Source organism: Alistipes senegalensis JC50 (genome assembly GCF_025145645.1).
Classification (GTDB): domain Bacteria; phylum Bacteroidota; class Bacteroidia; order Bacteroidales; family Rikenellaceae; genus Alistipes; species Alistipes senegalensis.
Window position 1 is genome coordinate 2709688 of the sequence record NZ_CP102252.1, and the last position, 57671, is coordinate 2767358.

Sequence of the window (57671 nt, forward strand, 5' to 3'; positions counted from 1 at the left end):
GGCAAGCGCGTGGCGCCCGTGGTGTCGATCGTCTGCAACTTCACCCGTCCGACGAGCAATGCCCCCGCGCTGCTGACCCTCGACGAAACCGAAACGCTGTTCCACGAATTCGGGCATGCGCTCCATTTCCTCTTCCACGACGTGAAGTACCGCGGACTGACCGAGGTGGAGGGCGATTTCGTGGAGCTGCCCTCGCAGCTGATGGAGAACTGGGCCTTCGATCCCGAGGTGCTGAAGCAGTACGCCGTGCACTACCGTTCGAACGAGGTGATTCCGGAGTATCTGGTGGCGAAGTTGCGCCGCAGCGAGCTGTTCAACCAGGGCTTCATGACCACGGAGCTGATCGCCGCGTCGCTGTCGGACATGGACATCCACTCGATCACCGAATACGAGCCGTTCGACCCGATGGAGTTCGAGCGGAAGGCCCTGACCGAAAAACGCGGGCTGATTCCGCAGATCGAGCCGCGCTACCGCTATCCCTACTTCTCGCACATCTTCGACGGCGGATACTCCGCGGGCTACTATTTCTACACGTGGGCCGAGGTGCTGGACAAGGATGTTTTCGAAGCCTTCCGCGAGAGCGGCGACCTGTTCAACAAGAAGATCGCCGACGATTTCCGCCGCAAGATCCTCGCCCGCGGCGGTTCGGAGGACGGCATGACCATGTACCGCGATTTCCGCGGCAAGGACCCCGACAAGCGGGCGATGCTCCGCAGCCGGGGGCTGTGGAACGAACCCGAACCGGTCGATTCGCTGGCCGGCTCGCCTGAGCCTGCCGAGGGCTTCCGCGTAGAGGCTGTTCCCGAAAACTGACCGGACGAAACCCATTCAGAAAGAAACCCGAAAACCGAAATAAAAAATGAAAAAAGCACTCTTTATTATGGCTGTTTCCGCTATGGCGGCAGGCTGTGCCGACAATTCGATCCCCGAAGCGCAGCTGCCCGAACTGGATATGTCGAATCCCCTGCTGGCCGCATGGGATACGCCTCACGAGACCCCGCCGTTCTCCGAGATCAAACTCTCGGACTACGAACCGGCGTTCGACGCCGCGATCGCCTGCTCGCGCGCCGAGGTGGAGGCGATCGTCAAGAACCCCAAGAAGCCGACTTTCGGCAACACGATCGTGGCGCTGGAGCGTCAGGGCGAGTTGCTCAACCGCATCTCGGGGCTCTTCTTCAACCTGCTCGAAGCCGATTCGTCGGACGAGATGCAGGAGATCGCGCAGCGCGTGCAGCCCAAGCTGACGGAGCTGTCGAACGACATTTCGCTCGATCCCGAACTGTTCGCCCGCGTGAAATACGTCTACGAGCATCCGGGACGCCTCAAGAAAGAGGATAAAAAACTGCTGGAGAACACCTACAAGGGCTTCGCCCGCAGCGGTGCGGCCCTGTCCGACGCCGATAAGGAGCTCTACCGCCAGTACTCCTCCGAACTGTCGGCGCTGACGCTGCAATTCGGGCAGAATGCCCTGGCCGCGACCAACGCCTTTACGCTCAACATCACCGATCCGAAGGTGGTGGCCGAGCTGCCGGCGTTCGTGAAGGAGGGGATGGCCGCCGAGGCCAAGGCCCGCGGCGAAAAGGGCTGGACGGTGACGCTTCAATACCCCAGCTACCTTCCCTTCATGACCTACTCGTCGAACCGTGCCCTGAAAGAGAAACTCTGGCGGGCCAGCGGCTCCAAGGCGCTGGGCGGCGAATACGACAACACCGGGATCGTGAAGAAGATCGTCAACACGCGCCTGAAGATGGCCAATCTGCTGGGTTACAAATGCTATGCGGATTACGTGCTCGAAAACCGCATGGCCGAGAACACGAAGACCGTCAACGACTTCCTCGCCGAACTGCTCGCCGAGACCAAGAGCTATGCCGACGCCGACTACCGCATGGTCGCCGACTATGCCGCGTCGCTCGGCTTCGAAGGCGAGCTGATGCCCTGGGACTGGGCCTATTACACCGAGAAATACAAGGATGAGAAATACGCCCTGAACGACGAGCTGGTGAAACCCTACCTGAAACTCGAAAACGTGAAGAAGGGCGTCTTCATGCTGGCCAACAAACTCTACGGGCTGAATTTCACGCCTAATGAAAAGATCGCGGTCTACCATCCCGACGTGACGGCCTACGACGTGACGGATGCCGACGGCCGTTTCATGGCGGTGCTTTATCTCGATTTCTTCCCCCGTGCCTCGAAGCGTTCGGGGGCGTGGATGACCGAATTCCGCGGCACGAAGATCGAGGACGGCAAGGAGACCCGCCCGCTGGTGTCGCTGGTGATGAACTTCACCAAGCCCACCGAGACGACGCCTTCGCTGCTGACTTTCGACGAGATGGAGACCTTCCTCCACGAGTTCGGGCACGCCCTCCACGGCATGCTGGGCGAGGGTAAATACGAGTCGCTGACCGGCACGAGCGTCTACCGTGATTTCGTGGAGCTGCCTTCGCAGATCATGGAGAACTGGGCCACCGAGAAGGAGTTCCTCGACCTGTGGGCCGTGCATTACGAGACCGGCGAGCCGATTCCCGCCGAGATCGTGGACCGCATCGTCGCCGCGCAGAACTACCTGGCGGCCTACGCCAACGTGCGCCAGCTCTCGTTCGGCATGACCGACATGGCCTGGCATACGCTCACCGAGCCGTTCGACGGCGACGTGGAGCAGTTCGAGGTGGCTTCGATGGCCCCGACGCAGGTGATGCCCGTCATTGCGGGAACCGCTATGGCGCCCTCGTTCGGCCACATCTTCTCGGGTGGCTATGCGGCGGGTTACTACGGTTACAAGTGGGCCGAGGTGCTCGAGGCCGACGCTTTCTCGCTTTTCAAGGAGAAGGGTATTTTCAGCCGCGAGGTGGCTTCGTCGTTCCGCGACAACATCCTTTCGAAAGGCGGCACGGAACATCCGATGAAGCTCTACGAGCGTTTCCGGGGCCACAAACCCGAAACCAAGGCCCTGATCGAGAAGATGGGGCTCGGCAAATAGCCCTTTGGCTTTGTCCGTACAGTCGGGAGAACTCCGGGAGGGGGTTCTCCCGGCTTTTTTGTCGGCGGTGTCCGAGGCATCGTACCGTCTGTTCGCTCCGGGCGGCGGCCCTTCCCCTCCACCGGAGCGCGCAGGACGCGGGGAAATAAGCCCGAGAACGAAAAAGGATGCCCCGCATGCGAGGCATCCTTTTTGAGTTGAGCTACCAGGATTCGAACCTGGAATAACAGGACCAGAATCTGTTGTGTTACCGTTACACCATAGCTCAGTAGATTTTGGTGATGCAAAAGTAGGACTTTATTTTTCAAATGCAAAGAAAATTACCGAAATTTTTTCGTACATTTGTTATAATCCCGCGAAGGGAAAACCGTTTGAAACTTAAAATTTACACAAAATCAGAAGATTATGGGAATTAAATTCCGGCTTATCGTCATGAACTTCCTCCAGTATGCGATCTGGGGTTCGTGGCTCATCTCGCTGGGGGCCTATATCGGGGGGCTCGGTTTCTCCGGATTGCAGATAGGTAGCTTTTTCGCTACGATGGGCGTCGCCTCGCTGTTCATGCCCGCCGTTATGGGAATCATCGCCGACCGCTGGGTTCCGGCACAGAAACTGCTGGGCATCTGCCACCTCGTCAGCGGCGGGTTCCTCATCGCCGCGGCCGCGCAGACCCAATATGCGCCGCTGTACAGCTGCATGCTGCTGAGCGTGATGTTCTACATGCCGACCATTGCGCTGTCGAACTCCGTGGCCTACAACGCCCTCGATCTGGCGAAACTCGACAGCGTAAAGCACTTCCCGCCCATCCGCGTGTGGGGCACCGTGGGATTCATCGCCGCCATGTGGTTCGTCGATCTGGTGCATATCGGCGGCGTGCAGATCAAACTCACCGCCTGGCAGCTGTATGTCGCGGCGGCGTTGTCGTTCGTGCTGGCCGTCTACTCGTTCACGCTGCCCGCATGCGCCGTCAACCGCGGCGTGCGCAAGCAGTCGTGGGTCGATACGCTGGGACTGCGCGCCTTCGCGCTCTTCAAGGAGAAGCGCATGGCCGTCTTCTTCATCTTCTCGATGCTGCTGGGCGCCGCGCTCCAGATCACCAATGCCTTCGGCGACAGTTATATCCAGAATTTCGGAACGATGCCCCAGTATGCCGATTCGGCCATCGTGAAACATTCGGTGATCCTGCTCTCGCTGTCGCAGATGTCCGAAACGTTCTGCATCCTGCTGATTCCCTTCTTCCTCCGGCGTTTCGGAATCAAGAAGGTGATGCTGATCTCGATGCTGGCCTGGGTGCTGCGCTTCGGCTTCTTCGGCGTGGGAAACCCCGGTTCGGGAGCCGTGTTCCTCATCCTCTCGATGATCGTCTACGGCGTGGCGTTCGACTTCTTCAACATCTCGGGGTCGCTCTTCGTCGAAAAGGAGACCAGCCGCGAGATACGTTCTTCGGCGCAGGGCGTCTTTATGATTATGACCAACGGCTTCGGCGCCTTCTTCGGGTCGTATGCCGCGGGCGCCGTGGTGGATGCCTTCCATTGGCCCGATTCGTGGTTCATCTTCGCGGGATACGCCCTCGCGGTGGCTGTCGTCTTCGCACTCGTCTTCAAATACAAGCACGACCCCGCCGAAATGGAGGGTGTGAGCCATTAGGAGCCCGATGGAGATTTCGATCCGGGAGAGCTGCATCCGCTGCGGCCGTTGCGTGAAGGTGTGCCCTTCGCAGATTTTCGAACAGGAGGGAGCCGGGGCTCCGGTGACGCTGTGCAACCCCGGGAGTTGCATCGTCTGCGGTCATTGCGTGGCCGCCTGTCCCACGGGGTCGGTGGCGCACGAGGCGTTCCCGCCAGAACGGGTGCACGCCGCCGATTACGCCGCGCTGCCGACGCCCGAACAGGTGGAGCTGCTGATGGCCGTGCGGCGGTCGAACCGGGCCCTGAAAAGGACTCCCGTGCCGCAGGAGATGCTGGACCGCATCGTTGCGGCGGCGGACCGCGCCCCGACGGCCAGCAACGCCCGGCAGCTGGGCTATACGCTGGTGACCGATCCGGAGAAGCTGCGGGGAATTACGGAGTACACCCTCGGGGTGTTCGGAAAGCTGGAAAAACGTCTGCGAAGTCCGCTCGTGCGGCCGTGGCTGAGCCGTATCGTGCCGGAGGTGTACCGCTATGTGCCCGTCTTCGAACGCCTGCGGCGTGAGTACGCCGAAGGCCGCGACCGCGTGCTGCGGGGTGCGACGGCGGTGCTGTTCATCCATGCCCCGAAAGAGAATCGTTTCGGGGCCGAGGATGCGAATCTGGCCTGTCAGAACGCTTCGCTGATGGCCGAGGCGCTGGGCGTGAGCCAGATCTACATGGGGTTCGTGCTGACGGCTCTCCGGCAGGACCGGGCGGCGCGGCTGAACGGGATGCTGGGGCTCGAAGGCCGCCGCATCTGTGCGGCGATGGCTTTCGGGATGCCGCAGTTCCGCTATCCCAACTACATCGACCGCAAGCCGGCCGAGGTGACGCACTTATAATTAATTAGAAAAGCGATCATAAACCACCCTCTCGCACGAATCGACAACTCCCGTATGCACTACACGGAATCCTCAGTATGAAATTAGTCCTATTCATTTTAAGCACACCGCTTATGCTGTGTAGTTGCAGCTATGAATCACAAATGATTGATGGCGGCAATGCTGTAATTGAACGGATAGATTCTTATAAGGATTCTATTGGTACGACCCCATCGTCTCTTTCGGATATCGGTATAGCGATAGTAGATGAGAGTAATCCGCCCTATTATTATCAGCGGATAGATTCTCTCCACTATACGTTATCTTTCAGTAATGGCGTTGGAGAGTCCAAAATATATTACTCGGATTCACGGAAATGGGAGGATTTTCCCAGACCCATAAAAATTGATTGATTTGATTCATGAAGTCAAGCGGCGGTGTCGATTTCCGACACCGCCGCTTTTCGTTTAGTACATGTTGTCGTACATCGACTGCGACTTGTCGTATTTCAGGTCGGAGAGCGACGCGGCCTTGACGCCGATGTTGAAACTCCACGAACGGTGGTAGCCGAACGGTATCCACGAGAAGGACATCTGCCAGCAGTGGAGGTCGCGCGTGATGGAGACCGACGAGGTCGTGAGTTTCCGTTGCTTGATGTCGAAGCCGCCCTGGAAATTAATGCCGGTTTTGGGCGTGACATTCAGCGAGCCGTTGAACCCGACCGTCTGGGTGACGTTCTTGCGGTAGCCCGTCGTGCCGTTGTTGACGTAGGAGATCGAGTAGTTGACCGAGTAGTTGAAGCCGAAGTTCCACGGCAGCGAGAAGTCGTAGTAGCTCTGCGCCATGTACTGCCGCCGCAGCACGGGGTCCATGTGCCCGTAAGGGTCGTAGAAGGGGTTCATGTACTCCGGAGGGATCGACGTGATGTCGTTCATGGCCGGCTGGGACTTGTCGGCGCGCGACTTGAAGGTGTAGCCGAACGACCAGCCCGTGGAGACGATACGCCCCGGGAAGAAGAGCTTGTCGTAGCGCTTGCCCTCGGGCGAGACGCGGTAGGGGTCGAGCGTCGCCGAGAGGTTGATGCCGAAGTTGTTGAACAGCGTCGTGCGGAACGAGATCGGGATGGTTGACAGGCGCATCGAGTCGGCCAGGAAGTTGTACGAGCCGCTGATGCGCAGTTCGTCGATGAGCTTGATCTTCTTCACGCCCGAGGTGTCGCGTTTCGAGAGCACCTTCATTTCGAGGTTCTGCGACAGCGAGAAGTTCATCGACATCGAGCGTCCCGACGACGGAACGCCGTAGGCGTTGACGGCATAGGGCGAATAGGTCGTGAAACGGCCCGTCGAGTCGGTCTGGCGGGTCTTGTAGTAGCCGTATTTGGGGTCGCTGAAATCCGGGGCGTAGGAGAATCCGATCGAGGGGGTCAGCGTGTGGCGGATCGCCTGGATCTTGCGGTTGCGGCTCTTCTTCGTGAAGTCGTACATGCCGTAGACCGTCGTGGAGGCCGAGACGCTGAGGTTGTAGTTGTAGAGGCGGTAGAAACCGTAGTTCGTGGGCAGCGTGTCGGTCTGGTTCGTGACGGGGTTCCACTCGTATTCGACCTTCTTGAAGTACCACTTTTCGTTGTAGTTGACCGACGGCGAAAGGTTGATGTAGTTGAAGAGGTTGAACGACGCCGAGATGGGGATCGAGTGCTCGATGCCGTTCTTCATGTTTTCGAGCGTCTTCTTCGAGAAGATTTCCGACTCGGTGGTGGTCACCGAGTTGGTCATCTTGCCCGTGTACTGCACCGAGATCTTCTCGTACCAGCGGTCCTTGCCGGTCTTCTCCTTGCGTTTGAAGGGGTAGAAGCGCGAGACGTTGAACACCACCGTCGGCAGCGTCACCGAGATCGACTTGTTCTGCGAGTTCTGCGAGATGGCCATGTTCGCCGAGAGCGAGAAAGGCGTGCCGGCCCAGTTCTTCGAGTAGGAGATCGTCGAGTTGGTCTGCGTGGCGAGGATGTCGTTGAGGTTGGTGGCCGAATAGCGGCTGTAACCGCTGGTGGCGAAGTTCACCGAGGCCGAGAACGTCGAACCCGGGTTGGCCTTGGCGTCCTGCGAGTGGGTCCACTGGATGCGGAAGTTGCTCTGCTTGATGTAGTCGTCCTCGCCCTTTTCGCCCGTCTTGACGTTCGAATACTGCATGTTGAAACTGCCGCTGTACTTGTAGCGCTTGATGTAGCGCGAGGCGGCCGATGCCTCCCACGAACCGAGCGTGTAGAAGCCGCCGCGCACCGCCAGGTCGGCGTATTCGCCCAGCGTGAAGTAGTAGCCCAGGTCGCGCAGGAAGAATCCCTTGGAGTACTCCTCGCCGTAGGTCGGCATCAGCAGGCCCGACTTGGGACCCATGTTGATCGGGAAGAAGCCCTCGGGGATGCCGAGGAAGTAGATCGGCACGTCCTCCATCACCAGGTAGGCCGGGCCGGTGACGACCTTCTTGCCCGGAATGACTTTCGCCTTGGTCATCGCCAGATAGAAGTGCGGGTGGTCCGTCTCGTCGCAGGTGGTGTATTTGCCGTGCTGGATGTTGATCGTGTTGTCGGGCATCTTCTTCACGCTGCCGCCCACCAGCCAGCCGTCGCCCTGCTGCGTGGCCACGCCCTTGATCTTGGCCTTCTTCGAGTCGAGGTTGTAGGTGATCGTGTCCATCTGGTAGGAGGCCGAACCGTCGGAGAACTCGGGCTTGGTGATGATGAACTTGCCCTCCACCGAGTCGGGTTTGCCGTAGGCGTGGACCAGTTTCGAGTTCATGTCGATGCGCATGAAGTCGGCCTTGAGGTTGCTGTTCTGATAGGTGACATCGCCCTGGTTGTAGATGTAGACCAGCTTGTTGCGCACGTCGTAGACCAGCGAGTCGGTGTTCTTGCCCGCGATCGGATCGTCGAGGAAGGCGCCCGCGGGCCGCGGTTTCTTGACCGTGTCGCGGTGCAGCGTGTCTGCGGCGAGCGAGTCGGGGCGGGACATGTTCAGCGAGTCGGTTTTCCGGGCGACGAGCGAATCGACCTGCGCCGAGAAGAGCGAGTCGCGCTCCTCCTGCGGCAGGGCGTTGAAGGCGGCGCGCCGCCGGGCCTCTTCGCGGGCCTGCCGCCGTGCTTCGCGCCGCGAGGGGGCTTGCGCTTGGGCCGCAGACGGGCTCACGGTGTCGGTGGGGAGGGGAGTCAGAAGGGTGTCGGACACGGGGCCGTCGAACGCCGCGCGGGGGGCCGCGCCGCCCAGGACGATCTGGGCGAACAGGAGCAGAACCGTCGCCGACAGGAGATATTTTACCCTAATTCTATCCAAAATCCCAAAAATTTTCCATACCTTTGCCGACAAGTCGGCAAAAACGCCCGGAATGCCCCGCAGGTGCGTTCCCGCCGCATTTTAAGCCCGACAAAGATAGGTAAAAAAATACAGAAAGCTCACATTTGCAACCATTAAATATGCGCACACGACTCTTGTTGCTACTCCTCTTCGCAGCCGCAATCGTTTTTACCAACGTTGCCGCCGCAGAGAATATTGCGCACGGCTTCGAAGTCGTGGTGATCGACGCAGGACACGGAGGCAAATTTCCCGGGGCGCATTACGGGGGAGTCTATGAAAAGGACCTGACGCTGAAGGTGGCCTTGAAGCTGGGCAAACTCATCGAAGATGGGATGCCGGGCGTGAAGGTGGTCTACACCCGCAAGACGGACAAGGAGCTGGGGAAGGACCTGGCTTCGGACTTGCAGGCGCGTGCCGACATCGCCAACAAGGCCGGGGGCGACCTCTTCATCTCGATCCACGTCAATGCGGCGCCCGTCGCGGCGGCCCGGGGCGTCGAGACGCTCATCATGGGCGAGAGCCCCAAGGAGCAGCTTTACAACGAGAACGCCCTCTACGAGAGCAACCGCGAGGACCTGATCGACATGTCCGACGAGCGGACGGCGGCCATCGTGCGGGCCTATATCCAGAACTTGCAGTTCACCTACGGCGAGTACAGCATGGCCCTGGCCCGCTGCATCCAGAACAATTACCTGAAAGCCGGGCGTCATTCGCGCGGCATCAAACCGCAGCTGCTGCGCGTGCTCTACGCTACGGACATGCCGGGCGTGCTGACCGAGATCGGATTCATGTCCAACCCGCAGGAGGCGGCCTACATGAAGTCGGAGAAGGGGCAGAACGAGATCGCCCGCTCGCTTTACCGGGCCGTGCGGGACTATTCGTCCTATGTGATCGGGACGCGCATGGCCGGGGAGGAGCAGGCGAAGCCCGCCGCTCCGGAACCCGCGGCCGAGACGCCGAAGCCGAAAACGGAGCCCGCGAAGCCGAAAGAGAAACCCGCCGCGGAGAAACCGAAAGCGGATGCCGCGAAACCGGCCGCTGAAAAACCGGTGCGGAAGCCTGTCGCACAACCCTTGCGCTACACGGTGCAGGTGATGGCCTCGGCGTCGCCGGTGTCCGTCTCCTCGGCGCAGTTCCGCGACTACAAGGGCAAGGTGAAGCAGTTCACTTCCGAGGGGCGTTTCCCCTACAAATACTGTGTGGGAGAATACGAAACCCGCGCCGCGGCCCAGCGCAAGGCGGCCGAGGTCCGCAGGGTATTCCCGGAGGCTTTCGTGGTGAGCTGCCGGGGAACGCAAATCGTAAAATAAAATTTCAGCTATGAAGAGAGAAGCTAAAATCGGAATTTTCGCCGTGGCGATGCTCATCGCCGCATGGGCCGGAATCCGGTTTTTGAAAGGATTCGACATTTTCAGCCGCAATTCGGTCTATTACGCCGCCTATGACCAGATCAACGGCGTGCAGACGGCCTCGCCGATCATGATGAAGGGCGTGAAGATCGGTACGGTGACGGGCATTTCGTTCGATCCCGGGCGCAGCGACAACGTCGTGCTGCAACTGACCGTCAAACGCCAGTACCGGATTCCGACCGATTCCGAGGCCAAGATATTCAGCAACAGCCTGATGGGGTCGAAAGCCATCGAGATCACCTACGGTTCGGCCCATACCTATCTCGAAAAGGGCGACACGCTGCGTTCGAGCCGCGACCGCGATCTGATGGACATGGCGGGATCGGAGCTGGATTTCTTCAAGCAGAAGATCTCGCAGGTGACGGGCGACCTTTCGCGCACGCTGACGAACCTCAATGACCTGCTGGAGGCCAATGCGCAGAGCATCACCGGGACGCTGGGCCATCTGGATACCGTCACGGGCGACCTGGCCGGGATTCTCGACGCCGAGAAACACAATCTGAAAGCCGCCGTGGAGAATCTTACGGCCTTTTCCGCGATGCTCGGCGAGAACGCCCCGCGCGTGGACAGCATCGTGGGGAGCGTGAACCGCATCGCCGCGGATCTGGCCGACGGCGGATTCGCGCGGCAGCTCTCCGATGCGGTCGGCGAGGTCAACGGTCTGCTGGCCCGCATCGGGTCGGGTGAGGGAACCGTCGGCAAGCTGCTGAACGACGCTGCGCTCTACGATTCGCTGACCGAGGCGAGCGACAACCTCGCGTCGCTGCTGGCCAATCTCGAACAGTACCCCGGCCGTTACGTCCACTTCTCGCTCTTCGGGCGCAGTCCGGAGAAGATGCAGGAGAAGGCCGACCGGAAAGCCGCCAAGGCGGCCGCCCGGGCCGAGCGGGACTCAGTGAAATTAAAAATGAAGAATTAAAAATTAAAAATGAAGAATGAAAGAATCCCGGTCGTTTTTTGCCTGCCTTGTACGGTAGGAAGGAGCCGCCTCTCTTATTAATAATGGGCTTTCAGCCGACCGGATTTCGATTTTTAATTCTTAATTTTTCATTTTTAATTTACCGTCATGATTTATCCTGCCACATTCGAGCAGAAAATAGGTTTTGACCGGCTCCGTGAGCAGGTCGCGGCCCGTTGCACCATGCGTGCCGCCCGCGGGCGGCTTGCCGCCGAGGGCTTTTCGACCTCGCCTCGCGAGATCGAACGGCGGCTGGCGCTGGCCGACGAGATGCGACTCGTGCTCGAGATGGAGCGCGATTTTCCCGGGGGAGAGTATCCCGACGTCGATTACGTCGTCGCCAAACTGCGTGTCGAGGGTTCGTTCCTCGACGTGGAGGAGGTCGTGACCCTGCACAAGGCGCTGTCGGTCGTCGGCGGCATCGTCGCCTTTATCCTCGGCCGCGAAGAACGCTATCCGACGCTCTGCGCCCGCACGCGCGGCGTGGCGGCGTTCCCGGAGATCGTGCAGCGCATCGACGCCATTCTGGACCGCTTCGGGAACGTGAGGGACAACGCTTCGCCGGCGTTGCAGGAGATTCGCCGGGCCATCCGTGAACGCGAGGGGCAGGCGGCCAAGCGCCTGCAGGCCGTGCTGGCCTCGGCCAAGGGGGCGGGCATCGTCGACGCCGACGCCCAGATATCGATCCGCGACGGGCGGGCCGTGATTCCGGTCGCGGCGGGTAACAAACGCAAACTCAACGGATTCATCCACGACGAGTCGGCGACGGGAAAGACCTTCTACATCGAGCCGGTCGAGGTGGTGGAGATCAACAACGAACTGCGCGAACTGGAGTATGCCGAGCGACGCGAGATCGTGCGCATCCTGACCGAGTTCACCGAGACGATCCGTCCCGACGCCGGGCTGATCGCCGATTCGGGCGATTATCTCGCGGAGATGGACATGCTGCGCGCCAAAGGGCGCTGGGCCTCGGAGAACCGTTGCGTGCGGCCGATCCTCTCGACCGACGACCGGCTGGTGCTTAAGAACGCCCGCCACCCGCTGCTGCAGCAGACGCTGAAAGCCTCGGGGCGCGAGATCGTGCCGCTGGACCTGCAGCTGGACCGCCGCAAGCATATCCTCGTCATTTCGGGCCCCAATGCCGGCGGCAAGTCGGTCTGCCTGAAAACTACGGGTATCGTGCAGTATATGTTCCAGTGCGGGTTCCCGGTTCCGGCCTCGGAGGTTTCGGAACTGCCCGTGTTCGAAAGCATCTTCATCGACATCGGCGACGAGCAGTCGATCGACAACGACCTTTCGACCTATTCGTCCCACCTGCTGAACATGAAAAACATGCTGGCGGGGGCTTCGGACCGGACGCTGGTGCTGATCGACGAGTTCGGGTCGGGAACCGAGCCCGTCATCGGCGGGGCCATCGCCGAGGCGATTCTCGAACGCCTGCTGGCGAAGGGGTGCTACGGCGTCATCACGACCCACTACGCCAATATCAAATACTATGCGTCGTCGGCCGAGGGCATCGCCAACGGCGCGATGATGTTCGACGTGCAGAACATCCGGCCGCTGTTCCGGCTGGAGACGGGCAAGCCGGGCAGTTCGTTCGCCGTGGAGATCGCCCGCAAGATCGGGTTGCCGGAGGAGATCATCCGCGCAGCGAGCGAGAAGGCCGGGTCGGACCATATCAACATCGAAAAGCAGCTGCGCGAGATCGCCCGCGACAAGCACTACTGGGAGCAGAAGCGCGACCGCATCCGCCTGACGGACCGCAAGGTCGAGGAGCTGGAACAGAACTACGCCGAACAGCTGGCGAAGATACGCGCCGAGCGGCAGGAGATACTGAAAAAGGCCAAACAGGAGGCGCAGCAGCTGATCGCCGATGCCAACCGGCAGATCGAGAACACGATCCGGACGATCCGCGAAGCGCAGGCCGAGAAGGAGCTGACGCGGCTGGCGCGGAGGGAGCTGGACGATTTCCGCGAGACGGTCGAGCAGGCCGATTCGTCGGAGAAGGAGGCCGCCGTGGCCCGCGAGATCGAGCGGATCGAACGCCGCCGCCAGCGGCGCGACGAGCGCAAGGCCCGGCAGGGGGCGAAAGCCGCCGAAGCGCCTGCACCCGTGCCCGAGAAGCCGCGCGAGGCGGTGGTCGGGTCGAAGGTCCGCATGGCCGGGCAGGAGATGGTCGGCGTGGTGCAGTCGGTGAAGGGCAATCGGGCGCAGGTGGCCTTCGGGCAGATTCTGACGACGGTGGACAAGAGCCGGCTGACGGTGGTCTCGAACAACGAATACCGCGAGGCGACGCGCCCTGTGACGGCCCGGACGGTGGTGTCGGTGGACATTTCGTCGCGCAAGCTCAACTTCAAGGACCACATCGACGTGCGCGGCATGCGGGCGTCGGAAGCGCTGGACATGGTGCAGAATTTCATCGACGACGCGCTGATGGTCGGCGTGGGGTCGGTGTCGATTCTCCACGGCAAGGGCACGGGGGCTTTGAAGGAGGAGATCCGCCGTTACCTGCGCACGGTGCCGGAGATCGCTTCGGCGGTCGACGAGCATGCCGACCGCGGCGGAGCGGGAATAACGATAATTACGTTTAAGCAGGATTAGCATTTTTTGAGACATTCTGGCCGCGATGCGACAAGCCCCTCCCGAGGGAGGGGTTTGGGGTGGGGTCAGATTTGTAAACGCGGCGGAACGCCGCGGGTTACGGCGGTCGGAGCACAAGAACGGTCATAAAAGATAATTTGGATATTTTATGAAATATCTGCTTTCGCAAATCGCCGCCGTCGTGGGCGGCAAGTTCTCGGGCACGGACTGCGAGGTGCAGTCGGTGGTGACCGACAGCCGTTCGCTGACGTGCGAACTGGGCTCCGGACCGATGTTCGTCGCCATGTGCGGCGCCAACCACGATTCGCACGACTACATCGCGCAGATGTATGCGCGCGGAGTGAGGGCGTTCCTCACCGAGCGCAGCGTCGAACCCCTGCCCGGATGCGGGTACGTCGTGGTCGGGAACGCCATCGCGGCCCTGCAATGCCTGGCGGCTTACCACCGGGCGCAGTTCAAAGGCACGGTCGTGGGCATCACCGGGTCGAACGGCAAGACCGTCATCAAGGAGTGGATCGCCGAGGAGCTGCCCGCAGGGATGAAGTGCTACCGCTCGCCCAAGAGTTACAATTCGCAGCTGGGCGTGCCGCTGTCGGTGCTGATGATCGAGGGCGACGAGCAGCTGGCGCTGATCGAGGCGGGCATCTCGAAGCCCGGGGAGATGGAGCGGCTGGAGCGGATCATCCGTCCCGACGTGGTGGTCTTCACCTCGATCGGCGACGCGCATCAGGAGAACTTCCTCAATCTGGAGCAGAAATGCAACGAAAAGATGATCCTCGCCCACCGGGCCCGGACCATCGTTTATCATAGTTATTACGAGCCGCTGGGACGCATGATCGCCGCACGGTTCGCCGAACGGAAGCTCTGCGACGCCGCGGCGTGCCCGCAGGTTCCCGAGGCGGTGATCGGCAACGAGGCGTCGCGCCGCAACGCCCAGCTCGTCGAGGCGTTCTGCGCGGCGATGGGTTATCCCGCGCCGTCGTTCTCCGAGGCCCCCGAGGTCGCCATGCGGCTGGAGGTCAAGGACGGCATCAACGACTCGGTGCTCATCAACGACGCCTACAACCTCGATCTCAATTCGCTGGCGCTGGCGCTGGACTATCTGCACAACGTGGCGTTGTCGCGCCGCCGGACGCTCGTGCTGTCGGACATCGCGCAGAGCGGACTGACGGACGACGAACTGTACGGCCGCGTGGCCGGGATGGTCTCGCGGGCGGGCATCGACACGCTGATCGGCATCGGACCCAAACTGAAACGCTACGCTGCGCTGTTCGACTGCGACAAGGAATTTTTCGCCTCGACCGACGAGTGCATCGCCCGCATCGGCCGCCGGGCCGTGGCGGGACGCGCCGTGCTGCTGAAAGGGGCCCGGGAGTACCGCTTCGAGAAGCTGGCCCATGCCCTGGCGCGCAAGAGCCACACGACGGTGCTGGAGGTCGATCTCGACGCCATGATCCACAACCTCAATTACTTCCGCTCGAAGCTCGATTTCCGGACGAAGCTCGTGGCGATGGTCAAGGCGGGGTCGTACGGCGCAGGGGATTTCGAGGTGGCGCAGATGCTCCAACATCAGGGCGTCGATTATCTGGCCGTGGCGTTCGCCGATGAGGGCGTGTTGCTGCGCGAGCGGGGGATCACGATGCCGATCGTGGTGCTGAATGCCGACGCCGACAGTTTCGACCAGATGATCGCTAACCGGCTGGAACCCGAGATATACAGTTTCCGTTCGCTGGCCGATTTCGCCGATGCGGTGTCGCACGCCGGAGAGATCCGCTATCCCATCCACCTGAAACTCGACACGGGCATGCACCGGCTGGGATTCATGGAGGACGAAATCGAGCGTCTGTGCGGGGAGCTGCCGAAACTGCCCGCCGTGAAGGTGGCGTCGGTATTCTCGCACCTGAACTGCGCCGACATGCCCGAAGAGGACGCCTACACGCGGGCGCAGATCGCGCGTTACGACCGCATGAGCGCGGCCGTCGCCGCGTCGCTGCCGTATCCCGTGATTCGCCATACGGCCAATTCGGCCGCCATCGAGCGGTTTCCCGAGGCGCAGTTCGACATGTGCCGCCTCGGGCTGGGACTCTACGGCTTCGGCTGGGAGCACAATCCGGGCCTGCGTCCGGTATCGACGCTCAAAACCCGCATCGTGCAGATCAAGCGTCTCGAAGCGGGCGACGCCGTGGGATACGGGCGTGCCGGGAAGCTCCTGCGGCCGACGGTGACGGCTACGGTGCCGATCGGCTATGCCGACGGGCTGGACCGTCACCTGGGGTGCGGACGCTGGTCGATGCGCGTGAACGGGCGGCCCGCGCCGATCGTCGGACGGGTCTGCATGGACAGCTGCATGATCGACGTTACGGACATTCCGGGCGTCGGGGAGGGCGACGAGGCGGTGATCTTCTCGGCGGAGCCGGGCAACGATCTCGAAACGATGGCCCGCGTGCTGGGGACCATCCCCTATGAGATCATGACCTCGGTGTCGGGGCGTGTGAAACGGATTTACCTCAAAGAGTAATGGATTACGGAACCCTCTATCTGATACCTTGCCCGATCTCGGACGAGACGGCGCCCTGGGACGTGCTGCCCGCGGCCAACCGCGACGTGATGAACTCGCTGGACTATTTCATCGTCGAGAATACGCGCTCGGCGCGGCGGTTTTTGTCGAAAGCCGGCGTCGAACGGCCCATCGGAGAGCTGGAATTCCGCGAGCTGAACGAGCATACCGCCGCCGGACGCGAGGTCGAAGAGCTGGTGAAACCCTTGTTGGAGGGCCGTTCGGCGGGGGTGATCTCCGAGGCGGGCGTGCCGGGCGTGGCCGATCCGGGGGCGTTGGTCGTCGAGGCGTGCCACCGTCGCGGCATCCGCGTGGTGCCGCTCGTGGGGCCGTCGTCGATCATCCTCGCGGTGATGGCGTCGGGGCTCAACGGCCAGTCGTTCGCCTTCAACGGCTATCTGCCCGTGAAGCCGCCCGAGCGGGCGAAGGCCATCCGCTTTTTCGAGCGGCGGGCCCTGACCGAAGGGCAGTCGCAGCTGTTCATCGAGGCGCCCTACCGCAACGGGAAGCTGATGGAGCAGCTGGTGCAGACGCTCGGGGCGGAGACGCGCCTGACGGTGGCCGTGGAGCTGACGGCTCCCGGCGGGCGGATCGAAACCCGCACGGCGGGGGAGTGGCGGCGGCGTCCGCTGCCCGAACTGAACAAACGCCCGGCGATTTTCATCATCGGGTAGCGTAGCCCTTGAAATCCGGCCTTTGGGCGGGTTGGTATGCAATTTGTTCGAATAAGGGGAGGAAAACTGAAAAAATTACAAGATATGAAAAAGCAAGAAGTTTATAATGAAGCCGTTAGCGGCGACGAAGGTTTCGCTCCGGGCGACGGTTATCCTTCGTGCGACGGTGAACCCTGTGCCAATGTGTCAGACACGGCAGACGATGCGACTGACACAATGGCAGACGACGATCCGGCTGCCGAGGACGATGCCGCCAAGGCGCTCGAAGCGGCCGTGGCCCAGTGGCAGGACAAATTCGTGCGTTTGCAGGCCGAGTTCGACAACTACCGCAAGCGGACGCTCAAAGAGAAGATGGAACTGGTGCAGACCGGGGGCCGCGACGTGCTGCTGGCCATGCTGCCCGTGCGCGACGACGTGCAGCGCGCCGTGGACGCCATGCAGAAGAGCGATGATCTGGAGGCGCTGCGGGCGGGCGTGACGCTCATTTCGCAGAAATTCACCGAGGCGCTGCGCCAGAAGGGCGTGACCGAGATCGAGGTGCTGGACAAGGAGTTCGACGCCGATCTCTCGGAGGCCGTGGCGCGGTTCGCCGCCGGCGACGAGAAGAAGGGCAAGGTCATCGACGTGGTTCAGACGGGCTACAAGCTGGGCGACAAGGTGCTGCGCTTCGCAAAAGTTGTTGTAGGAGAGTAGGATCATGGCAGAAAAGAGGGATTACTACGAAGTGCTGGGCGTCCAGAAGAACGCTAACGCTGACGAAATAAAGAAGGCATACCGCAAGGCGGCCATCAAGTACCACCCCGACAAGAATCCCGGGGACAAGGAGGCCGAGGAGAAATTCAAGGAGGCCGCGGAGGCTTACGACGTGTTGTCGAATCCCGACAAGCGCGCCCGGTACGACCAGTTCGGCCATGCCGGAATGAGCGGCGCGGCGGGCGGCGGAGCCGGGGGCTTCGGCGGATTCAGCGGCGGAGGGTTCTCGATGGAGGACATCTTCTCGCAGTTCGGCGACATCTTCGGCGGCCATTTCGGCGGCGGGTTCCGCTCGTCGGGCGGCGGCGGTGCGCGCCACGTGAACCGCGGTTCGGACATCCGCGTGCGGGTCAAGCTGACCCTGGCGGAGATCGCCAACGGCGTCACGAAGAAGCTCAAGATCAACAAGACCGTGGCCTGCGACAAGTGCGGCGGCACGGGGGCCAAGGATGCCAATTCCTATTCGTCCTGCCCGACGTGCAACGGCACGGGGTATGTCACGCGCGTGGAGAACACCTTCTTCGGCCGCATGCAGACGCAGGGCGTGTGCCCGATGTGCGGCGGTTCGGGCAAGGTCGTCACGGCGCAGTGCGACAAGTGCAAGGGCGAAGGAACGCTGCGCGGCCAGGAGGTCGTGGAGATCCGCATTCCGGCCGGCGTGGGCGAGGGCATGGTCCTCACGGTCACGGGCAAGGGAAACGCGGCGCGTCAGGGCGGCGTGAGCGGCGATTTGCTGGTGATGATCGAGGAGGAGCCGAACCCCGAACTGGTGCGCGACGGCAACGACCTGATCCACAACCTCAATATCACCGTGACGACGGCCCTGCTGGGCGGCACGGTGGAGGTGCCGACCGTGGACGGACGCGCCAAGATCAAGATCGCCCCGGGAACGCACGCCGGCAAGGTGCTGCGTCTGGGCGGCAAGGGTCTGCCCGACGTGAACGGCTACGGCCGCGGCGACGAGCTGGTGGTGGTGGACATCACCATCCCGGCGAAACTCTCGGCCGAGGAGAAGAGGCTCGTCGAACAGCTGGCGGCGCAGCCCGGGTTCCAGAAGGCCGAATCGGTCAAGAACCAGAACATTTTCGAACGGATGAAGAGTTTCTTCCGGTAAGAAGATTCGAAGATGGGTTCGACCGTTTGATTAGTTTCGGTCGGTTGTGTTCAGGGTGTTCCGCCCTGTTTGCGAGTCTGATCCACCCGGCTGAAAGCCGGGCTTTAGGGGCGATGCCTGGATGTTGGGCATTGGATTCAGTTTATTGTCTGCCCTCGCCTGTTGCACGCAGTTGTCGCATCGCGGCCGGATTGTCTCAAAAATGGAAGGATGATCATAAAATCCCGAAGATTTAGTATCTTTACCGAAAAAACAGGACGACCATGTTAGGCTTTACCCCGTTTAAGAAGCACGCGAACAAGTTCAACTATATCCCGCGTTATTACGACCCCGAGAAGGAGGCCCGTGAACAGCGCCGTGCCGAGCTGCGCGGCGAACGGGCCGAGGATGCCGGACGGGAATACAAGCCCGGGCAGTACATCCGCACCCAGCGCGACGCCCGTGCGGCGCGGCGCGCCGACGAGGATAGGGCGGGGCAGGTGCGTATCCTGAAGATGGCGGCGGCAGCCGTGCTGGTGCTGCTGTTCATCTACCTTCTGTACCCGAAGCTGGCCGACGTGTTCCTGCGTGCGGGAAGTCCGGCCGCACCGGTCCGGACCGAGCAGGCCGCCGAGGAGTTCGATCCCTACGCACCCATCACGGTCGTCCCCAACGATTACCAGGAGGAGTAGATGGCAGACAAGATCAGATTACTACCCGAGGTCGTCGCCAACCAGATCGCCGCGGGCGAGGTCGTCAACCGGCCCTCTTCGGTGGTGAAGGAGATGATGGAGAATGCCCTCGACGCAGGCGCGACCTCCGTGAAAGTCAATTTCCGCGATGGCGGCAAGGACCTGATTCAGATCGTGGACGACGGCTGCGGCATGTCGCCCATCGACGCGCGCATGGCTTTCGACCGCCATGCCACGAGCAAGATCGGGGCCGTGGAGGATATTTACGCCCTGCATACGTTCGGATTCCGCGGCGAGGCGCTGGCTTCGATCGCCGCCGTGGCGCAGGTGGAGCTGCGCACGCGGCAGGAGGGCGACGAGGTGGGCACCCAGACCGAGATCAACGGCGGACAGTTCGCGTCGCAGACGCCCGTGATGTGCCCCGTGGGGTCGCAGTTCTTCGTGCGCAACCTCTTTTACAACGTCCCGGCGCGCCGCCGTTTCCTGGACAAGAGCACCACGTCGGCTTCGCATATCAAGGCCGAGTTCCAGCGCATCGCGCTCTGCAACCCGCAGGTCGCCTTCGAACTCTATGCCAACGACGCTCCGGTTTACACGTTGCAGGCGTCGTCGCTGGCGGGCCGTATCGTGGACGTGGTGGGGCGCCATATCAAACAGAATCTGCTGGAGGTCGAGGCCGACACCTCGATCGCCCGCATCGAAGGATATATCGGCCGTCCGGCGGCCGCCAAGAAGCGCAATTCGGAGCAGTACCTCTTCGTCAACGGCCGCTTTTTCAAAAGCAGCTACCTGACGAGCGCCATCCTGAAAGCATACGAGAAGCTGATTCCCGAGAACTGCCAGCCGTCGTATTTCCTCTTCCTGACGATCGACCCCGGGCGCATCGACGTGAACGTCCACCCGCAGAAGACCGAGGTGAAGTTCGCCGACGAGGAGGCCGTGTGGCAGATCATCAACGCCGCCGTGCGCGAGACGCTGGCCAAGACGGGCGCCGTGCCGCTGATGGATTTCGACCGCGACGGCGTGGTGGAGATTCCCGTGTTGCAGCGGGGCGCCGTGTACAGCGAGCCGCAGGCGATGTCCAACAGCGACTACAATCCTTTCCGCGAGGAGTATATCGACCCCACGGCGCCCGATCCCAACGAGGATTTCACGGGTTTCGACGTGCCTTACCGCGACGGCGGTGCCGTGTCGGACAACTCTGCCGCGGGATTCCGCACGGGCGGAGGCCGGAGCGCCGCACCCGCATTTCCGCGGGGAGGCGGGCGCAGCGGCCTGCCTGCGACGGACGACGGGGAGTTCGAGGAGTTCGAGTCGGGAGGCGGTTTCGAGATCGCTTCCGGCGGAGGCTTCGACGACAGCGCGCTGGATTTCATCCCTTCGGAGGCCGCTCCTGAACAGCAACGTTTCGACATGGCGCAGCGTCCGGAGTTCACCGATCCCATGCCCCTGCCGGGCGGGTATGTCGCCGCCCTGCTCGGCGGCCGCTTCGTGGTGGTGGACGTACGCCGCGCCCGCGAGCGGATTCTTTACGAAGATTACCTGCGCATGCTGGGCAACGGCTCGTCGGTGAGCCAGCAGCTGCTGTTTCCCGAGCGGCTGGTGCTCTCGGGCGACGAATACGCCCTGCTGGAGGAGAACGCCGTGGAGTTCGCTTCGCTGGGCTTCGACATCGACTTCTGCGGCGAAGGAGCCGTGGAGGTGAAGGGCACGCCCGCCGACATGCCCGCCGATGCGGTGGACAAACTGCTGTTCGAGCTGTTGCAGGCTTTTGCGACCCCCGTGTCGCTGGCCGATGTCCGGCGGGAGAAGATCGCCGCCGTGATGGCCCGCTCGGGCTCCAAGGGCGCCGGGCGGATGCTGTCGCGCGAAGAGGCCGCGGCGCTGCTGGCGCAGCTGGCCGACACGGGCAGTTTCAGTTTCTCGCCCTCGGGCAAGGCGATCACCGCGGAGATCACCCCCGAAGATTTGCGCGCCAAGCTGGGATAATCCCGCGGAAAGAGTTACATTTGCAAAAATTAAAACGCCATGAACCGTTATTTCCAGACCCCTCCGGTCGTCAAGAACCTGATAATTATCAACGTGCTGGTCTATATGGCCACGGCGCTGCTGCCCGTGGGCGACCGGATCATGGAGTACTGCGCCCTGTCGCTCGGGACGCCGTTCTTCCATACCTACCAGTTCATCACCTACATGTTCCTGCACGCCAATTTCGAGCATATCTTCTTCAACATGTTCGCCCTGTGGATGTTCGGGCGGACGCTCGAATACGAGCTGGGGTCGCAGCGCTTCCTGACTTTCTACATGGTCTGCGGCATCGGTGCGGCGCTGATCCAGTACCTCACGGCGCTGGCCTTCGGGGAACTGCCGCTGATGCTGGTCGGCGCGTCGGGCGCCGTGATGGGGCTGCTGCTGGCTTTCGGCGTGATGCACCCCAATGCGGTCATCATGCTGCTGATACCGCCCATCCCGATGAAGGCCAAGTGGTTCGTCATCATCTACGCCGTCATCGAGCTCTTCCTCGGATGGCGGGGCGTGGGCAACGTGGCCCATTTCGCCCATGTGGGCGGCATGCTGTGGGGCTTCCTGCTGCTCCAATGGTGGAAACGCCGCGGGACGATCCGTTTCTGAGCGATGGCTTCGGAGTATTACAACGATTACGGGGGACGCCCGGCGAAACGCCGCCGCAGTATCGTCATAAGAGTGCTGGACCTGATTCTGACGATAGCGACCGTCGCGGCGGCCGTGACGATGCTGCTTACCTATCTGGTCCCTTACGTCGATCCCGCCCGGGTCTGGTTCTTTCCCGTGCTGGGGCTTGCGGCCCCCGGCATCTACGTCGCCTCGGTGGTGCTGATGCTCTATTGGGTGATCCGCTGGCGCACGGTGCGCGCCCTGGTGATGCTGGCGATCGTCGTGGCGGGGCTTTTCAAGGTTTCGCTCTTCTGGCGGCCCGAAATCCGCCGCAGCTACGCCGAAGAGGCGGTTTATGACCGCGGGTCGTTCCGGGTGATGACCTACAACGTCCGCAGTTTCTACGGCGAGAACGGCGGCAGCAGCGTCGATGACATCCTGCAACTGATCGCCGAACAGGACCCCGACATCATCTGTTTGCAGGAGTTCAACGCCCGTCTGGCGGAGCGTTCGGCGGAGTTCGCGCTGCTCGACGAGAAGTACGAAAGCGCCCATTTCGGACGCACGCAGGCTCCCGACTCGGTCTACGGCTCGACGATGGCCATCCTGAGCAAATACCGCATCCTGCGGACCGGCACGGTGCTGACGCCTTCGTCGTCGGTCTGGGCCGACGTGATGATCGGCGAAGATACGGTGCGGGTGTTCAACAACCACCTTCGTTCGACGGCCATCAACGCCTCGGACAACGAGTTCATCACCAGCCACCGGTTCCTCTCGGACACGGCGCGCGAGACCAAGATCCGCAGCATCGTCACGCGCCTGCGCGAGAACAGCGTGCTGCGGGCCCGGCAGGTGGACAGCATCGCCAAGGTCGCGGGCGCGACGCGTACGCGGAAGATCGTCTGCGGCGATTTCAACGACACGCCGATGTCGTATGTCTACCGCACGATGGCCCGGGGGCTGCGTGACGCTTTCAGTGAGTGCGGTTCGGGCTATTCGCATACGTTCCGGGGATTCTACAACACGCTGCGCATCGACTACGTGCTGAGTTCCGAGGGGTTGGAAACCCTCTCCTACGAGGTGATACCGGTCGAGTATTCGGACCACCATCCCGTCGTCGTGCGGCTGAAAAAATCGTCGTAGAGGGACCCTTTGGTTAAAATAAAAATTCTTGTTAACTTTGTGTGCGGCTGCGGAATCGGTTCCGGGGCCGGAGAACGAAGAACCGGAAAAACAGATAAAAACATGATTTTAGACTCACTGAAAAACTGCGCGTTGTACGAGAACGTCAACCCGCGCATGAAGAAGGCTTTCGCGCTGATCGCTTCGACGGACTGGACGAAGATGGAGCCGGGCATCCATGAGCTCGACGGCAAGGACATCTATGTCAACGTGATGGAGCGCGAGCTCAAACGGAAACCCGATGCCAAACTCGAAGTGCACAACGAGTACATCGACATCCAGGTGCTCGTCACCGGCAAGGAGGAGTCCTTCGGCTGGAGCGAGCGCCGGGAACTGAAACTGCCGCAGGGCGAGTTCGACGCCGCGAAAGACATCCAGTTCTTCGACGACGTGCCGCAGACCTATTATACGCTGCGCCCGGGCCAGTTCACGGTGCTTTTCCCCGAGGACGGCCACGCTCCGATGGTGGGCGAGGGAACGGTGCGCAAGATCATCGTCAAGGTGCGCAAGTAGGCGTGCCGGACGATCGGGTTACGGGCCGGAGCATTGCGCTCCGGCCTTTTTTTGTCAGGCGGCGGCGAGCGTCGTGGGCCGCGGGACGATGCGCAGGCTGAGCCATGAACAGAGGGCGCAGGCGACGAAGACCGTACCTGTGGAGAGAAGCGTGTTGCCGATGCCGACCAGCGGCGATACGACACCGCCGAACGAGAAGCAGACGGCGCCCAGCAGGGCCGAGGCCGTGCCGGCGTGCTCGCGGGCCGATTCCATAGCCAGCGCCGTGGAGGAGGTGAAGGTGAGTCCCATGGCGAACAGCAGTCCGAAAAGCACTCCTTCGTAGACCCAGAAACCGCATCCGAGGCCGAGTGCCGCGGCTTCGGCGGCGGCGAAGAGGAGCATTCCGGCGCATCCGGTGCGGGTGCTTCGTTCGGGACTGCGGAAGCGGATCGAGAAGGCTGCGGCTCCGCCGATGGCCACGGCGTTGACGGCGAAGCAGATGCTGAATTCGAAGGCCGAGAACCCGTAGTGTCCCTGCACGATGAAGGGCGAGGAGGCGATGTAGGCGAACAGCACGCCCTGTGCGAAGCCCATTTGCAGTACATAGGCCAGGTAGCGACGGTTGCGGAGCACGGTGCCGAAATTGCGGAGGATGTCGTTCCAGGCCACGGCGCTGCGGCGTTCGGCGGGCAGCGATTCGCGGAGGCGGAAACAGCCTGCGAGCAGGAGGCACCCCAGTCCGAGCAGGATGCAGAAGATGCCCTGCCAGCCGATGGAGTCGGTGAGGGTGCCGCCGATGATGGGTGCGACGACCGGTGCGACGCCGTTGACGGCGCCGATCAGCGCCAGCATCCGGGCCAGGTCGCGGCCTCCGAAACGGTCGGTGGCCACCGACTGCGAAATGACGATGCCGCCCGAACCGGCGATGCCTTGCAGGAAGCGAGCGGCGATGAACTGGCGGATGTCCGAGGCGAAGATGCAGAGCAGCGTGGAGCCGATGAAGAGCCACATGGCCGTCAGCAGCGGCGTGCGGCGTCCGTACTTGTCGCTCAGGGGGCCGAAGAGCAGCTGTCCGGCGGCCAGACCGATCATGCTGGTCGTCAGGCCCATCTGCACCATCGACGAAGAGGTGCGGAAGAAATCCGTCATGGCGGGCAGCGTCGGCAGGTACATGTCCGTCACGAAGGGACCGAACGCCGTCAGCAGGCCCAGCAGGACGAGCAGGAAAAGTTTGCTGTTATCGTTGTTCATAATGTACTGTTTGACCGTTGCAAAATTACTTCGAATTTTCGCCCTGCAAATCGCCTTTTGGGGCAGGGTGTGGTTCAATTTCGGAATATGCCTGTCTGAAAAATCCCCGCTTCCGGCTTCCGAAAACCGGGGATGAAAAGATTCCTGCCGCAGACTTGTTTGTTTCTCGGATTTGTATTAAATTTGAGCGACGCAATTTCTACGAGATATGAAAACGCCGGTGTTCATCCTGTTGTTTCTGCTGCTCTCCTCGCTGTCGCCGGCGAAGGACGCGGGCGCGGAAGCGCGTATGCCGGCCGATGTCGGCAGGGTCGCGGAGTGTTACTCCGTGGCGTCCCTCTATGCCGATTGTTTCGCCACGGAGACCGTTCAGCCGGCTGTCCCGTCGCCCGTGCGCGCCCTGCGCAAGCATTTGGAGAATCACCGCCGGACGACTGTCGATGTCCGGAACTCCTGTTTCGGACGCCATTTCTCGCTCGCGCGGAGTTGCTGTACGCAATATGTCGTTTCCCTGCTGTCGCAGAGCGAACTGACGGCCCTGCCGTCCCACCGGACCGACTATCTCCGGTTCGGCATACTGGTCATTTAGCCTCTCATCCCTTCATCCGATCCCGTACCGTGCACCCCGCAGGGGATGCTGTACGGGTGAATTCCGTGTGCGAACCGCTCCCGAATGCCGTGCGGCCCGGGGCGTGGCGTCGCGCGCACTACAAATCTTAAAAAAATAAAGCGATGAACCTGATGTATATAATTCGGGAGACTGCGCTGATGATGGGCTTCACGTTTGTCGTGGGGATCGCATTCGCGTATGTGCTCAAAGGGATGACTTTCTTCTTCTCCCGCTTCGGCGGGTGCGGCCTTTCCGACTGGATGGGCCGGAGCCGGGTATGGGCCCGGGCCTACCGCATGAACCTGATACGTACCTACCGCAGTATCTGGTCGTTGGACTGTGAGGACGACGGCTCTCCGGAAGGGGCGGCGCAGAACGGACTGGCCGAATACCATTTCGGAAATCCCCGGGACGGGGAGAAACAGGATGCGGAAATGAAACGTTTATACGAATTGCATCATGGAAAAATTTGATCTGGGCAGTATTTTCCAGGGCATTTCGACCCTGTTGCAGTCCGATCCGGCGATCATGTATTCGCGCATCGGGCTAATCCTGCTGGGCATCCTGCTGGTTTACCTGGGACGCAAGGGGATTCTGGAACCGCTGGTGATGATCCCGATGGGACTGGGCATGGCGGCCGTGAACGCCGGTGTGCTGATCTTTCCCGGAGGTGCCCACGGCAATCTGTTCCTCGACCCGATGGTGACCGACACCGACCAGCTGATGAACATTCTGCAAATCGACTTCCTGCAACCCGTCTATACCTTCACTTTCAGCAACGGCCTGATCGCCTGCCTGATCTTCATGGGTATCGGAACGATGCTCGACATCAATTTCCTGCTGGCCAAACCCCTGCAAAGCATGTTCCTCGCGCTGTGCGCCGAGCTGGGGACCTTCGCCGTGCTGCCGATCGCCTATTCGATGGGCCTGAGTCCCAGTGACAGCGCCTCGATCGCTATGGTGGGCGGCGCGGACGGACCGATGGTGCTCTTCACCTCGCTCAACCTCTCGAAGGAGATCTTCGTGCCGATCACCGTCGTGGCCTATCTCTACCTGGGGCTGACCTACGGCGGGTATCCCTATCTGGTGCGGGCGATGGTGCCCAGACGCCTGCGGGCCATCAAGATGAAGCCTGCCGGGAAACCGGCGAAGCAGTACAGCCCCGCGGCCAAGATCGCATTCGCCGTGGTGATGTGCGTGATCCTTTGTTTGCTCTTCCCGGTGGCCGCGCCGCTGTTCTTCTCGCTCTTTATCGGCGTGGTCATCAAGGAGTCGGGACTGAAACACGTCAACGATTTCATCAGCGGGCCGATGCTCTACGGCTCGACGTTCTTCCTGGGCATCCTGCTGGGCGTGCTGTGCGACGCCCACACGCTGCTCGATCCCACGGTGCTCAAACTCCTCGTGCTGGGAATCCTCGCCCTGCTGATCTCGGGCATCGGCGGCATACTGGGCGGCTACGTCATGTATTTCATCAAGCGGGGCAATTTCAACCCCGTGATCGGCATCGCCGCCGTGAGCTGCGTGCCGACGACGGCCAAAGTCGCCCAGAAGATCGTGTCGCACGACAATCCTTCGTCGATGGTGCTGCCCGACGCTTTGGGAGCCAATGTCACGGGAGTCATCACGTCGGCCATCATCGCCGCGATCTACGTGACGGTGATTCCGATGTTGTAAATATCCGGTCCTGCAAGGAAACGGCCCGCTTTTCGCGGGCCGTTTTCGTCGGTCATTTCCCGATTCCGAAGTAGCGGAACCCGGCGGCCGCGACCTCCGGCTTGTCGAAGATGTTGCGGCCGTCGATGATCGCGTCGCCGCGCATCGCCGCGTGCAGCTGAGGCCAGTCGGGCATGCGGAACTCCTTCCATTCGGTGATGAGGGCCACGGCGTCGGCGCCTTCGGCCGCCTCGTACATCGTCCGGGCGTAACGGATCGGACGCCCGGCCATCCGCCGCTGCGATTCGGGCATGGCCACCGGATCGTAGGCGCAGACCTCGGCGCCGGCCTCCAGCAGAAGGTCGATCACCACCGTCGCCGGGGCTTCGCGCATGTCGTCGGTCTCGGGTTTGAACGCCAGCCCCCAGATCGTGACGAGCTTGCCCCGCAGGTCGCCCAGCGCGGCCTGCAATTTCTCGAAGACCACGCTTTTCTGCCGTTCGTTGACCCGTTCGACCGCTTCGATGATCTGCATCGTGCAGCCGTTCTCGCGGCCCGTGCGGGCCAGCGCTTTCACGTCTTTCGGGAAACACGATCCGCCGTAGCCGCAGCCGGGGTAGAGGAACTTGTTGCCGATGCGGGCGTCGGAGCCGATGCCTTTGCGCACCATCTCCACGTCGGCGCCCACGCGGTCGCAGAGGTTGGCGATCTCGTTCATAAACGAAATGCGCGTGGCCAGCATGGCGTTGGCGGCGTATTTGGTCATCTCGGCCGAGGGGATGTCCATGAACAGCACCCGGAAATTGTTGATCAGGAACGGCCGGTAGAGTCTGGCCATCAGCTCGCGGGCCCGCTCGCTCTCGACGCCCACGACCACGCGGTCGGGCGACATGAAATCCTTGATGGCGGCCCCCTCTTTGAGGAATTCGGGGTTCGAGGCGACATCGAACGGCACCTGGCAGCCCCGCCGGGCGAGCTCCTCCTCGATCACGGCCTTCACTTTCCGGGCCGTGCCCACGGGCACGGTGCTCTTGGTCACCAGCACGGTGTATTTCCGGATGTGGCGCCCGAAGGTGCGGGCCACCTCCAGGACGTATCTCAGATCGGCCGAGCCGTCCTCGTCGGGCGGGGTACCGACGGCCGAGAAGACCACTTCGACGTGGTCGAGGCATTCGGTGAGGTCGGTGGTGAAGTGGAGGCGTCCCGCACGGACGTTGCGCTGCACGAGCGCATCGAGCCCCGGTTCGTAGATGGGGATGGCGCCGGCGTTCAGCGCGTCGATCTTCTCCCGGTCTATGTCCACGCAGGTGATGTCGAGCCCCATTTCGGCGAAGCAGGCCCCCGATACCAGGCCGACATAGCCCGTACCCACGATTGCGATTTTCATCATAGTCTGTCGCGGTTTCTTGAATTCGCAACCGTAAAGATAGCGGTTTTTTCCGAAATTCCTTGTCCCTGAAAAGAAAAGGGGCGGTCCGGCGGGCCGCCCCTTTTTCGCGTTATTCGCTTCGCCGGCGTTCGGCGATGCGGCCTGCCAGTGTCCGGCAGAGGCCGCACACGTCGGACGAAAAGCCCTGCTTCATTTCCACGGGATCGCACAGGGGCTCCCACTTCATCTTCTGGGCGAACTCTCCCAGCAGGCGCACCGAGGCTCCGGCCCAGCAGAACGATCCGAACCAGCCGAATTTGCGTTGCGGGATGCAGCGGGCGGCGAGCCGGTCGAGCAGCTCGGCGACGGGCGGGAAGAGGTTGCCGTTGTAGGTCGGGCCGCCGACGATCAGCGTGTCGTAACGGAAGACATCGCGCAGGACCACCGAAGGATCGGCGTACGAAAGGTTGTAGACCCGGATGGGGCCGACACCTTCGGCCGCCAGCTCGCGGGCGATGCGCTCGGCCATCTGCTCCGTGTTGCCGTACATCGAGGCGTAGGCCACGACCACGCCCGGCTCGCCCTCGTAGCGGCTCAGACGGTCGTAAATATCCATCACCCGGGGAATCTCCCGCTGCCACACGGGGCCGTGCGTCGAACAGATCGTCTCGACGGGGAGCGTGCGGACCTTTTGCAGGGCCTTCTGCACCGGGCCGCCGTATTTGCCCACGATGCAGGCGTAGTAGCGGCGCATCTCGTCCCAGTAGCGGTCGGTATCGACCTGCGAGTCGGTGATGCCGCCGTCGAGGGCTCCGAACGTGCCGAAAGCGTCACCCGAAAAGAGCGTCTTCTCGCCGGCGCACCACGTCACCATCGTCTCGGGCCAATGCACCATCGGGATCAGGTGGAACGAAAGCACCTTGCCGCCGCCCAGGTCGAGCGTGTCGCCCTCCTTGACCTCGACCGTGCCCCCGGCGATGCCGTAGAACCCGTTGATCATTTGGAGCGTCTTGGCGTTGCCGACGATTTCGAGGTCGGGGTAGAGGCGGCGCAGCGCCGTGATCGACGACGAATGGTCGGGCTCCATGTGGTTGACGACCAGATAGTCGATCTTCCGGTCGCCGATCGTTTCGCGGATATTGGCTTCGAGGCGGCTGCCGAAAGCCTCCTCGACGGTGTCGATCAGCGCGATCTTTTCGCCCACGACCAGATAGGCATTGTACGACACGCCGATCGGAAGCGACCAGAGGGCTTCGAAGCGCGTGGTGGTGCGGTCGTTGACCCCGACGTAGTGGATGCCGGGACGTATTTCGGTAATTGCCATAATTGTTTTTTATTTGTCTGGCGGCAAAATTACGAAAAAAATCGCCATCTGCGAAATATCTTGCCGCTATCCGAAAAAGAGGCCGCTCCCGGTTCGGGAACGGCCTCCGTGCGGATTGCGGCCGGCGTTATTTCTGGAACCACATCTTGGTCCAGATGCCGTCCACCTGCGGAACGTTGTCATTGACGAGCGATTCGCGCGAGGGATAGGGCCAGCGGCTGATCAGATCGGTATACAGCGTTCGGATCATCTCCGGGACTTCGAGTTTCGGATAGTCCGTGCGGCGCTGTTCGGACCATGCTTCGAGCGGGCGCATCATCATCTCGATACGCTGCTGTGCGGCAATGGCTTCGATCGCTTTTTCGTCGCCGCCCAGTGTCGAGAGGGCGGGAACTCCGTCGGCGAAGGTCTTGGCATCGGCCGCAGCGACTCCGACGTTGGTGCAGGATGCTTCCAGACCCTTCTTGAAATATTCGTCGGCTTTGGTGAGGTCTTTGGTGACGCCCAGGCCGCGGACATAGGCCTCGGCTACATAGAACATCACTTCCGGATAGGAACAGATCACGTCGGAGTAGTCCGACTTGAACAGGTTGTCGAGGTTGAAACGCGCTTCGGTGATCTCCGAAGGATCTTCGGCCGCCATGGCGGACCCTTCATGCGTGGATGCAATACCCACGTACAAACCTTCCTTGTTGGGATAGAAATAGATGGGACGGCGCGGGTCGTTGGTCGCATTCATCGGATCGACGATTTCCGGCGTGCCGAAATACATCCAGCCGAGGAGACCCGGGTTCTGATTGTCGAATTCGGCGTTGGGATTCCGGTTGCCCGGGCTGTCGTAGAACGGGAATTTGCAGTCGTCGGCCGATGAAGAGAGCAGATCGCCTTCTTCGATCAGCGCCTTGATCTCGGCACCTACATCCTCCTTGTTGGAGAGGTACATGTAGATCTTCAACTTGATGGATTTGGCCAGTTTGCGCCATTTGGTCATGTCGCCTCCGTAGTAGAGGTCGTATTTGGAGATCGTGTTCGGATCGGACTCGTCGATTTGGTCGAGAGCCTCGTCCAGCAGCTCTTCCAAAGCGTAGAGCACCTCTTTCTGGGTGTCGAATTTCGGCTCCTTGATTTCGTCGATGCGCCATGCCTCACTGTACGGGATGTCGCCGAAGAGCATGGTCGTCTCCCAAAAAACGTTGGCCGTCAGTATTTTGCATTGGGCTTCGGCGTTGACGTGTCCCTTTTCCTGAGCGAATCCGATCGCACGCTGAAGGTTGTAACCCGTGCTCGAATAGGTGCCTACCCAGGCATTGCCCGACGAATACTCGGCGTCGATGCCGTAGGGTTCGCCGCCGAAGATGTAATTGAACCACTGGGTCTGTTCGGAAGCGGTCTGCGCAGCGTACATCAGTGTAAGGAATTGGTCGGCGCCGCAGCGTTTCATACTGTAATTCAGGGCCGCATTGGTGAACAGGTATCCGGGATCGACCTCCGTGGCGGCATATTCATTCGTGTTGATGTCCAGCCAATCGCCGCAGGATTGCAATCCGGAAGCAGTGCCGCCGATCGTCAGGGCGATTAGAAATTTATATGCTAATTTTTTCATACGGTGCTGCGTTTTAGAATGTTAACTTGATATTGAAACCGTAGCTGCGCGTCGAGGGAATACCGGCGTACTCGATACCCGAACCCACTGACGAGGGACCGAAGATGCTGGCCTCGGGGTCGATGTGCGGGACGTTCGATTTGATGAGCCACAGGTTGCGGGCTTCGAAACCTACCGAAAGCGAACCGATGAAGCAATGCTCGAACCACTTTTTCGGCATCTGGTAGGCCAGTACGATCTCACGCAGTTTGATGAACGTAGCATCGAAAACGTTCGCTTCGGTGATAGACTTGTCGTAGTTGGTATTCCAGAACTGATACGGAGTGATAGCTTTGGTGTTCTTCTCGCCGGTGTTCTGGCCGTCTTTGTAGACGAATCCCTTATCGATGATCTCGGCGCGGTCGTTGCCCAGCGTCTCTTCAGCCAGACCGCTCGTGCGCAGCTGCTGTACCGTTCCCGAGTACATGACGCCTCCGTAACGGATGTCGAGCAGGAAGCTCAGCGAAAGACCTTTGTACGAGAAAGTGTTGCCGATACCCATCGTCCAGTCGGGAGAGACTTTGCCGAGATTCTTCGTGTCGGAACTCTTGATGCGCGTACCGTTCTCGCTGATGGCGAAATTGCCGTTTTCGTCGCGCAGCCAATAGGAGCCGTAGAGGCTGAACGATTCGCCTTCGACCGCTTTGATCTGGGTGCCTTCGTAACCCGAGGCCAGCGTGTAGGCTTTGACCGAGGGGTCGAGCTCCTTCACGAGTTGTTTGTTCGAAGCGAAGTTCACGTCGATGTCCCAGCGGAAGTTCCTGGTCTGCACGGGAGTCGCGCCCAACAGAATTTCGACGCCCTCGTTGGTGATGACACCGGCGTTCTTGCGCATGTAGAAAAATCCCGTGGAGTTGGCTACGTCCAGGCGGACGATGTTCTTGGTCGTCTTCTGATAATAATAGGTGGCGTCGAGACGCAGACGGCCGTTGAAAAACCGCAGGTCGGCGCCGACTTCGAACGAAGACTGGTTCTGCGGTTCGAGATTCGGGTCGGGATAGGTCGGCGTCGCTTCATAGCCCAGCAGCCCGCCGAACGGGAAATAGTTGGTGCATCCGAATTGTCCGAACACTTCCGAAACGGGGTAGTAGAGGAAATCGAGCTGATAGGGTGCCGTATCGCTGCCGACATTGGCATAGCTGACGCGGAACTTACCGAAGCTCAGTACGTCGTTTTTCGGAATCAGCTCCGAGAAGACGAATCCGGCGCTGACCGAAGGATAAAAATAGGAGCGGTGCGACTTGGGCATGGTCGAGGACCAGTCGTTACGTCCCGTGACGCTCAGGTAGACGATGTCCTTGTAGCTGAGGTCCACCTCGCCGTAGAGACCGATCAGGCGCGATTTCACCATGTCGTTCGTCGAGACGACGCTCTCGGCATTGGCATAGGTGTAGACATCCGCCACGAGCAGGTCTTTGGCCGAGACTTCCAGGTATTTGGTCATGTTCTGGTTGATGTTGTGGCCCAGCATCACTTTCAGCCCCCAGTCCTCGTTGAACTTGGCGTCGTAGGAGATCATCAGGTCGTTGTTGATCTGACGGTTGGTGATGTCGTTGGTGTTGAACTGGCCCTTCGGACGCCCGATCGTGCCGCTGGCCCAGATCTGACGGCGCTCCTCGTGGAAGTAGTCGGTTCCCAGGTTGTTGGTGATCGTCAGTCCCTCGATGGGCTTGTAGGTGACGGTCGCTGTGCCGTAGAGACGGTCTACCGTGTTGGTGAAGAGGTTTTTATTGACTGTCCAGTAGAAATTGCCGCTGGTGCTTTTCTCGGTGATCTTGCCCTGCGTGCCGTCTTCGTTCATCCAGTTGTCCTTCAGCCAGTTCAGATCCCAGTTGCGGGCGATGCCGTTGATCTGCGGAACCAATACGTTGATCTCGTTCGATCCCTGGGCGGGCCGGCCGGCCGAGGAGGTGTGCGCGTAGTTGAACGAAACGCGTGCTTCGAGTTTGTCGTTGAATTTGCGGCCGCCGTTGAACGCTACGTTATATTTGTCGTAGTCGTTCTTGGGGATGATACCTTTCTGGTTGTGCGCCGTGAAGCCCAGACGGAAATCGTTTTTCTCGTCGCCGCCGGCTACCGAGATATTATTAATATAGGTATGTCCCGTGTTATAGAAGTCCTTGACATTGTTTTTGTAGGCTTTCAGCTGGACTTCGTCGCCCAGGAAATTCTGGACGGTCTGTCCTTCGATCTTGGGGCCCCAGCCGTTCTGCGAATAGGGATTGTAGGTGCCGTCGGAAGAGTTGCCGCCTGCATAGCTGTTCTGGAAATCGGGAGCCTTCAGGATGTTCTCGAAACGCAGCGTCGAGTTGATCGTTACGCTGGTTTTCTGCATCCGCGAACCTTTCTTGGTCGTGATGATGATAGCGCCGTCCTTGGCGCGGGCACCGTAAAGGGCCGTTGCGGCGGCGCCTTTCAGGACGTTGATCGACTCGATGTCGTCACCCGAAATGTCGCCCATGCGGTTGCCCACATCGACCGAACCATTGATGCCGGTCGGGTTGTAACTTTGGTTGCTGACGGGCATACCGTCGATGACGAAGAGCGGCGAACCGGCCGAGCCGAGCGACGACTGGCCGCGGATGATAATGCGCGAACCGCCGCCTGCGGTGCCCGAAGCTGCGGAGATGTTCACGCCGGCGACTTTACCGGCCAGCGCGTTGAGGACGTTGCCTTCGCGGGCCTTGTTGATTTCGTCCGCCTTGACGGTGGATACCGAGTAGCCGAGCGATTTTTCGGAACGGGTGATACCCATGGCCGTCACCACGACCTCGTCCACACCGATCGCATTCTCTTTCATCTGGACGTTGATGACGCTCTTGCCGCTGACGGGAACGGTCTGGTTCTCCATGCCGATGAACGAGAAGACCAGTTTGGCGTCTTTGCCGGCCGATATGCTGTATGCACCGGCTGCATTTGTCGTGGTGCCGACGGAGGTGCCTTCGACGACCACTGTCACGCCGGCGATCGGTTTACCGTCGGAACCGGTAACCGTGCCGGAAATTTGCTTGCTTTGGGCCTGGGAAAGCAAAATTCCCCCCCCCAGCAATGCAATTAACGTCAGTAGAATTTTTCTTACCATAAGCGTTAATCAATTAATTGTAAAATAAAAAGTTCACAACAAAGGTAAGAAATCGCTAACTCCTTTACAAAAAATTTATTAAAATAATTTACAAATGTAACATATCGTGCCGAAATGAGCTTTCGGGAGTTACGATTCGGCCGGTTGATGGATTGCGGTATTACAATTTGTAACCGACTTTTCAGATAATTTTTTGGTCGAATCGGCCGGATTCAATCGTCGCTTGAATGGTTTTGAAAAAGATGGAGAAGGGACCGATAGCGGGTGTGAAATGGCTTTAATCGCGGTTGTATGATTATGCGAGGGCAGAAAAGTTGTAAATTTTCGGGGAAACTTTTGCAAGTTTGAGAAATTTGCTTACCTTTGCACCACGATAATACGAAATGCTTCGTTTATCGGGATGGTGCCATAGCTCAGTTGGTAGAGCAAAGGACTGAAAATCCTTGTGTCGCTGGTTCGATTCCCGCTGGTACCACAAAGAAAATCAACCACTTACAGCAATGTAGGTGGTTTTCTTTTTGTCTTTTCCGTAGCGGTTTTATGGTGGTTTAAGGCCTTGAGTTAAACCGAGAGTTAAACCAAAAATCACTATGGATGCAGGTGTTAACATTCTCTGTTACAAATCAAAAACTCTTGCCAACGGCGCACATCCGCTGATGATTCGTGTCTGTAAAGACGGGAAAAAGAAATATGTCAGCCTCGGCGTGTCTGTTTTACCGCAGTTTTGGGATTTTACGAAGAACCAGCCGAAAAAGAATTGTCCCAACAAGGCATATATCGAAAAGATTATTGCGGATAAGAGTAGCGAGTTTGCCGAGCGCATCATCGAACTGAAAGCAGAAAAGAAAGAATTTACGGCTACAACGCTGACTGAACGGCTGACAGAGAGCACACGAGCAAGACGCACGGTAGGCGAAATGTTCCAATCTCAAATCGAGAACTTGAAACAAACGGGGCGAACGGGCTATGCGCTGTCGCACCAAGAGGTCTACAATTCCTTGTTGAAATTCAACGGACATCTGAATATCTACTTTTCAGAAATTGATACCGTTTGGCTGAAACGCTATGAAACATGGTTGCGGGGACAAGGTTTTTCAGAAAATACGATAGGCCGTCGATTCCGCACTTTACGGGCAGTCTATAATGTAGCCATTGAGGAAAAGTGTGTGAAAGCGGATTATTATCCGTTCAAATCCTACAAGGTTTCCAAACTGCACCAAGCGACGGCAAAGCGAGCCATAAGTAAGGCGGACATCATGCGGATTATCGAATACCGCAGTAATGATTTTTACAAGCAATTTGCAATCGATTTGTTTGCGTTTGGCTACTTTATGGGTGGGATTAATTTCGTGGACATAGCCTACCTCAAAACCGATAATATCGTGGATGGACGACTAATCTACACCCGACGCAAAACGCATAAGTTGATTAGGCTACCTTTACAGTCCAAAGCGCAGGAAATTATAGAGCGTTACCGACAAGATGGTGCGCTCTTTTTGTTTCCTATACTTTCTGCATTTCATAAAACCGAGCAACAGCAACGCAATCGAGTTCACAAAGTCATTTCCAAAGTGAACGAGCGGCTGAAAGAGGTTGGGAAAGAGTTGGAAATCCCTATCGACTTAACGACCTATGTTTCGCGGCATAGTTTCGCCACAGTCTTAAAACGAGAGGGTGTAAGCACGTCGATAATTTGTGAATCATTAGGCCATAGTTCGGAAAAGGTTACGCAGATTTACTTGGATAGTTTCGAGAACAGCCAAATCGACGCGGCAATGAAGAATCTACTTTGATAAAGACAAAAAGCGAGGGGCGCAATTCCACAGTCTCCACTTGTGGATTGCCACCCCTCTAAATGTTTTTGTTGCGTCTGCGCTTCCTCTCGGAAACGAAGCAATGAACGTCCAAGACTAAACGTGTCTCGGAATCCCAGCAATGTTAAGCCGCAGTTACCGCCGAACCAGACGTAGCGGGTACTTCGCTCGGCGTCTCCTGCACATTGGAACTGCTGTTGGCATAGAGTTTCTTCTCATCCACGTAAAGCGGTTCTGTGAACATCTTCACCCGCTCTCCGAGGACGGTTTCCACTCCCTCGATCAAAACCCTCTTCGCCGTCTTTTCGCTCTCAAACAGAATATGTTGAGCAACGGTTTTAGGGGCAAGACCGAGGTTGTCGCAAGCCTTGTTAAAACGCATGGAATCAAGCAGCAATTTTTCGCTTTGGCTCAATAAATCAAGCCAAAACCGCAAATCGTCTGCATAATACTTGCTGATGCAAGCCTTAATGCACTCACGTTTGACACTCGTACTCTTAACGATTTGTGCATTGAATTTCTTCCGTGCATCGTCGAGGACTTTCCAAACGGGCGATTTAGGCGTGCGGCCTTTGCCAGCGTTTTTCTTGGTTGCAACCTTCGCTTCAACAGCAGATTCGAGATTTTTTTCGATCTTCATAATGTTGTTTAATAGGAGAATATAAACACCTGCTGATTTGTTGTTTCATCCCGCGCAGGATACGGGATACCGTATATTGCCGTTGAACGCAATGATTATCAAAGAACTTTCGGGCGTCAAAAGTATAAAATTATGTCTATTCAAGCAAGAAAAATGCAATTAAAAATACTTATTTTACTAAAATCAATTTATGCGAATCACTAATATTAGTAATTTCAACATTGCACAGAGTGTAAAAGTAACGGTCGATGCAATGTTGTTCGCCGTAATTGTTACGGTTAAATACACTGCATTTTTACTAATATTACACTCGGTAACTATGTTTTCGTGCTAATATTACTGATGGATACAATGTTTTCACCCTAAATATTACTGATGAATGCCATGTTTGCAAGGTTTATATAACGCTAATCCGATACTCGATTACTGCCTAAAAAATCCCGCTTTTCATGTAAAATCCACTCTAAATACCAACACTAAAACTTGCATTTATTAAAGATTTTTATTATATTTGTAATAGCAAATCGGAGAAAAGGGAAATTCTACTGCTACCATAGAAAATAAGTTTATAGGACGGGTAAGGACGGCATTATTGGCTGTCCTTGTCTTTGGCTTATAGTCGCATATTTTTTGTGCAGGAAATGAAATTCCCTTATATAAAAGATATTTCACACACAGAAAAAATGCGGGTGAAATCCTATCCTATAATTTATAAATCTATGGAACCGAGAATTATTACAGCCCCTATGACGGCCCGATGAATCGAAGAGATTCCCGAAATTGGGAAACGCTTACCCGAAAACTGCCTTTTAGATAAAGGCATCACGGGATGCGGCGCAACAAGACTTGCCATTACGAACGACCGTTCTACTTTGATTGCCGCACCTACGGTCAATCTTATCAAAAACAAGATGCAGGCACACCCCGACCTTTTAGGCGTTTACGGAGGTGTTACGAATCAAGAGATTGCCGACTATCTGAAAACACACGACCGCTGGAAGATTATGGCTACCTATTACGCAATTCCACGTGTCGCAGATGTTGCAGGAGCGGAGATTTACAGCAAGGCATTTCTATTGGTGGATGAATACCACCGTCTGCTGTCCGATTATTCATTCCGCAATCATGCAATCACGGGATTATTGGAACAAGCACCCCGTTTCGCAAGCAAAACCTATCTTTCGGCAACGCCAATCGGGCAAGAGTTTTTATTGGATGAATTGCAGGGCCTCCCCCAGGTAAAGATCATATGACCGAGTGCCGCCCCGATGCAGGTACGGTTATGGAAAGCGACAAGCCCGTTAGCGACCGTTGCGGCCTTATGTCGAAATGCCATAGCACGACAAGTCGGTTTCAACCTGCACTTTTTCGTGAACAGCGTAACGTTTATCGGCAAGGTGATCCACCATGCGAAACTGACACCCGACCAAGTAAAGATCGTGTGTTCGCAAAGCGGCGAGAGTTACGACCGCAACAAAGAGAAGATAGACGGTTACCCGATAAGTACCCCCAGCGGTCAGCCCTGCAAGATCAATTTCTATACCTCGACGGCCTTTGAGGGGTGCGACCTTTTCGATAAGGCGGGGCGGATTTATATCGTAAGCGACGGAACGGCCGCACATTCGATATTGGATGTTTCGACCACGATACGGCAGATTGCAGGACGCATCAGAGATACCCGCTACAAAGAGATAACGCATATCTTTTCCGAATCCCGATACGGTCGGGATGTCAGCTATGCGCAATTCAGGGCTTCGACGGAAAAGGAAATGGACAAGGTCGAACGCTTTCTGAAATTATACGCCGCGGCCGAAGAAGATTTGAAACCGTCAATCTATACGGATATGAATTATATAAACAAGAATACAATGACATTGGACCGCAACAGACTGAAATTGGATATGCTGAATTTCCGCAACTGAAAGGAGATTTACACCGACGGGCGCAACCTCATTACGGAATACCAGCGCAACGGAAACGAGATAACAGATACGGCAAAACACAATTATCGGATTGACAAACTGGAAACGAACAGAAAAGCCAAAATACCGTTTCGGGAACTGTTCGACAGATACGCAGAATTAAGAGCCGATACCAGCACATTTTCGTTAAGTCCTTTTTCGGCGGATTTGATAGCACAGCGCAACCCGCTTGTAAAGGAGAGTTACGAAAAATTAGGGGCAGATAGAGTTAAGGAACTCAACTACAACCAAACGCAAATAAAGCGAGAGTTGCTCAAATACGGCAAAAGCGAACTGGCCTATAAAATCGTACAGCGGATTAAGAGCGACCTGCCGCAACAGACGGCCGTACCGACAAGAACCGCAAAGGCGAAATTACAGCGGATTTACGACGATTTGGGGATAAAGCAGACGGCCAAAGCGTCAGACCTTGCCGAGTGATACGACATAGATACGTGTTATAGAAATATCGGCGGCAGGAACACCGCCTGCGTTATCCTTGTAAGGAGCAGGATTGTTACGAAGAAACGGATTGCCGCAGAGAACAGATAAGACGAACGGAACTCCGACTAACATTCAGTTGGTCGGAGTTTTCTATTATATATCCCCCACATATAAAGCTACTCCTTATCAAAGCCCCCTCCCCATTGTCAAATGTAAAACCGTTTTATGTATGAAAACACTTGACAGAAAGGCGGCGGAGATTTTCCGCGCATTGTTGGCTCTGCAAACAACCAAAATCGACAACTCGGACGGTACTTATATGCCCGTCTACCTTGAACTGATCGGCCGTATCGACAAGTACGACTTTTTCTCGCTGGCTCATTACGGACAACAGAACGGAGATGCCATGCGCGACCCCGAAATGCTCTTCGCCCTGCACAAAGAAACACAGCAATTCATCCCGTACTACTATCGCAATGACTACTGCGGCATCGAGCAGAACAGCGTGAAATGGTCGGAAGACGAAATAGCGTTGAATCCTTGCTTGCAGGCAGAACACACCACATTCGCTAATCAATGGCTCCGTAACATAGCCGCACAACAAGGAATCTTATGACAGCACAACGATTGGTAGAGAACTGCGTACTGACGAATCAAACCGCAGTCGTGGATGAAATGCTGAACAAGCACCTGCTATCAGAAGAATATATCTATCCGTTCGTGGGTGATGTGATGGAATGGTGGCTTATCGACAGTTGGTTGGCCGAACGTCTGAAACGTGAGGGAGAAGTTATCATCGAGGAATACGGTTGCTGTTGGTGGGGCAGGTTAGCGAGTGGGCAGGCAATCTACATGGATAGCGTTATACAGCAGATCGCAGGAGAATAGAACTGCATCCGTATTTCTATTTATTGGAACTTGCAAATTGCAGAAATTAGGGGCATTGTAATCTTGATAAGATTTTACTACCCCTAATTTCGTTTTCGTGCTGGCATATTCTCGATAATTGAGGGTTGGAATGATTTGCAACTCCCGATTGGAGGGAATATGTCGGCTTAAATTGGATAACAAAAACATCTAACCCAATTTGCAAGAAACAAAGTTTATTTTCCAGCCGTTCATCCCTTGTTTTGGAACTTTGTTTTAGCGAAATTTGAATCTGCAACAACACCGCATAGGTAAGATGTTTTGCATTTTCCATGAATATCGTTACTTTTGTGGTAACATATTGAATACACGGAAAGTGTAGCTTATTCTCGGAGTTAAATCTGGTAAATTTAAGAGTAGAGAATAAGCGGACATCTTACCGCGTCATATCCATTTGTGGATATAGGCGTGGTGTTGTTGCTTATTTAATACTCGCGGCTTACCAGAGCCTAACTCCTTAAATAAGTTTTCAGCACCACGCTTTCTGTTTTTATTAATCACTATCGAGGTGCGGATAGTAAGATTTGAAACATTTGTTCAACTTAAATAAATCTTACTATGAAAAAGCTACTATCTTTTTTACTTTGCAGTTTGTTGCTGTTCGGGTGTAGCGACAAGTACGACGACAGCGCATTGCGCAATGATTTGAGCGACCTTGGAAATCGCGTAGCGAAATTGGAGGAACTCTGCAAGCAGATGAACACGAATATTTCATCGTTGCAGAAGATCGTAGAAGCATTGCAGGATAATTTGTCGATTTCCAAAGTAGAACAAGTATCGGATGGTTACATTATCCGCTTTTCAGACGGTTCTACCGCCACAATTAAAAATGGCAAAAATAGCGGAGATGCTCCTATTATCGGTGTAAAGAAAGATACGGATGGCATCTATTACTGGACGCTTGATGGTGAATGGCTGACCGATGAAAAGGGGAATAAGGTAAAAGCACAAGGTACAGATGGTGAGAAAGGCGATACAGGCGACAAGGGAGATACAGGCAATACTGGAAATAAAGGCGATACGGGAGTTACGCCGCAACTCAAAATCGAAAATGACTATTTGGTTCGTTTCCTATGACGATGGAAAATCGTGGACGCAATTAGGCAAAGCCACGGGAGAGGACGGTAAAGACGGGTTGAATGGCATTTTCATAAGCGTAACGCAAGATGCGGATAATGTCTATTTTACAATGGCCGACAAAACGGTAATCACGATTCCCAAAGGAGACAAATCCCAATTTGCAATTGCATTCGATACAACGGACATAGCCATTCTCAACGGAGGCGAAAGCAATACGATTTCCTACACGATTACGGGTGCGACGGAAAATACGGTTGTCAAAGCCATTGCACAGGATGGTTGGAAAGTCAAAGTAAATGCTACCTCTACGGATAAGGGAACGATTACGATTACAGCCCCTAATCCGATTGTAGAAAGCGAAATCCTTGTCTTTGCCAACGACGGTTCCTACCGTACTGTTATGGCATCGTTTTATTGCCACGAAAAACAGGTGTTGGATATAAACATTGCAGATAATTCTATCAATCTATCACCAGCTGGCGGTACGCAGGAGATAAAATTAACTACGAATCTGGATTATACGGTCGAGATTCCCGATGATGCCCAATCGTGGCTGTCACTGGTTTCCGAAACACGAGCCTTGCGGGAAGATACGATTGCTTTCAATATCTCGGCAAACGAGGGAATACCACGTTTTGCCACGGTCGCGTTGAAAGACGAACAAGGCAATATTTTACAAACGATTATTTTCCGACAGTTGGGAACGTGTACCGAAATTCATGTCGAAACGAAAGGTGAACTGGAAAATGTGTTGGCTGGTTATGATTATGCCAATATCGAATCGTTGAAGATTACAGGTGTGCTGAACGATGTCGATTTTCTGTTTATCTATCGTATGATGCCCAATTTGAAAGACCTCGATATTTCAGAGGTAAATATTACGGCATTACCCACACAGGCATTTTATAATTCAAAAAATGTCGAAAATCTGATTCTCCCCAATACACTAACAACGATTGGAGAGCAAATGTTTTATCAAAGTAAATTGAAAACAGTTGTAATCCCTGCAAGTGTGGAAACAATTGAAGAATTTGCATTCACTAATTGTACTGCATTGACCTCTATCGAGATTCCTGCCAGTGTAGAGACGATTGGAGCCGCGGCATTCAAGGAATGCTACAAACTGACAACAGTGACTTTCGAGAAAGGTTCTCAGTTGAAAACTATCGGTGGTGGTTATTCTTCTTATCCTTATTCTTATGGTGCTTTCTCGGGTTGCCCTATAACCTCTATCGAGATTCCTGCCAGTGTAGAAACGATTGACGCCACGGCATTCAAGGGATGCTCCCAACTGGCAACTGTGACTTTCGAAAAAGGTTCTCAGTTAAAAACTATCGAAGGTGATTATTCTTCTTCTTATTATTATGGTACTTTCTCGGATTGTCCTATAACCTCTATTGAGATTCCTGCCAGTGTAGAAACGATTGACGCCACGGCATTCAAGGGATGCTCCCAACTGGCAACTGTGACTTTCGAGAAAGGTTCTCAGTTGAAAACTATCGGTGGTGGTTATGAGCTATATAATTCTCGTTATTATTATTATGGTGCTTTCTGCCAATTGAATGAACTGATGACTGTGGATATGTCTGAATGTACCCGAGTCGAAAAAATCGGGGATTACGCTTTTTATGGTGATTCCGAACTTCGATTATTCAAAATAGGGACTGCAACGCCGCCGTCTTGTGGAACGCGAGCTTTCTACAGCATAAATCCTTATTCGGTATTGAAAGTGTTGTCGGGTCACGCAGATGCCTATAAAGCCGCAACAGAATGGACGCGGTTTGCAAGCATTACAGGATTAGATGAATAAACTTGAAACAGTTATGATGTGTTTAGGAAATGCAAATCCATTAATTGCAGAATATATTACCCGATATAGACCGTCATTTCAAATAGAATATAAACGAATTACCACATATAAACCAGGAACACAGAAACCATTTCGACAGATTCCTAATGAAATATGGGCGCAATGGGAACAAACGATAAAACAAAATTGCTGGAGGTTTCAGAAAGCAAAAACTTTTAATCAAATTTATGACGAGCTCTATGGTTTGAAGATTCGGGGTGTCGGAGATAAAACAATAAGAGCGACAGCCGATTATCTGGCAAATAAATTCAATATATCCCTTGATTCAGACAGCTCGCATTTGATGTCGAAAAGGGTGAAATCAATAATTCGAAAGAATGGATTGAATTTAGCAACCGTTTGCCGTGAGAATTTTATTGCGATAAATCCCTTATTCGAAGAATTGACAATGTTAGAGATCATAGATTTTATAACTCGATTCTCTGATAAACTGGAATAGTTTTATCACGTAACGATTAGAGGACAGACTTGTGCCAAAGGGTTAATATATAGACCCTCTGCACAAGTTTGCCCTTTCTATTTTACTTGCATAAGTCATAAATTTTTCGTATATTTACATCATAATCAAACATATAATTAACAACATAAATTTTAGCTAAAATGAAAAGAAAAACACCGAAAATTGATTGAGAGGCAAAAACCGAGACTGTCGATGATATTCAGTACTCCTATATTGCCAAAGCCGTAACTTACGCACGTGATTGCAATGTCTGCCTGTTCGTAGGACGCAAAACAGCAGAGCCAGCACCATTGAAATTCACGTATTATTTAGAACTTGATATCGCCCCTGAAAAGGATATGACGATTCGATTCTGCAAACGAGGGCAGGACATAGCAGGATTCTCCTTTCGGTTAGCCCCGCAAGATTGAAAAGCTGGGATTCTCGTGCTTCCATGATCCAACCTTATAACATTTCCTAATTCCAATCACACCCTCAATCTGTTTGAAGCACATATCAAGAGCGATACAGTCGTATTTGACTACACATCATTAGAGGGCAAGCAGAAAGAATTTCGTTTCCCGCTGACTGGATTCAACGAGAAATATTTAGAGCAGTTCATATAAAAGATATATCCTCGGCCATACGGTCGGGGATTTTTCTTTATAGAAATCAAAGCTACTGAAAATTGCTGAAAACAGACGAACGGCGAGAGGGGAAAAATTTTTCGCCGATTTTACGTTACAAACTACGGCTATTTGAAGCATTATTTACCATATAATCAACTATTTATTAATTTTCTCGGTTGAATTGAGAGTTAAACCATCAGTTAAACCGCAACGAAAAGACAGAAACAAGGGGCGAACGGGCTATGCGTAAATCGTTGAATGGCAATGCTATTCAGACGGGATGGTGCCATAGCTCAGTTGGTAGAGCAAAGGACTGAAAATCCTTGTGTCCCCGGTTCGATTCCTGGTGGTACCACGAAAATACAAATTGCCGCGAATCCCTGAATCCGAAAGGTTCAGGGATTTTTTCGTACATATTTCTTTTCTTACCGACGGGAATCGGATGCTGCCGATGGGCAGGACTCGCCGACTGGCAGGAACGAGTCGCCGGACTTCCGTTTTGGACTGCATTATTTTTGTATTTTTGCAAGTGTGCAGAACAAGATCATACACGTCGATATGGATGCTTTCTACGCCTCCATCGAGCAGCGTGACCGTCCCGAACTCCGGGGGCGTCCGATCGCCGTAGGCTACGACGGACCGCGGGGTGTCGTGGCGACGGCCAGTTACGAGGCCCGGCCGTTCGGAGTCCGTTCGGCGATCTCCTCGGTGCTGGCCAGGCGACTCTGTCCCGACCTGATCTTCGTGCCGGCGCGCTTCGATGTCTACAAGGCCGTTTCGCAGCAGATCCGCGACATCTTCCACGACTATACCGAACTCGTCGAGCCGCTCTCGCTGGACGAAGCGTTTCTCGACGTTTCGCACCTCCGCTCGGCGACGCTCGTGGCCCGGGAGATCAAGGACCGCATCCGCACCGAAACCGGGCTTACGGCTTCGGCGGGCATCTCTGTCAACAAGATGCTGGCGAAGATCGCTTCGGACTACCGCAAGCCCGACGGATTGTTCGTGATCCCGCCCGACAAAATTGACACCTTCGTCGCGGAGCTTCCCGTCGAGCGTTTTTTCGGCATCGGGGAGGTCACGGCCGAGAAGATGCATGCGTTGGGCATCCGCACCGGCGCCGATCTGCGGCAGTGGGAGGAGCTGGAATTGGTCAAACATTTCGGGAAGGCCGGACGCAGTTATTACGGTTACGCCCGCGGAATCGACCCGCGTCCGGTGGTTCCGAACCGCATCCGCAAATCCCTCGGTGCCGAAACGACCTTCGGGACCGATACAGCCGACCGCGAGGTGCTGCTCGGCGAGTTGGAACAGGTTTGCGAGGAGGTGTGGCAGCGGCTTTCGCGCCACCGGTTCCGGGGGCGGACCGTGGTGCTGAAGATCAAGTTCGACGATTTCCGCCAGATCACCCGTTCGAGGACGCTTCCCGCCACGGTCGATTCGCGCGACGGACTGCGCCTCGTCGCCCGTGAGCTGCTGGCGGGGGTCGATTTCGGCGGCCACCGGATACGCCTGATCGGGGTTACGGTGGGCAATGCCCCGGATTTCGGCGAGGGGTGCGTGCAGTTGCGGTTCGACTTCGGGGAGGAGTGACAGGGTTATTTTCCGGTGATTGTTTCGGCGGTGGGACGGGCCCGGTGCAGACGGTAATTTTCGGATGCCTTTTCGCCGGAACGGTTGGCGTAACAGTAGGCGCACCCGTGCGGGCAGGTGTCGTATTCGCCGATGTCCTTGCTGGCGACACAGCCGCAGAAGGGCCGTTGCCCTTTGTCTTTCAGGTTTTTCCGGACGGCTGTCCCCGCTCCGGGCAATCCCTCGCGGCCTACGTCCAGAAAGTCCGTCAGGAGCGGATCGTCGGAGAATTTGCGGACGATCAGTTCGTCGTCGATACATTTGTTGCGCCGGACGCCGAACTGCGACAGGTCGATTCGTTCGCCGCATGCGGCCAACGTGTAATTCCACTTTTCGTTCAGTTCCGCCAGTCCGGCTGCCATGCCGAGCATTTGCCGTTCGTCGAACTCACGGCAGGGGAGGGCGTTCCGCCGCAGCCGGCTCTCCACATTGCGGTAGGCGCGGATGTCCGCGAAGCTGAAAACCAGTTTCTCGGTATGCCCGCGGAGCCTGTCGCCGATCCGTTCCGCTTTGCGCAACAGCTCCTCCACGCCGGTTCGCTCGGTCAGGACCAGGGGGTCGAACCGCCAGATGACCAGCTCTTTGCCCAACAGTTCAGAGAACCGGAGGAAAGTTTCGATCCGTTCGTCGAGCGGCGGTACGCCACGTTCGAGACCTTCGGCTTCGTAGTCGTTGAGCGTGTAGTGGAGGTAGCAGCGGATGCCCTTTTCGCGCAGTTTTCCCAGATGCGGAAGCAACGGACGGGGATTCTTCGACCAGAAAACGATCAGTCGTGTCCGGGCGTAGGAGATATATGATTTCACACCGTTGAAAGGGTTCGTCCAGACTGAATACCCCTTTTCCAGCCGGTCGAAAAACCAGTCGGCATAGAATGCCGGAATGTCCGTGGCACGGCTCGCCGAGATGATCACGGGCGCCTGTGCCCGCACCGTTTCGCCCGCTTCCGTTGTTATGTCGATCGTTTCCCAGACCATGACCGATGTTTTCTGCAAAGATACGATTCGGTTTTGGAACAGCCGCGCTTTTTGCTACCTTTGGTGTCGTAACGACACGTTTATTAGCTGTAACGTTTTGTCGCATTGGCCGCGATTGGGTTTTGGAACGGTTCCGCTTTTTGTTACCTTTGGTGTCGTAACGACACGTTTATTAGCCGTAACGTTTTGTCGCATTGGCCGCGATTGGGTTTTGAAACGGTTCCGCTTTTTGCTACCTTTGGTGTCGTAACGACACGTTTATTAGCCGTAACGTTTTGTCGCATTGGCCGCGATTGGGTTTTGAAACGGTTCCGCTTTTTGTTACCTTTGCAAATGATTGCCGCCGCGCGCGGCCGAACAAAAGAGTTATGAAAAAATATTGGGGCATCATCACGGTCCTGCTTGCCGTCGGGCTGGCCGTGTTCTTCTATTTCCGCTTCTATTTCGTCTTCGGCGAAGGCGTGAAGAGCGGGGAACTGAACTACGTCGTTTACAAGGGACTCGTTTTCAAGACTTACGAAGGCAAACTGATCCAGACGGGCATCCGTTCGAAGGCCGCCGGGTCGATCCAGTCCTATGAGTTCGAATTTTCGGTCGAGGATGAGGCGCTCGCCCGCGAACTGATGTTGCAAGGCGGCAAGACCCTCGAACTGCACTACCGGGAGTATTTCGGTGCGCTGCCCTGGCGGGGGTTCACGAAATTCGTCGTTGACAGCATCGTCACCGCACGTCCCGCACCGGCCGATCCGCTCGGCATATAGTCTGCGCCGCGGGGCGCCGGTCTTGCCCGGCTACACGCCCGGTTGCGTGCCCGGCTCACGCTTGGCCGCGCCGCACCGCGCCGTGATGGCTGCCCGCGGAGCCTTCCCGCTCAGAGCCTCTTCTCGAACGCCAGCCGTTCGCCGCTCCGGTAGACGACCTTTCCGCAGAAGGTGAATCCCATGCGTTCGAGCAGCCGCAGCATGGGACGGTTGTCATGGTTGGTGTCGATGCGGAATGCGCCGATGCCACGTTCCCGGGCCATCTCCTCCGCATGGCGCAGGAACTCCGCCGCCACGCCCTTGCCGCATTCGCCGTCGGCGACGGCCATGCGGTGTACCACTACGTAAGGCCCGTCGGTGAGCCATTCGCCTTCGAGGGCCTCGTAGGCCGGTTCTCCGTCGAACGCCACCGCGCCGTAGGCGATGATCGCACGGCATTCCCTGACGCCGGGCCTGCACAGCACATAGCCGCAGCCGCGGCCGATGTCCGCCGAGATATGTCCCGGGGCGGGATACCCGTCCTGCCATTGGCTGCTGCCTGCCGCGCGCATCCGGGCCTGCGCCTGCCGGATGATCTGCATGATGAGGGGCGCCTCGCGGGGCACCGCCTGCCGGAATGTCGATTCTTGGTCCATGTCGTAAATGTAAACAAATGTCGCCGCAATGTCGTTCTGTCAGGACATTTTTTCAGCATCTGTGACAATTCGTGACATTTTATCATTCTTTCGTGCATGGCACAGGATTTGACCGTATAGGGATGAATCCGCTCCGGAGGGGGCGGGCGAAAGGAAACGAATGTTAAACCAAAATAATTCAAGGAGGACAAAACTATGGTACCTGCAAGACGTAATCAGAACTGGCTGCCGAGCATTTTCAACGATTTTCTGGGCAACGATTGGCTCGTAGAGCGCCGCAACGCCACGGCTCCGGCCGTCAACATCCTGGAGAACGACGACGAATACAAGGTCGAAGTGGCTGCTCCGGGCATGACCAAGGAGGATTTCAAGGTTCATCTCAACGAGGACAACGAACTGATCATCTCGATGGAGAAGAAGAACGAGTCCAAGGAGGAGGACAAGGAGCATAAGGGCACTTACCTGCGCCGGGAGTTTTCCTACACGCAGTTCCAGCAGAGCCTGCTGCTGCCCGACAACGTCGAGCGCGACAAGATCTCGGCCAAGGTCGAGAACGGCGTGATGACCATCGAGATCCCGAAACGCAAGGTGACGGAGGCCGCTGCCGCCGCCCGACGGATCGAGATCAAGTGAAAAATGCACCCGAAACGGGAGGGACCGGGATACCGGGCCCTCTTTTTTTGTAATTTAGCGGACGGAAAGTCATTGCCGATGCACGAATCCCGGAAAAATCCGTATCTTCGGTGGGGTTCGGGCCGGCATTAAAATGGAAAAACGAATGAAGGTCGGATTGTTCATTCCCTGTTACGTCAATGCGGTGTATCCCCAGGTGGGCCGGGCGTCGTACGAACTGCTGCGCAAGGTCGGCTGCGAGGTCGAATACCCGCTGGACCAGACCTGCTGCGGTCAGCCGATGGCCAATGCGGGGTTCGAAAAGGACGCCAAGGCGCTGGCGGAACGCATGAACGCGCTGTTCGAAAAATACGATTACGTCGTGGGTCCGTCGGCCAGCTGCGTGGTCTTCGTGCGCGAGGGCTACCCGCGGCTGCTGGACAATTACAGGGAGCATGCGTGCGTCGATGCGCGCATCTGGGAGATTTGCGAGTTCCTGCACGACGTGGTGAAGCCTGCGCGGTTGGACGCCCGTTTCCCGCACCGGGTGAGCCTGCACAACTCCTGCCACGGGGTGCGCAAGATGGGGCTCTCGTCGCCCAGCGAGATGAACGTGCCCCTTCGGTCGAAACTCCGCGACCTGCTGGCGCTGGTCGAGGGCGTCGAGGTCATGGAGCCCGAGCGGCGGGACGAGTGCTGCGGCTTCGGCGGGATGTTCTCCGTCGAGGAGAACGCCGTGTCGGTGGCTATGGGGCGCGCCAAGGTCCGGCGGCACATCGACACCGGGGCCGAGTACATCACCGGGGCCGATTCGTCGTGCCTGATGCACATGCAGGGGATCATCGACCGTGAAAAATTGCCGGTGAAGACCCTCCATATCGTTGAAATCCTCAATTCGAAGTTATGAGCACCCATTCCAAAGCCGCGAAACGGTTCGTCGCCGACGCCGAACGCATGGCCTGGCACGACAAGGCGCTGTATGCCGTGCGCGAGAAGCGCGACCGGATGATGATGACGGTTCCCGAGTGGGAGGAGCTGCGGCGCCGGTCGTCGGAGATCAAACGCCACACCCTGAGCCGCCTGGGGCACTATCTCTGCGAGTTCGAGCGCAACGCCTCGGCCAACGGCATGACGGTCCATTGGGCGAAGGACGCCGCCGAGATGAACGAGATCGTCTGGCAGCTGGTCCGCGAGCACGGGGGCACGAACCTCATCAAGAGCAAGTCGATGCTCTCGGAGGAGTGCGGGTTGACGCCCTACCTGCACGAACGGGGCATAGATGCCGTGGAGAGCGACCTCGGGGAGCGGATCATGCAGCTGTTGCACCGGCCGCCCAGCCACATCGTCCTGCCTGCGATCGCCGTGCGGCGCGAGGAGGTCGGGGCTCTTTTCGAGCGCGAGATGGGCACCGAGCCGGGCAACAGCGACCCCACCTACCTGACCCACGCGGCCCGCAGGGCCCTGCGGCCGAAGTTCCTCGGGGCCGACATCTCGATGACGGGCGTCAACTTCGCCGTGGCCTCCACGGGGGCGCTGGCCGTCTGCACCAACGAGGGCAATGCCGATTTGGGCACCTCGTTCGCCGACCTGCACATCGCCATCATGGGAATCGAGAAGGTGATCCCCGACATGGAGGCGCTGGCGGTTTTCACGCGCCTGCTGGCGCGTTCGGGCACCGGACAGCCCGTCACGAGCTACACCTCGCTCTACCGCCGTCCCGCCCCGGGGAAACGGATTCACGTTATTCTGGTCGATAACGGCCGTTCGGAATGGCTGGCCGATGCCGCGCACCGCAACATGCTCAAGTGCCTCCGCTGCGGGGCCTGCATGAACACCTGCCCGGTTTACCGCCGTTCGGGAGGCTATACTTATTCCTATTTCATCCCCGGACCGCTGGGCATCAACCTCGGGATGCTGCGTTCGCCGAAGCTCCACCACGGCAACGTCTCGGCCTGCTCGCTCTGCTACTCCTGTTCGGATGTCTGCCCGGCGCAGATCGACCTCGGGGAGCAGATCTACATGTGGCGGCAGCAGCTGGACGGGATGCACCTGGCCGATCCGGTGAAGAAACTCTCGGTCAAGGGCATGGACTTCGTCATGGGCGGACGGCGGCGATTCTACGGCGGCATCGCCCTGGCCCGCGCGGCGGAGAAGCTCCCGCGCTTCGTGCTCGAAAACGGGCTCAACCCGTGGAGCGCCCCCGGCCGTGCCATGCCGCCTTTCGCGCCGAAGACTTTCAATGGATGGTGGAAAAAGGCGAATAAGTAGCAAGGCTGTCCGCAACGCTCCTTGCCGCATGGCGGCACCAAGTCCCCTCCTGAGGAGGGGATTTAGGGGTGGGTCGGATTTGTAAACGACGCCGGAGGCGGCGATAACGACCGTGCGAAGAGAAAAGCCGGTGAAAAAAGCAAGACAATGAATAGCAAAGAGATCATATTGAAAAAACTTTCGGCCGACGGGATGCCCGAATATCCCTATCCTGCGCCGGGTTTCACGCCCCAGCGCTTCGACGCCCCCGCGGCTATGTTCGCCGAACGGCTCGAAGCCGCCGGCGGCCGGGCGGTGCGGATGCTGCCGGGCGAAACCCTCGACGAGGCGGTCCGCCGCTGTTATCCCGATGCGCGGACGATCGCTTCGGCGATGCCCGAACTGAACGTCGCCACGCTCGACCCCGATGCCGTGGAGGATGCGCGCGAACTGGTCGATGTCGATCTGGGCGTCGTGAAAGGGGCGTTCGGCGTCGCGGAGAACGGTGCGGTGTGGATCGCGCAGGACATCCGCCACAAAGCCCTCTATTTCGGGGCCACGGCCCTCGTGATCGTCATCCCGAAGGATGCGATCGTGGACACCATGCACGAGGCGGTTGTGCGTCCCGAGGTGGACGATTTCGGCTACGGGTGTTTCATGTCGGGGCCTTCGAAGACCGCCGACATCGAACAGGCGCTGGTCTTCGGCGCCCACGGGCCGATGTCCGTGACGGTGCTGATCCGGGCTTAAAGCGACAGGTGGAGAATGGGGTAGGGGCGGCCCGAGGGGTCCGTCTCGCTGCGCGAAACGACGCGGAAACCCATCCGGGCATAGAATCCCGCGGCCTGCGCGTTCTGCTCGTTGACATCCACGCGCCGTACGCCGCGGCGGGCGACGAGATATTCCACGAGTTCGCGCCCCAAACCTCTCCCGCGCTTCTCGGGCGCGACGAACAGCATTTCGAGTTTTCCGGCTTCGACACCCGCAAAGGCTGCGAAGCCGTTTTTTTCGTCCCGGATCACGTGGAGCTCCTCCACGCCCGGAAGCGCCTCCTCGCGCACCATGCGGCGGAAAAAGGCGATGTCCTCCGGGGCGAGGAAGTCGTGCGTGGCGCGTACCGACCGATCCCACAGATCGGTCAGGGCTTCCAGTTCGGCGGGCGCCGGGGATTCGATGCGTTCGATCATGGTCTATAAGCGGGTTACGGGCGGTTTGCGTCGGGTGAAATTGCGTGCGAGGGCTGCGGCGAAGGGGGTGTGGAAACTCCGCGCCCCGACCGGGCATCCCTTGACGCAGGCGCAGCAGCGGATGCAGCGCGCCGGATCGGTGTGCGTTTCGTCGCCGCGGGCGATGGCCTGCGTGGGACAGATCGCCGCACAGCGGCCGCAGCGGGTGCAGAGGTCGGCATTGCCTGCGGGCAGATAGACGACGGGATTTTTCCGCTGCCGGCGGCGGTAGCCCAGCACGAAGCGGATGAACCGCAGCATCGGCAGCAGCGGTGTCCGCACGTCTTTCAGCCCGGCGGCATCGACCGGCGTGAGGTTTCCGGCGGCGAGTTTTTCGCGCACTGCGGCGCCGAACGCCTCGGCCTCTGCGAGGTCCTGCGTATCGGGGCGTCCCGCGGCGACGGGCGTTTCGGGGGTGCTGTACGAATGCTCCCCGACGAAAGCCCCGGCAGCCACCGGGACGAATCCCTGCCGCGAGGCCAGTCCGGCCAACTCCGCGACGGCTTTTTCGAATGCCCGGTTGCCGTAGACGGCGATGACGACAGCGGGAGTGCCTTCGCCCCGGAGCGTTTCAAAGCGTTTCACGGCCGTTGGGGCGACGCGGCCCCCGTAAACCGGGGCGGCGATCACGGCCACGGTGTCGGCGGGGAGCGTTGCGGGTTGCCCGGCCGAGTGCGTCAGGTCGATGGTTTTCAGCGGGACGGATGCGGCGGTTCCGGTCGCGGAGGCGATGGCCCGGGCCACGGCCGCGGCGATTTTTTTCGAGGTTCCCGTCGGCGAAAAGACGACGGTATGGATGGTTTCGGGTTTCATGCGGGCAAAGTTACGAAAAAATCCCGCGCTTCGGGGTACGTTTTGCGGAATCGGGCTTTCGGACCGCTGTTTCCGTGCGGGGATCGCCGCCGGGATCGCTTCGTCGAGGAATGCGTGCGGATAAATTTGCTATTGTGCTTCGCGTGCATTATTTTTGCCGGGAACCGAAAAAAACGCAAGACTATGAAAACGAAACTGTTTGCCTGTGCCGCGCTGCTGCTGGCGGCGTGCGGAGGCGCCCCGTCGGCCCAAAAGGCCGCGGAGAGCCGGACCGAAGTGAAACACGGCCCCGAGATCGTCCTTTCGGCCCCCGATACGGTGGGCGGAGCGACCGTCGGTCAGGCGTTGGCCGCCCGTCGTTCGTGGCGCGAGTACAGCGCCGATCCGCTGACGCTCGAGGAGCTTTCGGGCGTGATGTGGGCCGCCGCCGGCATCAACCGTCCGGACCAGGGGCGCCTGACGGCTCCTTCGGCGCTGGCGCTCTATCCGATCCGCGTCTACGCCTTCTTCGCCGAGGGCGCGTATGCCTACGATGCCCGGGCGCACAAACTCGTGCGCGTCGCCGAGGGCGATCTCCGCAAACTGGCCGGAATGCAGGATTTCGTCTTCAAGGCGCCCCTGAATCTGGTCTATGTCGCCGACCTTTCGGTCTACGACGGGAAGAACATTCCGGTGGAGCACGTCCGCTACCTCTGCGGGCAGGATGCCGCGGGGTATGCTGAGAACGCCAATCTGTACACGGCGGGCCACGGTCTGCGTTCGATCACGCGCGGCAGCCTTCCCGAAGCGGAGCTGATGGCCGCCCTCGGGCTCGATCCGTCGCGCTGCTTCGCGGCGCTGGCCCAGACCGTCGGCAAATAGCCGTCCGGTCTCCGAAACGCAAGGAGCGGTCCCCGAGGGGCCGCTCCTTTTTCATCGGGCCGTCACTCCTCCCGGGGTTCTTCGGGCGGAGCGGGGTTTTCGGCGAAGTATCGCCACAGCGGCGCGGTCATCAGGGCCTGCCGGATGCGGTCGGTGCGCAGCAGCTCCAGCACCTCCGCGCGCGTCAGGAGATGCACGCGCAGGTCCTCCGTCGGGTCGAGGTGCTGTTCGCCGATCCGCCCGACCCCCGTGGCGAGGAAGCAGTGGGTGAGGTTGTTCTGTGTCGCGGGGTTGGCCGAGACGGTCATGAGCAGCCGCCATTCGCCGCCGCCGTAGCCCGTCTCTTCGGCCAGTTCGCGCTGTGCCGCGGCGAGCATTGACCCGTCGGAGGGTTCCGACACGCCGGCGGGTATCTCGTAGGAGGTCTCCCCGAGGCCGTGGCGGTATTGGTCGATGAAGACGAAGCGTCCGTCGCGCGTGATGGCGATGACGTTGATCCAGTCGGGGTATTCGAGGACGTAATAGTCGGGAATGCGGCGTCCGTCGGGCAGTTCGAGGCTCTCGTGGCGGACCGTGAACCACGGTTCGCGCGCGAGGTATTCGCTCGTGAGGACTTTCCACTTGCGGTTTTTCGGATTTTCCATGATTCGGTTCGTTGTCTGTTGACAAAAATAGTGAAAAATCGCTATCTTTGATGTCGCTGCCGTAACGGCGCTTCCATTTGTCATATTCTAAGAATAACCCGCTATGCTGTCTTTATCCGAACGACGCAGAATCATAGATCTCATCAACCGCGAGGTGGTGCCCGCCATCGGGTGCACCGAGCCGATCGCCGTGGCGTTGTGTACGGCGCGCGCCGCGGAGACGCTGGGCGCCGGGCCCGAAAGGATCGCCGTGCGCCTGAGCGCCAACATCCTCAAGAACGCTATGGGCGTCGGGATTCCCGGAACGGGGATGATCGGACTGCCGATCGCCGTGGCTCTCGGGGCTTTGATCGGCCGTTCGGAATACCGGCTGGAGGTGTTGCGCGACGTGACGCCGGAGGCCGTGGAACGCGGCCGGGAGATGATCGGCCGGCGGTGCATCTCGATCGGATTGAAAGAGGGCGTCTGCGAAAAGCTCTACATCGAGGCGGAGGTCGAAGCCGCCGGGCATCGGGCCGTGGCGGTCATTGCCGGCGGGCATACGGATTTCGTCTTCGTGAGCCGCGACGGCGAGGTGTTGTTCGACAAGCGGACCCCGGCGGGGTGCGACGAGGAGGCGGGGGAGGTGCCCCTGACCCTGGCCCGGGTGTGGGATTTCGCCATGACTTCGCCCGTGGACGAACTGCGCTTCATCCTCGAAACCCGCCGCCTGAACATGGCCGCCGCCGAGCGGTCGCTGGCCAGGGAGTACGGCCACTGCGTGGGCCGCACGCTGCGCTGCGACCGGGAGCGGAAGGTGATGGGCGACAGCCTCTTCACGCGGATTCTCTCCTACACCTCGGCGGCCTGCGACGCCCGGATGGCCGGGGCGATGATTCCCGTGATGAGCAACTCGGGCAGCGGCAATCAGGGCATCGCCGCGACGCTTCCCGTGGCGGTCTATGCCGACGAAGTGCATGCCTCGGAGGAGCAGACGATCCGGGCGCTGGCGCTGAGCCACCTGACGGTGATTTATATCAAGCAGAGCCTCGGACGGCTGTCGGCCCTGTGCGGCTGCGTGGTGGCGGCGACGGGTTCGAGCTGCGGCATCACCTACCTGATGGGCGGCGGTTACGAACAGGCGGCCGCAGCGGTGAAGAACATGATCGCCAACCTGACGGGGATGATCTGCGACGGCGCCAAACCCAGCTGTGCGATGAAACTCACGAGCGGCGTCTCGACGGCCGTGCTCTCGGCGATGATGGCTATGGACGGCCGCTGTGTCAGTTCCGTCGAGGGCATCATCGAGGAGGATGTGGACCGCTGCATCCGCAATCTGACGGCCATCGGCCGCGAGGGCATGGACGAGACCGACCGGCTCGTGCTCCGGATAATGACCAACAAATGCTGATTATGAGATACTTTACCCTGAAAACCCGGCTGCTGGCGTTGTCGCTGCTGGCCGCGATCTGCGCTGCGGCGCAGCCCACCCCTGCCGAGTTCGCCGCACATCCCGAACGCTCGGCGGGCATCTACCGCTCCTACGAATACCTGCCCGGTCCCGCGGCGCCGGTTCCCGCGGGCTACGAACCTTTCTACATCAGCCATTACGGCCGTCACGGCAGCCGTTACCACTCCTCGGAGAAGGCGTACGACCGGCCCCTCGGCGTCCTGCTGCAAGCCTCCGAGGCCGGCAAACTGACACCTAAGGGACAGGAGGTCTTGGCGAAGGTCGAGGCGCTGGCCGCAGATGCGTACCTGCGTTACGGGGACCTTTCGCCCCGCGGAACGGCCGAGCACCGGGGCATTGCCGAGCGCATGTATGCGGCCTGGCCCGAGGTCTTCTCGACCGACGGCGGCCGCGTGTGCCGCGTCGAGAGCCGTTCGACGCTCGTGCCGCGCTGCATCCTGAGCATGGCGGCCTTCAACGAACGCCTCAAAGAGCTGAATCCGGCGATCACGACCACCCGCGATGCGAGCGGCCGTTATCTCGACTATATGGCGCGGGGGAATTCGCTGGTGCTTGCCCGCAAGGCGGTTGCGGCGGTCGCCGACAGCCTGAGCCGTGCGCGGCTGAACCCCGACCGTCTGGTGCGGTCGCTGGTCACCGATCCCCGGGCGGTCGCCGAGCCGCTGGAGCTGATGCAGGATCTTTACATGCTCGCCAGCATCGTTCAGGACGTTAGCCACCTGGGCATCGAACCCTTCTACGACATCTTTACCGACGAGGAGCTCTACTCGCTCTGGGAGTGCGAGAACGCCCTTCGCTATATGCAGATGGGGCCCTCGGCCCGCTTCGGGGACCCGATCGTCGCCGATGCCGGGGCGCTGCTGCGCAACATCGTCGAGACGGCCGACGAGGTCGTCCGGGGTGAGTCGGACCTCTCGGCTTCGCTGCGCTTCGGGCACGACACCTGCATAACGCCGCTGCTGGCCCTGCTGGGCGTCGAGGGTGCTTCGACGCGCGTGGAGTCGCTCGACGACGTTGCCACAGTGTGGAATGCCCAGACCGTGACGCCGATGGGCACCAACATCCAGTTCGTCTTCTTCCGCAATCCCGCGACGGGCGATGTGCGGGTCCGTGTGCTGCACAACGAGCGCGACGCCCGGCTGCCGATCCCCGGAGGTCCCTATTATCCGTGGAAGGAGTTGAAAAAGCATTGCGAATCGCTCTATTTTACGAGTGATT

Annotated in this window: 49 protein-coding genes and 3 tRNA genes (2 of these 52 only partly in view); 39 read left to right on the plus strand and 13 right to left on the minus strand. The window is 58.2% G+C overall.

Annotated elements, in window-relative coordinates; translation table 11 throughout:
* Both NQ519_RS10780 and NQ519_RS10785 read left to right on the plus strand, forming a co-directional pair.
* Window positions 1-813 carry the 3' end of a M3 family metallopeptidase gene (locus tag NQ519_RS10780; RefSeq protein ID WP_026076612.1) on the plus strand. The gene continues 1371 nt to the left of window position 1, outside the view, so only the last 813 of its 2184 coding nucleotides appear in the window; its start codon lies beyond the left edge, outside the window; its stop codon occupies window positions 811-813.
* An 82-nt stretch (window positions 814-895) separates the two neighbouring features.
* A complete protein-coding gene (locus tag NQ519_RS10785) occupies window positions 896-2977 on the plus strand; it encodes a M3 family metallopeptidase (protein ID WP_019151146.1) in 2082 nt (693 codons plus the stop codon).
* Between the two features lie 197 nt (window positions 2978-3174).
* Here NQ519_RS10785 and NQ519_RS10790 read toward each other — a convergent pair.
* Window positions 3175-3245: transfer RNA gene (locus NQ519_RS10790), tRNA-Gln, on the minus strand.
* A 137-nt stretch (window positions 3246-3382) separates the two neighbouring features.
* Here NQ519_RS10790 and NQ519_RS10795 point away from each other — a divergent pair.
* Complete coding sequence (locus NQ519_RS10795) at window positions 3383-4624, plus strand: nucleoside permease (RefSeq protein ID WP_019151145.1); 1242 nt, start codon at window positions 3383-3385, stop codon at window positions 4622-4624.
* Between the two features lie 7 nt (window positions 4625-4631).
* The gene (locus tag NQ519_RS10800) at window positions 4632-5489 is read left to right on the plus strand and encodes a nitroreductase family protein (protein WP_019151144.1); all 858 of its coding nucleotides are present in this window, start codon (window positions 4632-4634) and stop codon (window positions 5487-5489) included.
* A 446-nt stretch (window positions 5490-5935) separates the two neighbouring features.
* On the opposite strand, the gene NQ519_RS10805 is transcribed toward NQ519_RS10800, so the two are convergent.
* Window positions 5936-8791 carry a putative LPS assembly protein LptD gene (locus tag NQ519_RS10805; RefSeq protein WP_019151143.1) on the minus strand — a complete coding sequence of 952 codons (2856 nt, stop codon included), beginning with the start codon at window positions 8789-8791 and terminating at the stop codon, window positions 5936-5938.
* A 140-nt stretch (window positions 8792-8931) separates the two neighbouring features.
* Here NQ519_RS10805 and NQ519_RS10810 point away from each other — a divergent pair, with 140 nt between their 5' ends.
* The 12 genes from NQ519_RS10810 (at window position 8932) to NQ519_RS10865 (ending at window position 23878) form a co-directional block, all read left to right on the plus strand.
* Complete coding sequence (locus NQ519_RS10810; protein WP_026076610.1) at window positions 8932-10122, plus strand: N-acetylmuramoyl-L-alanine amidase family protein; 1191 nt, start codon at window positions 8932-8934, stop codon at window positions 10120-10122.
* A 10-nt stretch (window positions 10123-10132) separates the two neighbouring features.
* Complete coding sequence (locus NQ519_RS10815; RefSeq protein WP_019151141.1) at window positions 10133-11140, plus strand: MlaD family protein; 1008 nt, start codon at window positions 10133-10135, stop codon at window positions 11138-11140.
* A gap of 147 nt (window positions 11141-11287) precedes the next feature.
* On the plus strand, window positions 11288-13780 hold the full coding sequence (locus NQ519_RS10820) for an endonuclease MutS2 (RefSeq protein ID WP_019151140.1): 2493 nt from the start codon (window positions 11288-11290) through the stop codon (window positions 13778-13780).
* A 148-nt stretch (window positions 13781-13928) separates the two neighbouring features.
* Window positions 13929-16298, plus strand: a complete 2370-nt coding sequence (gene alr / locus NQ519_RS10825; RefSeq protein ID WP_019151139.1) for an alanine racemase — start codon at window positions 13929-13931, stop codon at window positions 16296-16298.
* Window positions 16298-17011, plus strand: coding sequence for an SAM-dependent methyltransferase (locus NQ519_RS10830; RefSeq protein ID WP_019151138.1), 714 nt, complete (start codon window positions 16298-16300; stop codon window positions 17009-17011). Before alr ends, NQ519_RS10830 begins: the two co-directional genes overlap by 1 nt.
* 84 nt (window positions 17012-17095) lie before the next feature.
* On the plus strand, window positions 17096-17704 hold the full coding sequence (locus tag NQ519_RS10835; protein ID WP_026076609.1) for a nucleotide exchange factor GrpE: 609 nt from the start codon (window positions 17096-17098) through the stop codon (window positions 17702-17704).
* A gap of 4 nt (window positions 17705-17708) precedes the next feature.
* A complete protein-coding gene (gene dnaJ / locus NQ519_RS10840; RefSeq protein ID WP_019151136.1) occupies window positions 17709-18878 on the plus strand; it encodes a molecular chaperone DnaJ in 1170 nt (389 codons plus the stop codon).
* A 263-nt stretch (window positions 18879-19141) separates the two neighbouring features.
* Window positions 19142-19549 (plus strand): hypothetical protein, encoded by a 408-nt coding sequence (locus NQ519_RS10845; RefSeq protein WP_019151135.1) that lies wholly within the window; start codon window positions 19142-19144, stop codon window positions 19547-19549.
* Window positions 19550-21538 (plus strand): DNA mismatch repair endonuclease MutL, encoded by a 1989-nt coding sequence (mutL, locus tag NQ519_RS10850; protein WP_019151134.1) that lies wholly within the window; start codon window positions 19550-19552, stop codon window positions 21536-21538.
* Window positions 21539-21577: 39 nt separating this feature from the next.
* Complete coding sequence (locus NQ519_RS10855; RefSeq protein WP_019151133.1) at window positions 21578-22180, plus strand: rhomboid family intramembrane serine protease; 603 nt, start codon at window positions 21578-21580, stop codon at window positions 22178-22180.
* A gap of 3 nt (window positions 22181-22183) precedes the next feature.
* Entirely contained in the window at window positions 22184-23326 is a 1143-nt protein-coding gene (locus NQ519_RS10860) for an endonuclease/exonuclease/phosphatase family protein (RefSeq protein ID WP_019151132.1), read from the plus strand.
* Between the two features lie 102 nt (window positions 23327-23428).
* The gene (locus NQ519_RS10865; RefSeq protein ID WP_026076608.1) at window positions 23429-23878 is read left to right on the plus strand and encodes a YhcH/YjgK/YiaL family protein; all 450 of its coding nucleotides are present in this window, start codon (window positions 23429-23431) and stop codon (window positions 23876-23878) included.
* Window positions 23879-23932: 54 nt separating this feature from the next.
* On the opposite strand, the gene NQ519_RS10870 is transcribed toward NQ519_RS10865, so the two are convergent.
* Window positions 23933-25111 (minus strand): multidrug effflux MFS transporter, encoded by a 1179-nt coding sequence (locus tag NQ519_RS10870; RefSeq protein ID WP_019151130.1) that lies wholly within the window; start codon window positions 25109-25111, stop codon window positions 23933-23935.
* A gap of 208 nt (window positions 25112-25319) precedes the next feature.
* Between NQ519_RS10870 and NQ519_RS10875 the strand changes: the two genes are divergently transcribed.
* The 3 genes from NQ519_RS10875 to NQ519_RS10885 all read left to right on the plus strand — a co-directional run bounded on the left by NQ519_RS10875 (window position 25320) and on the right by NQ519_RS10885 (window position 27398).
* A complete protein-coding gene (locus tag NQ519_RS10875; protein ID WP_019151129.1) occupies window positions 25320-25700 on the plus strand; it encodes a hypothetical protein in 381 nt (126 codons plus the stop codon).
* Between the two features lie 143 nt (window positions 25701-25843).
* On the plus strand, window positions 25844-26194 hold the full coding sequence (locus NQ519_RS10880; protein WP_019151128.1) for a hypothetical protein: 351 nt from the start codon (window positions 25844-25846) through the stop codon (window positions 26192-26194).
* The gene (locus NQ519_RS10885) at window positions 26181-27398 is read left to right on the plus strand and encodes a sodium ion-translocating decarboxylase subunit beta (RefSeq protein WP_019151127.1); all 1218 of its coding nucleotides are present in this window, start codon (window positions 26181-26183) and stop codon (window positions 27396-27398) included. The genes NQ519_RS10880 and NQ519_RS10885 overlap by 14 nt, the downstream gene beginning before the upstream one ends.
* Before the next feature lie 52 nt (window positions 27399-27450).
* Here the strand turns inward: NQ519_RS10885 and NQ519_RS10890 are convergent, their stop codons facing one another.
* The 4 genes from NQ519_RS10890 to NQ519_RS10905 all read right to left on the minus strand — a co-directional run bounded on the left by NQ519_RS10890 (window position 27451) and on the right by NQ519_RS10905 (window position 34794).
* Window positions 27451-28764 carry a UDP-glucose dehydrogenase family protein gene (locus NQ519_RS10890; protein ID WP_026076607.1) on the minus strand — a complete coding sequence of 438 codons (1314 nt, stop codon included), beginning with the start codon at window positions 28762-28764 and terminating at the stop codon, window positions 27451-27453.
* Window positions 28765-28876: 112 nt separating this feature from the next.
* Window positions 28877-30070, minus strand: a complete 1194-nt coding sequence (locus tag NQ519_RS10895; protein WP_019151125.1) for an FprA family A-type flavoprotein — start codon at window positions 30068-30070, stop codon at window positions 28877-28879.
* Window positions 30071-30197: 127 nt separating this feature from the next.
* A complete protein-coding gene (locus tag NQ519_RS10900) occupies window positions 30198-31673 on the minus strand; it encodes a SusD/RagB family nutrient-binding outer membrane lipoprotein (RefSeq protein ID WP_019151124.1) in 1476 nt (491 codons plus the stop codon).
* Window positions 31674-31686: 13 nt separating this feature from the next.
* The gene (locus NQ519_RS10905; protein WP_227901122.1) at window positions 31687-34794 is read right to left on the minus strand and encodes a SusC/RagA family TonB-linked outer membrane protein; all 3108 of its coding nucleotides are present in this window, start codon (window positions 34792-34794) and stop codon (window positions 31687-31689) included.
* A gap of 402 nt (window positions 34795-35196) precedes the next feature.
* Here NQ519_RS10905 and NQ519_RS10910 point away from each other — a divergent pair.
* Together NQ519_RS10910 and NQ519_RS10915 are read left to right on the plus strand one after the other, a co-directional pair.
* A tRNA-Phe gene (locus NQ519_RS10910) sits at window positions 35197-35269 on the plus strand.
* A gap of 115 nt (window positions 35270-35384) precedes the next feature.
* A complete protein-coding gene (locus tag NQ519_RS10915) occupies window positions 35385-36587 on the plus strand; it encodes a site-specific integrase (RefSeq protein ID WP_026076605.1) in 1203 nt (400 codons plus the stop codon).
* A gap of 145 nt (window positions 36588-36732) precedes the next feature.
* Here the strand turns inward: NQ519_RS10915 and NQ519_RS10920 are convergent, their stop codons facing one another.
* Complete coding sequence (locus NQ519_RS10920; protein ID WP_019151121.1) at window positions 36733-37248, minus strand: hypothetical protein; 516 nt, start codon at window positions 37246-37248, stop codon at window positions 36733-36735.
* An 872-nt stretch (window positions 37249-38120) separates the two neighbouring features.
* Between NQ519_RS10920 and NQ519_RS10925 the strand changes: the two genes are divergently transcribed.
* The 10 genes from NQ519_RS10925 to dinB all read left to right on the plus strand — a co-directional run bounded on the left by NQ519_RS10925 (window position 38121) and on the right by dinB (window position 46191).
* Complete coding sequence (locus tag NQ519_RS10925; RefSeq protein WP_019151120.1) at window positions 38121-38501, plus strand: hypothetical protein; 381 nt, start codon at window positions 38121-38123, stop codon at window positions 38499-38501.
* Window positions 38502-38618: 117 nt separating this feature from the next.
* Window positions 38619-39170 carry a hypothetical protein gene (locus tag NQ519_RS10930; protein ID WP_019151119.1) on the plus strand — a complete coding sequence of 184 codons (552 nt, stop codon included), beginning with the start codon at window positions 38619-38621 and terminating at the stop codon, window positions 39168-39170.
* 207 nt (window positions 39171-39377) lie between these two features.
* Window positions 39378-39650, plus strand: a complete 273-nt coding sequence (locus NQ519_RS10935) for a hypothetical protein (RefSeq protein ID WP_019151118.1) — start codon at window positions 39378-39380, stop codon at window positions 39648-39650.
* Window positions 39651-39882: 232 nt separating this feature from the next.
* Entirely contained in the window at window positions 39883-40269 is a 387-nt protein-coding gene (locus NQ519_RS10940) for a DUF6908 domain-containing protein (RefSeq protein WP_019151117.1), read from the plus strand.
* Window positions 40266-40541, plus strand: coding sequence for a hypothetical protein (locus tag NQ519_RS10945; protein ID WP_019151116.1), 276 nt, complete (start codon window positions 40266-40268; stop codon window positions 40539-40541). The genes NQ519_RS10940 and NQ519_RS10945 overlap by 4 nt, the downstream gene beginning before the upstream one ends.
* A 597-nt stretch (window positions 40542-41138) precedes the next feature.
* Window positions 41139-41657, plus strand: a complete 519-nt coding sequence (locus tag NQ519_RS10950) for a PL29 family lyase N-terminal domain-containing protein (protein ID WP_026076603.1) — start codon at window positions 41139-41141, stop codon at window positions 41655-41657.
* A complete protein-coding gene (locus NQ519_RS10955; RefSeq protein ID WP_026076602.1) occupies window positions 41632-43470 on the plus strand; it encodes a leucine-rich repeat protein in 1839 nt (612 codons plus the stop codon). The genes NQ519_RS10950 and NQ519_RS10955 overlap by 26 nt, the downstream gene beginning before the upstream one ends.
* Window positions 43463-43969, plus strand: a complete 507-nt coding sequence (locus NQ519_RS10960) for a hypothetical protein (RefSeq protein WP_147513214.1) — start codon at window positions 43463-43465, stop codon at window positions 43967-43969. Before NQ519_RS10955 ends, NQ519_RS10960 begins: the two co-directional genes overlap by 8 nt.
* Window positions 43970-44880: 911 nt before the next feature.
* Window positions 44881-44953 (plus strand) — tRNA-Phe (locus NQ519_RS10965).
* Window positions 44954-45129: 176 nt separating this feature from the next.
* A complete protein-coding gene (dinB, locus tag NQ519_RS10970) occupies window positions 45130-46191 on the plus strand; it encodes a DNA polymerase IV (protein WP_019151115.1) in 1062 nt (353 codons plus the stop codon).
* A gap of 5 nt (window positions 46192-46196) precedes the next feature.
* On the opposite strand, the gene NQ519_RS10975 is transcribed toward dinB, so the two are convergent.
* Window positions 46197-47204, minus strand: a complete 1008-nt coding sequence (locus tag NQ519_RS10975; protein ID WP_019151114.1) for a DUF1848 domain-containing protein — start codon at window positions 47202-47204, stop codon at window positions 46197-46199.
* A gap of 368 nt (window positions 47205-47572) precedes the next feature.
* Here NQ519_RS10975 and NQ519_RS10980 point away from each other — a divergent pair, with 368 nt between their 5' ends.
* Window positions 47573-47965 carry a hypothetical protein gene (locus NQ519_RS10980; RefSeq protein ID WP_019151113.1) on the plus strand — a complete coding sequence of 131 codons (393 nt, stop codon included), beginning with the start codon at window positions 47573-47575 and terminating at the stop codon, window positions 47963-47965.
* A gap of 110 nt (window positions 47966-48075) precedes the next feature.
* Here NQ519_RS10980 and NQ519_RS10985 read toward each other — a convergent pair whose 3' ends face one another.
* Window positions 48076-48600: a GNAT family N-acetyltransferase gene (locus NQ519_RS10985; RefSeq protein ID WP_019151112.1), complete on the minus strand. Its 525-nt coding sequence runs from the start codon at window positions 48598-48600 to the stop codon at window positions 48076-48078.
* Between the two features lie 195 nt (window positions 48601-48795).
* Here NQ519_RS10985 and NQ519_RS10990 point away from each other — a divergent pair, with 195 nt between their 5' ends.
* The 4 genes from NQ519_RS10990 (at window position 48796) to NQ519_RS11005 (ending at window position 52209) form a co-directional block, all read left to right on the plus strand.
* Window positions 48796-49233 (plus strand): Hsp20/alpha crystallin family protein, encoded by a 438-nt coding sequence (locus tag NQ519_RS10990; RefSeq protein WP_019151111.1) that lies wholly within the window; start codon window positions 48796-48798, stop codon window positions 49231-49233.
* A 145-nt stretch (window positions 49234-49378) separates the two neighbouring features.
* On the plus strand, window positions 49379-50119 hold the full coding sequence (locus NQ519_RS10995) for a (Fe-S)-binding protein (RefSeq protein ID WP_026076601.1): 741 nt from the start codon (window positions 49379-49381) through the stop codon (window positions 50117-50119).
* Entirely contained in the window at window positions 50116-51480 is a 1365-nt protein-coding gene (locus NQ519_RS11000) for a lactate utilization protein B (protein WP_019151109.1), read from the plus strand. Before NQ519_RS10995 ends, NQ519_RS11000 begins: the two co-directional genes overlap by 4 nt.
* 147 nt (window positions 51481-51627) lie before the next feature.
* Window positions 51628-52209: a LutC/YkgG family protein gene (locus tag NQ519_RS11005; protein ID WP_019151108.1), complete on the plus strand. Its 582-nt coding sequence runs from the start codon at window positions 51628-51630 to the stop codon at window positions 52207-52209.
* On the opposite strand, the gene NQ519_RS11010 is transcribed toward NQ519_RS11005, so the two are convergent.
* Together NQ519_RS11010 and NQ519_RS11015 are read right to left on the minus strand one after the other, a co-directional pair.
* Window positions 52206-52646, minus strand: a complete 441-nt coding sequence (locus NQ519_RS11010) for a GNAT family N-acetyltransferase (RefSeq protein WP_019151107.1) — start codon at window positions 52644-52646, stop codon at window positions 52206-52208. The genes NQ519_RS11005 and NQ519_RS11010 overlap by 4 nt on opposite strands.
* Window positions 52647-52649: 3 nt before the next feature.
* Window positions 52650-53498 carry a 4Fe-4S binding protein gene (locus NQ519_RS11015; protein WP_019151106.1) on the minus strand — a complete coding sequence of 283 codons (849 nt, stop codon included), beginning with the start codon at window positions 53496-53498 and terminating at the stop codon, window positions 52650-52652.
* Window positions 53499-53681: 183 nt separating this feature from the next.
* Here NQ519_RS11015 and NQ519_RS11020 point away from each other — a divergent pair, with 183 nt between their 5' ends.
* The gene (locus tag NQ519_RS11020) at window positions 53682-54359 is read left to right on the plus strand and encodes a nitroreductase family protein (protein WP_019151105.1); all 678 of its coding nucleotides are present in this window, start codon (window positions 53682-53684) and stop codon (window positions 54357-54359) included.
* A gap of 62 nt (window positions 54360-54421) precedes the next feature.
* Here the strand turns inward: NQ519_RS11020 and NQ519_RS11025 are convergent, their stop codons facing one another.
* The gene (locus NQ519_RS11025; protein WP_019151104.1) at window positions 54422-55003 is read right to left on the minus strand and encodes an NUDIX hydrolase; all 582 of its coding nucleotides are present in this window, start codon (window positions 55001-55003) and stop codon (window positions 54422-54424) included.
* A gap of 103 nt (window positions 55004-55106) precedes the next feature.
* Here NQ519_RS11025 and NQ519_RS11030 point away from each other — a divergent pair, with 103 nt between their 5' ends.
* Both NQ519_RS11030 and NQ519_RS11035 read left to right on the plus strand, forming a co-directional pair.
* The gene (locus tag NQ519_RS11030) at window positions 55107-56393 is read left to right on the plus strand and encodes an L-cysteine desulfidase family protein (RefSeq protein WP_019151103.1); all 1287 of its coding nucleotides are present in this window, start codon (window positions 55107-55109) and stop codon (window positions 56391-56393) included.
* Window positions 56387-57671 carry the 5' portion of a histidine-type phosphatase gene (locus NQ519_RS11035; protein ID WP_019151102.1) on the plus strand. The gene runs 23 nt beyond the window's last position, so 1285 of the gene's 1308 nt are visible here — the first part of the coding sequence; the start codon lies at window positions 56387-56389; its stop codon lies beyond the right edge, outside the window. The genes NQ519_RS11030 and NQ519_RS11035 overlap by 7 nt, the downstream gene beginning before the upstream one ends.

Excerpts from the sequence above, each read along its gene's own strand:
- NQ519_RS10785 (WP_019151146.1), top strand. The coding sequence starts at position 896 with ATGGCGGCAGGCTGTGCCGACAATTCGATCCCCGAAGCGCAGCTGCCC.
- NQ519_RS10795 (WP_019151145.1), top strand. The coding sequence starts at position 3,383 with ATGGGAATTAAATTCCGGCTTATCGTCATGAACTTCCTCCAGTATGCG.
- NQ519_RS10800 (WP_019151144.1), top strand. The coding sequence starts at position 4,632 with ATGGAGATTTCGATCCGGGAGAGCTGCATCCGCTGCGGCCGTTGCGTG.
- NQ519_RS10810 (WP_026076610.1), top strand. The coding sequence starts at position 8,932 with ATGCGCACACGACTCTTGTTGCTACTCCTCTTCGCAGCCGCAATCGTT.
- NQ519_RS10815 (WP_019151141.1), top strand. The coding sequence starts at position 10,133 with ATGAAGAGAGAAGCTAAAATCGGAATTTTCGCCGTGGCGATGCTCATC.
- NQ519_RS10820 (WP_019151140.1), top strand. The coding sequence starts at position 11,288 with ATGATTTATCCTGCCACATTCGAGCAGAAAATAGGTTTTGACCGGCTC.
- alr (WP_019151139.1), top strand. The coding sequence starts at position 13,929 with ATGAAATATCTGCTTTCGCAAATCGCCGCCGTCGTGGGCGGCAAGTTC.
- NQ519_RS10830 (WP_019151138.1), top strand. The coding sequence starts at position 16,298 with ATGGATTACGGAACCCTCTATCTGATACCTTGCCCGATCTCGGACGAG.
- NQ519_RS10835 (WP_026076609.1), top strand. The coding sequence starts at position 17,096 with ATGAAAAAGCAAGAAGTTTATAATGAAGCCGTTAGCGGCGACGAAGGT.
- dnaJ (WP_019151136.1), top strand. The coding sequence starts at position 17,709 with ATGGCAGAAAAGAGGGATTACTACGAAGTGCTGGGCGTCCAGAAGAAC.
- NQ519_RS10845 (WP_019151135.1), top strand. The coding sequence starts at position 19,142 with ATGTTAGGCTTTACCCCGTTTAAGAAGCACGCGAACAAGTTCAACTAT.
- mutL (WP_019151134.1), top strand. The coding sequence starts at position 19,550 with ATGGCAGACAAGATCAGATTACTACCCGAGGTCGTCGCCAACCAGATC.
- NQ519_RS10855 (WP_019151133.1), top strand. The coding sequence starts at position 21,578 with ATGAACCGTTATTTCCAGACCCCTCCGGTCGTCAAGAACCTGATAATT.
- NQ519_RS10860 (WP_019151132.1), top strand. The coding sequence starts at position 22,184 with ATGGCTTCGGAGTATTACAACGATTACGGGGGACGCCCGGCGAAACGC.
- NQ519_RS10865 (WP_026076608.1), top strand. The coding sequence starts at position 23,429 with ATGATTTTAGACTCACTGAAAAACTGCGCGTTGTACGAGAACGTCAAC.
- NQ519_RS10870 (WP_019151130.1), bottom strand. The coding sequence starts at position 25,111 with ATGAACAACGATAACAGCAAACTTTTCCTGCTCGTCCTGCTGGGCCTG.
- NQ519_RS10875 (WP_019151129.1), top strand. The coding sequence starts at position 25,320 with ATGAAAACGCCGGTGTTCATCCTGTTGTTTCTGCTGCTCTCCTCGCTG.
- NQ519_RS10880 (WP_019151128.1), top strand. The coding sequence starts at position 25,844 with ATGAACCTGATGTATATAATTCGGGAGACTGCGCTGATGATGGGCTTC.
- NQ519_RS10885 (WP_019151127.1), top strand. The coding sequence starts at position 26,181 with ATGGAAAAATTTGATCTGGGCAGTATTTTCCAGGGCATTTCGACCCTG.
- NQ519_RS10890 (WP_026076607.1), bottom strand. The coding sequence starts at position 28,764 with ATGAAAATCGCAATCGTGGGTACGGGCTATGTCGGCCTGGTATCGGGG.
- NQ519_RS10895 (WP_019151125.1), bottom strand. The coding sequence starts at position 30,070 with ATGGCAATTACCGAAATACGTCCCGGCATCCACTACGTCGGGGTCAAC.
- NQ519_RS10900 (WP_019151124.1), bottom strand. The coding sequence starts at position 31,673 with ATGAAAAAATTAGCATATAAATTTCTAATCGCCCTGACGATCGGCGGC.
- NQ519_RS10905 (WP_227901122.1), bottom strand. The coding sequence starts at position 34,794 with ATGGTAAGAAAAATTCTACTGACGTTAATTGCATTGCTGGGGGGGGGA.
- NQ519_RS10915 (WP_026076605.1), top strand. The coding sequence starts at position 35,385 with ATGGATGCAGGTGTTAACATTCTCTGTTACAAATCAAAAACTCTTGCC.
- NQ519_RS10920 (WP_019151121.1), bottom strand. The coding sequence starts at position 37,248 with ATGAAGATCGAAAAAAATCTCGAATCTGCTGTTGAAGCGAAGGTTGCA.
- NQ519_RS10940 (WP_019151117.1), top strand. The coding sequence starts at position 39,883 with ATGAAAACACTTGACAGAAAGGCGGCGGAGATTTTCCGCGCATTGTTG.
- NQ519_RS10945 (WP_019151116.1), top strand. The coding sequence starts at position 40,266 with ATGACAGCACAACGATTGGTAGAGAACTGCGTACTGACGAATCAAACC.
- NQ519_RS10950 (WP_026076603.1), top strand. The coding sequence starts at position 41,139 with ATGAAAAAGCTACTATCTTTTTTACTTTGCAGTTTGTTGCTGTTCGGG.
- NQ519_RS10955 (WP_026076602.1), top strand. The coding sequence starts at position 41,632 with ATGACTATTTGGTTCGTTTCCTATGACGATGGAAAATCGTGGACGCAA.
- NQ519_RS10960 (WP_147513214.1), top strand. The coding sequence starts at position 43,463 with ATGAATAAACTTGAAACAGTTATGATGTGTTTAGGAAATGCAAATCCA.
- NQ519_RS10975 (WP_019151114.1), bottom strand. The coding sequence starts at position 47,204 with ATGGTCTGGGAAACGATCGACATAACAACGGAAGCGGGCGAAACGGTG.
- NQ519_RS10980 (WP_019151113.1), top strand. The coding sequence starts at position 47,573 with ATGAAAAAATATTGGGGCATCATCACGGTCCTGCTTGCCGTCGGGCTG.
- NQ519_RS10985 (WP_019151112.1), bottom strand. The coding sequence starts at position 48,600 with ATGGACCAAGAATCGACATTCCGGCAGGCGGTGCCCCGCGAGGCGCCC.
- NQ519_RS10990 (WP_019151111.1), top strand. The coding sequence starts at position 48,796 with ATGGTACCTGCAAGACGTAATCAGAACTGGCTGCCGAGCATTTTCAAC.
- NQ519_RS10995 (WP_026076601.1), top strand. The coding sequence starts at position 49,379 with ATGAAGGTCGGATTGTTCATTCCCTGTTACGTCAATGCGGTGTATCCC.
- NQ519_RS11000 (WP_019151109.1), top strand. The coding sequence starts at position 50,116 with ATGAGCACCCATTCCAAAGCCGCGAAACGGTTCGTCGCCGACGCCGAA.
- NQ519_RS11005 (WP_019151108.1), top strand. The coding sequence starts at position 51,628 with ATGAATAGCAAAGAGATCATATTGAAAAAACTTTCGGCCGACGGGATG.
- NQ519_RS11010 (WP_019151107.1), bottom strand. The coding sequence starts at position 52,646 with ATGATCGAACGCATCGAATCCCCGGCGCCCGCCGAACTGGAAGCCCTG.
- NQ519_RS11015 (WP_019151106.1), bottom strand. The coding sequence starts at position 53,498 with ATGAAACCCGAAACCATCCATACCGTCGTCTTTTCGCCGACGGGAACC.
- NQ519_RS11020 (WP_019151105.1), top strand. The coding sequence starts at position 53,682 with ATGAAAACGAAACTGTTTGCCTGTGCCGCGCTGCTGCTGGCGGCGTGC.
- NQ519_RS11025 (WP_019151104.1), bottom strand. The coding sequence starts at position 55,003 with ATGGAAAATCCGAAAAACCGCAAGTGGAAAGTCCTCACGAGCGAATAC.
- NQ519_RS11030 (WP_019151103.1), top strand. The coding sequence starts at position 55,107 with ATGCTGTCTTTATCCGAACGACGCAGAATCATAGATCTCATCAACCGC.